Origin of the sequence: Rhodanobacter sp. K2T2, assembly GCF_013408815.1 — a bacterium.
GTDB lineage: Bacteria > Pseudomonadota > Gammaproteobacteria > Xanthomonadales > Rhodanobacteraceae > Rhodanobacter.
In genome coordinates, this window is record NZ_JACCCA010000002.1 from 1 (window position 1) to 57,671 (window position 57,671).

41 protein-coding genes and 2 pseudogenes (1 of these 43 running past the window's edge) are annotated in these 57,671 nt (G+C 62.0%); 21 read left to right on the top strand and 22 right to left on the bottom strand.

Going from position 1 to position 57,671, the window contains the following annotated elements; genetic code table 11:
- On the top strand, window positions 1-312 hold a 312-nt coding region (locus HDE78_RS03445; protein ID WP_179477141.1), incomplete at its 5' end, for an integrase core domain-containing protein.
- Window positions 313-360: 48 nt separating this feature from the next.
- The gene (locus tag HDE78_RS03450) at window positions 361-837 is read left to right on the top strand and encodes a hypothetical protein (RefSeq protein ID WP_179477142.1); all 477 of its coding nucleotides are present in this window, start codon (window positions 361-363) and stop codon (window positions 835-837) included.
- 48 nt (window positions 838-885) lie between these two features.
- Here the strand turns inward: HDE78_RS03450 and HDE78_RS03455 are convergent, their stop codons facing one another.
- The 3 genes from HDE78_RS03455 to HDE78_RS03465 form a co-directional block, all read right to left on the bottom strand.
- Window positions 886-1,845 carry a hypothetical protein gene (locus HDE78_RS03455; RefSeq protein WP_179477143.1) on the bottom strand — a complete coding sequence of 320 codons (960 nt, stop codon included), beginning with the start codon at window positions 1,843-1,845 and terminating at the stop codon, window positions 886-888.
- Window positions 1,846-2,184: 339 nt separating this feature from the next.
- Entirely contained in the window at window positions 2,185-3,132 is a 948-nt protein-coding gene (locus HDE78_RS03460; RefSeq protein WP_179477144.1) for an RDD family protein, read from the bottom strand.
- Window positions 3,133-3,358: 226 nt separating this feature from the next.
- Window positions 3,359-4,612 (bottom strand): MFS transporter, encoded by a 1,254-nt coding sequence (locus tag HDE78_RS03465; protein WP_179477145.1) that lies wholly within the window; start codon window positions 4,610-4,612, stop codon window positions 3,359-3,361.
- Window positions 4,613-4,722: 110 nt separating this feature from the next.
- On the opposite strand from HDE78_RS03465, the gene HDE78_RS03470 reads away from it, so the two are divergent.
- Window positions 4,723-5,637, top strand: coding sequence for a LysR family transcriptional regulator (locus HDE78_RS03470; protein ID WP_179477146.1), 915 nt, complete (start codon window positions 4,723-4,725; stop codon window positions 5,635-5,637).
- A gap of 1,191 nt (window positions 5,638-6,828) precedes the next feature.
- Window positions 6,829-8,313: pseudogene (locus HDE78_RS03475) on the top strand (DNA translocase FtsK); the annotation flags it as partial.
- A gap of 207 nt (window positions 8,314-8,520) precedes the next feature.
- Here the strand turns inward: HDE78_RS03475 and HDE78_RS03480 are convergent.
- On the bottom strand, window positions 8,521-8,856 hold the full coding sequence (locus tag HDE78_RS03480; RefSeq protein ID WP_179477147.1) for a zinc ribbon domain-containing protein YjdM: 336 nt from the start codon (window positions 8,854-8,856) through the stop codon (window positions 8,521-8,523).
- A gap of 179 nt (window positions 8,857-9,035) precedes the next feature.
- On the opposite strand from HDE78_RS03480, the gene HDE78_RS03485 reads away from it, so the two are divergent.
- Both HDE78_RS03485 and HDE78_RS03490 read left to right on the top strand, forming a co-directional pair.
- Window positions 9,036-9,662 carry a lysozyme inhibitor LprI family protein gene (locus HDE78_RS03485; RefSeq protein ID WP_255457610.1) on the top strand — a complete coding sequence of 209 codons (627 nt, stop codon included), beginning with the start codon at window positions 9,036-9,038 and terminating at the stop codon, window positions 9,660-9,662.
- Between the two features lie 26 nt (window positions 9,663-9,688).
- Window positions 9,689-11,230 (top strand): peptidoglycan-binding domain-containing protein, encoded by a 1,542-nt coding sequence (locus HDE78_RS03490; RefSeq protein WP_179477148.1) that lies wholly within the window; start codon window positions 9,689-9,691, stop codon window positions 11,228-11,230.
- A gap of 135 nt (window positions 11,231-11,365) precedes the next feature.
- Here HDE78_RS03490 and HDE78_RS03495 read toward each other — a convergent pair whose 3' ends face one another.
- The 6 genes from HDE78_RS03495 to HDE78_RS03520 form a co-directional block, all read right to left on the bottom strand.
- A complete protein-coding gene (locus HDE78_RS03495; RefSeq protein ID WP_179477149.1) occupies window positions 11,366-12,169 on the bottom strand; it encodes a YkgJ family cysteine cluster protein in 804 nt (267 codons plus the stop codon).
- A gap of 271 nt (window positions 12,170-12,440) precedes the next feature.
- Complete coding sequence (locus HDE78_RS03500) at window positions 12,441-13,037, bottom strand: hypothetical protein (RefSeq protein ID WP_179477150.1); 597 nt, start codon at window positions 13,035-13,037, stop codon at window positions 12,441-12,443.
- Window positions 13,038-13,514: 477 nt separating this feature from the next.
- A complete protein-coding gene (locus HDE78_RS03505; protein ID WP_179477151.1) occupies window positions 13,515-15,893 on the bottom strand; it encodes a hypothetical protein in 2,379 nt (792 codons plus the stop codon).
- 466 nt (window positions 15,894-16,359) lie between these two features.
- The gene (locus tag HDE78_RS03510) at window positions 16,360-16,584 is read right to left on the bottom strand and encodes a DUF2442 domain-containing protein (RefSeq protein WP_179477152.1); all 225 of its coding nucleotides are present in this window, start codon (window positions 16,582-16,584) and stop codon (window positions 16,360-16,362) included.
- Window positions 16,585-16,696: 112 nt separating this feature from the next.
- The gene (locus tag HDE78_RS20810; protein WP_218862003.1) at window positions 16,697-16,843 is read right to left on the bottom strand and encodes a DUF4160 domain-containing protein; all 147 of its coding nucleotides are present in this window, start codon (window positions 16,841-16,843) and stop codon (window positions 16,697-16,699) included.
- A gap of 113 nt (window positions 16,844-16,956) precedes the next feature.
- Window positions 16,957-20,439 carry a methylmalonyl-CoA mutase family protein gene (locus HDE78_RS03520; RefSeq protein WP_179477153.1) on the bottom strand — a complete coding sequence of 1,161 codons (3,483 nt, stop codon included), beginning with the start codon at window positions 20,437-20,439 and terminating at the stop codon, window positions 16,957-16,959.
- 288 nt (window positions 20,440-20,727) lie between these two features.
- Here HDE78_RS03520 and HDE78_RS03525 point away from each other — a divergent pair, with 288 nt between their 5' ends.
- The 6 genes from HDE78_RS03525 to HDE78_RS03550 all read left to right on the top strand — a co-directional run bounded on the left by HDE78_RS03525 (window position 20,728) and on the right by HDE78_RS03550 (window position 26,887).
- Window positions 20,728-21,060 (top strand): YXWGXW repeat-containing protein, encoded by a 333-nt coding sequence (locus tag HDE78_RS03525; RefSeq protein WP_179477154.1) that lies wholly within the window; start codon window positions 20,728-20,730, stop codon window positions 21,058-21,060.
- Window positions 21,061-21,171: 111 nt separating this feature from the next.
- Window positions 21,172-21,528 (top strand): YXWGXW repeat-containing protein, encoded by a 357-nt coding sequence (locus HDE78_RS03530; protein WP_179477155.1) that lies wholly within the window; start codon window positions 21,172-21,174, stop codon window positions 21,526-21,528.
- A 163-nt stretch (window positions 21,529-21,691) separates the two neighbouring features.
- Window positions 21,692-22,045, top strand: a complete 354-nt coding sequence (locus HDE78_RS03535; RefSeq protein ID WP_179477156.1) for a YXWGXW repeat-containing protein — start codon at window positions 21,692-21,694, stop codon at window positions 22,043-22,045.
- Between the two features lie 213 nt (window positions 22,046-22,258).
- Window positions 22,259-23,362 (top strand): Glu/Leu/Phe/Val dehydrogenase, encoded by a 1,104-nt coding sequence (locus tag HDE78_RS03540; protein ID WP_179477157.1) that lies wholly within the window; start codon window positions 22,259-22,261, stop codon window positions 23,360-23,362.
- Between the two features lie 90 nt (window positions 23,363-23,452).
- Window positions 23,453-25,621 carry a YccS family putative transporter gene (gene yccS, locus HDE78_RS03545; RefSeq protein WP_345776024.1) on the top strand — a complete coding sequence of 723 codons (2,169 nt, stop codon included), beginning with the start codon at window positions 23,453-23,455 and terminating at the stop codon, window positions 25,619-25,621.
- 108 nt (window positions 25,622-25,729) lie between these two features.
- Window positions 25,730-26,887, top strand: coding sequence for an isovaleryl-CoA dehydrogenase (locus HDE78_RS03550; protein WP_179477158.1), 1,158 nt, complete (start codon window positions 25,730-25,732; stop codon window positions 26,885-26,887).
- 5 nt (window positions 26,888-26,892) lie between these two features.
- Here the strand turns inward: HDE78_RS03550 and HDE78_RS03555 are convergent, their stop codons facing one another.
- The 6 genes from HDE78_RS03555 to HDE78_RS03580 all read right to left on the bottom strand — a co-directional run bounded on the left by HDE78_RS03555 (window position 26,893) and on the right by HDE78_RS03580 (window position 37,493).
- On the bottom strand, window positions 26,893-28,761 hold the full coding sequence (locus HDE78_RS03555) for a beta-galactosidase (protein ID WP_179477159.1): 1,869 nt from the start codon (window positions 28,759-28,761) through the stop codon (window positions 26,893-26,895).
- A 249-nt stretch (window positions 28,762-29,010) separates the two neighbouring features.
- Window positions 29,011-31,098 carry an enterotoxin gene (locus HDE78_RS03560; protein WP_255457611.1) on the bottom strand — a complete coding sequence of 696 codons (2,088 nt, stop codon included), beginning with the start codon at window positions 31,096-31,098 and terminating at the stop codon, window positions 29,011-29,013.
- A 124-nt stretch (window positions 31,099-31,222) separates the two neighbouring features.
- Window positions 31,223-34,219 (bottom strand): TonB-dependent receptor, encoded by a 2,997-nt coding sequence (locus tag HDE78_RS03565; RefSeq protein WP_179477160.1) that lies wholly within the window; start codon window positions 34,217-34,219, stop codon window positions 31,223-31,225.
- A gap of 267 nt (window positions 34,220-34,486) precedes the next feature.
- Complete coding sequence (locus tag HDE78_RS03570) at window positions 34,487-35,416, bottom strand: 1-phosphofructokinase family hexose kinase (RefSeq protein WP_179477161.1); 930 nt, start codon at window positions 35,414-35,416, stop codon at window positions 34,487-34,489.
- Window positions 35,413-36,336 (bottom strand): carbohydrate kinase family protein, encoded by a 924-nt coding sequence (locus HDE78_RS03575; protein ID WP_179477162.1) that lies wholly within the window; start codon window positions 36,334-36,336, stop codon window positions 35,413-35,415. Before HDE78_RS03575 ends, HDE78_RS03570 begins: the two co-directional genes overlap by 4 nt.
- Window positions 36,333-37,493, bottom strand: coding sequence for a tagatose-6-phosphate ketose isomerase (locus tag HDE78_RS03580; protein WP_179477163.1), 1,161 nt, complete (start codon window positions 37,491-37,493; stop codon window positions 36,333-36,335). The genes HDE78_RS03575 and HDE78_RS03580 overlap by 4 nt, the downstream gene beginning before the upstream one ends.
- 104 nt (window positions 37,494-37,597) lie before the next feature.
- Between HDE78_RS03580 and HDE78_RS03585 the strand changes: the two genes are divergently transcribed.
- From HDE78_RS03585 to agaR, 3 genes are read left to right on the top strand one after another with little or no spacing between them, the layout of a single operon-like run.
- Window positions 37,598-38,515 carry a fructose-bisphosphate aldolase gene (locus tag HDE78_RS03585; protein ID WP_179477164.1) on the top strand — a complete coding sequence of 306 codons (918 nt, stop codon included), beginning with the start codon at window positions 37,598-37,600 and terminating at the stop codon, window positions 38,513-38,515.
- A 51-nt stretch (window positions 38,516-38,566) separates the two neighbouring features.
- Complete coding sequence (locus HDE78_RS03590) at window positions 38,567-39,823, top strand: amidohydrolase family protein (protein ID WP_179477165.1); 1,257 nt, start codon at window positions 38,567-38,569, stop codon at window positions 39,821-39,823.
- 2 nt (window positions 39,824-39,825) lie between these two features.
- Entirely contained in the window at window positions 39,826-40,623 is a 798-nt protein-coding gene (agaR, locus tag HDE78_RS03595; RefSeq protein ID WP_179477166.1) for a transcriptional repressor AgaR, read from the top strand.
- A gap of 144 nt (window positions 40,624-40,767) precedes the next feature.
- Here the strand turns inward: agaR and HDE78_RS03600 are convergent, their stop codons facing one another.
- Window positions 40,768-43,629: a S8 family serine peptidase gene (locus HDE78_RS03600; protein WP_179477167.1), complete on the bottom strand. Its 2,862-nt coding sequence runs from the start codon at window positions 43,627-43,629 to the stop codon at window positions 40,768-40,770.
- 223 nt (window positions 43,630-43,852) lie between these two features.
- On the opposite strand from HDE78_RS03600, the gene HDE78_RS03605 reads away from it, so the two are divergent.
- The 5 genes from HDE78_RS03605 (at window position 43,853) to HDE78_RS03625 (ending at window position 50,594) form a co-directional block, all read left to right on the top strand.
- On the top strand, window positions 43,853-45,037 hold the full coding sequence (locus HDE78_RS03605; protein WP_179477168.1) for an acetyl-CoA C-acyltransferase: 1,185 nt from the start codon (window positions 43,853-43,855) through the stop codon (window positions 45,035-45,037).
- Window positions 45,038-45,210: 173 nt separating this feature from the next.
- Window positions 45,211-45,618, top strand: coding sequence for a hypothetical protein (locus HDE78_RS03610; RefSeq protein ID WP_179477169.1), 408 nt, complete (start codon window positions 45,211-45,213; stop codon window positions 45,616-45,618).
- Between the two features lie 160 nt (window positions 45,619-45,778).
- Window positions 45,779-47,386 (top strand): carboxyl transferase domain-containing protein, encoded by a 1,608-nt coding sequence (locus tag HDE78_RS03615; RefSeq protein ID WP_179477170.1) that lies wholly within the window; start codon window positions 45,779-45,781, stop codon window positions 47,384-47,386.
- Between the two features lie 37 nt (window positions 47,387-47,423).
- Window positions 47,424-49,112, top strand: a complete 1,689-nt coding sequence (locus HDE78_RS03620; protein ID WP_179477171.1) for a molecular chaperone HscC — start codon at window positions 47,424-47,426, stop codon at window positions 49,110-49,112.
- Window positions 49,113-50,594: a J domain-containing protein gene (locus HDE78_RS03625; RefSeq protein ID WP_179477172.1), complete on the top strand. Its 1,482-nt coding sequence runs from the start codon at window positions 49,113-49,115 to the stop codon at window positions 50,592-50,594.
- A 45-nt stretch (window positions 50,595-50,639) separates the two neighbouring features.
- Here HDE78_RS03625 and cgtA read toward each other — a convergent pair whose 3' ends face one another.
- From cgtA to HDE78_RS03645, 4 genes are all read right to left on the bottom strand, one after another.
- On the bottom strand, window positions 50,640-51,719 hold the full coding sequence (gene cgtA, locus HDE78_RS03630; RefSeq protein ID WP_179477173.1) for an Obg family GTPase CgtA: 1,080 nt from the start codon (window positions 51,717-51,719) through the stop codon (window positions 50,640-50,642).
- Between the two features lie 163 nt (window positions 51,720-51,882).
- Window positions 51,883-52,140, bottom strand: coding sequence for a 50S ribosomal protein L27 (gene rpmA, locus HDE78_RS03635; RefSeq protein ID WP_179477174.1), 258 nt, complete (start codon window positions 52,138-52,140; stop codon window positions 51,883-51,885).
- Between the two features lie 19 nt (window positions 52,141-52,159).
- Window positions 52,160-52,474 carry a 50S ribosomal protein L21 gene (gene rplU / locus HDE78_RS03640; protein WP_179477175.1) on the bottom strand — a complete coding sequence of 105 codons (315 nt, stop codon included), beginning with the start codon at window positions 52,472-52,474 and terminating at the stop codon, window positions 52,160-52,162.
- A gap of 153 nt (window positions 52,475-52,627) precedes the next feature.
- A complete protein-coding gene (locus tag HDE78_RS03645; protein ID WP_255457612.1) occupies window positions 52,628-53,401 on the bottom strand; it encodes a DUF2059 domain-containing protein in 774 nt (257 codons plus the stop codon).
- Window positions 53,402-53,657: 256 nt separating this feature from the next.
- Between HDE78_RS03645 and uvrA the strand changes: the two are divergent.
- Window positions 53,658-56,468, top strand: a pseudogene (gene uvrA / locus HDE78_RS03650) (excinuclease ABC subunit UvrA); the annotation flags it as partial.
- 101 nt (window positions 56,469-56,569) lie between these two features.
- Here uvrA and HDE78_RS03655 read toward each other — a convergent pair.
- Window positions 56,570-57,671, bottom strand: the 3' portion of a protein-coding gene (locus HDE78_RS03655; protein ID WP_255457614.1) for a sialidase family protein. 164 nt of this gene lie beyond the right edge of the window; 1,102 of the gene's 1,266 nt are visible here — the last part of the coding sequence; its start codon lies beyond the right edge, outside the window; its stop codon occupies window positions 56,570-56,572.

Sequence of the window (57,671 nt, forward strand, 5' to 3'; positions counted from 1 at the left end):
CACAGTCCCGGCCTTCCCAGGACGATTCGCACTGACAACGGCAAAGAGTTCTGCGGCAAGGCGATGGTTGCCTGGGCCCACGAGCGTGGCGTGCAGTTACGCCTGATCGAACCGGGCAAGCCGAACCAGAACGCTTACATCGAATCGTTCAACGGACGCCTGCGCGATGAGTGTCTCAACGAACACTGGTTTCCCAGCCTGCTGCACGCCCGCACCGAGATCGAACGTTGGCGACGCGAATACAACGAGGAGCGACCGAAGAAGGCGCTGGGCGGACTGACACCCGCCGCCTACGCCAAGCAGTTAAAGTAACACCGGACTCCAAACAGACCCGCTACTCAAGGCGGGGGGACGTCGCTCATGCAAAAACTGGGGCGCGGCTACGTCGGCCAGTTCAACGCCCGTCATCGGCGCACCGGGACATTGTGGGAAGGGCGCTACAAGGCCAGCCTGGTCGACAGCGAAAGCTATGTGCTGCACTGCCACCGCTATATCGATCTCAATCCCGTTCGTGCCCGCATGACGGATGATCCGACAACCTTCCCGTGGTCCAGCTGCGCCAGCCATTGTGGCCTTCGCCAAGAGGCCAATCTCTCGCCGCATCCGCAATACACCACGCTCGCCGCCACTCCGGAAGCTCGCGCCGAAGCCTACCGCCAGCTGTTACACGAAGCCCTGTCCGACGACGACCTGAAAGCCATCCGAACCTACCTGCAACAACAACGGGCCTTGGGTCGCGATGACTTCCGCGCGATGGTCGAAGCCAAGACCCGACACTTCGCCGGCGTCAGGCCCGCGCATCGCCCACCTCACCCAAATTCAAACGACTGTAAGTGAACCTGACCCCGTTTCACGAAAACCTGAGGCGCGGACCCCTGCTTTCCCTTACTTGACGAGATTATTCGCCTTCAACAAAGACTCAATCGCGAGCGTCTTAGGTGGCTGCGGCAGAGCAGCCTTCCCAAGAAAGCTAATGATCTGTCGATGCCTCCTAGACACGTCTTGGCTCATCGACTGATGAAATTTAGGTTTAGCCAACGTCATTCGCGCAACGAAGTCCTTCTCGACCCTATCGGACACGCAAAGCGCGGCATCCATCGTAACAATAAGTCGATGGATAATGTTGCTCAAACCAACAACATCGGCGAGACACACCTCGATCCTCTCGCCCACAGGGCAGATCTTTACAACCGGGCTCTTGTTAAATCCCAAATTTACAAACGGAACCACCTTAAAGGCGTTAGCAGCATTAATCCACTGTGCGTCTGCAAGACCACCGCCATGAATTATGCTATTGCGGGACAGTTTGAAGTATCGATAGGCAATTAGCAGGTCCTCGACGTTGTTCCATGAATTCTTCTGGTGGTTCTTGACAACGCCAAAAAATTCAACCATCGCGGGAGATTTAGTTTTGTTCGCTTCAGCAATTGCGTCAACGTAAGATTTTCCAGGACTTGCAAGCGCAACTGCCGAAAGTGGAAACTGTAAAGCCTTAACCATTATCTGCCTTTTACTACTAGCAAAAACTTTCTCCGAAGCGTCTTCAAGCCACGCCTCATACAATCCACACAAATCAAATAGTAAGAATTTAGCAAATTGATTTTGTTGATCCACCCAAGTGGTTTCCAAACATGCCACCTTCAAATTAGCACTTGTAACGCCGCTTCCCGCTACAAATCGTTCGTGTAGATCCGTGACCTCCTTTTTACCGGTAGTCTCGGCGTAGCCACGAACTTGCCAGCGAAGGTTCCAAAGCGCAGCCATTGTAGGCCACGCAAAGTTGAACAACTCAGCGAGTCTTAAAGTGATACTTTGAGATGCCTTAAAATATAGCTTTGTGGCCATAAAATTCTCTAGCTAACTAAAAGTCCGAGTTTTGCAAAGTAAGTAAATAAAAAAGTGGGCACCAAAGTCTCGGCAATCTCGTTTCTAAAAGAAGTCGGCTCGCCAGAAAAAAAGACGGTGGCAATTAAATGATTTCATTCAAATTACCCCATTGTAGAATCCTTGCCAGGGAAAACGGGACGGAAGTGGACGGAAGAAGTTAAATCCCGCCTTGGTGTTCTTCAACGCTTGAACTCGGGCTACTTCGCCATCTGGTGTTTCACTCTCGGCTACATCGACTCCTCCTGTATCTGGTAGCACTGGATCATGACCGAACTCCCTCGCCAAGAGACAATAGACCTACAGCAGCTCATCGCGCTTGAACGAATACCCATGCTTTTTCCAACCCGACGCGATGCCCATGTCGTAGCCGTAGACCAGAGTCACCGCGACGACATCCTCGTTGGCGATATTCGGGTCGGCTTTCGCCATCTGCTGGGCGATGCGCTTGGCCATGTCGCCATCGTCAGTGAGCGGCGCATCCAGCCACAGCGACGACTGCAGCGAGTGTGTCGCCTTGCCACCATTGAAGGATGACCACCCACGTACGACTTGCGCCGTCATCACGTGGGGTTGGGTGGACAACGTGTGGTACAGCGGCAGGATGCCCGCGAAAGTCGTGGTCTGCGCGAACCGACTGGCTACCGCTGGCGCGCTCAAAGCGATAACGGCGAGCAGAGCCACCACGACGATATGCCCACGCCACATGACGGGGAACGGTACGGGCTGCGCCGCACGATCGAAGCGCTCCACGTACGAGCCCACCACCAGGTCATGCAGGGACTGCCGTGTGCGGCGATTGAACAGGTAAAGGTAGATGATGGCGAACATGCCACCGAATACAACGAGGGCGAGCAGGTAACCCAACGGGGTCGACATCGCCAGCTTAGGACCAAGCGGCAGGCCATTCGCAAAGAACGGAATACCCAACACCGCGTAGCGCAGCACCGAGCGCGGCAAGGACAGCAGCTGGTCGTGGGCATCGACGACCCGCACACCAAGCCAGCGTTTGCCTAACGTCTGCCCGCCACCGATACGGCTGTTGCAGATACCGAAATAGGCCAGCGCGATCGCAAAGCCGATCAGCTTCGCATAGGCGCCCATGCGCGCGAACGTATCGAAGAGCAACGCGCCCAGAATCCAGCCGACGATGCCGAGCAGAATCGAGTCGATCGCGAAGGCGCCCAGACGACGCCAGAAGCCGGCAATCTCCCGATCCGACCCACCTTCCGTATGCAATGCGTCCATGTACTTCCCCCTGAAGTGGGGACATCTTGCCGCAATAATCATCGGGAGGCGAGGCGCGCTGCGGCATGGGCAAATTCCATCGCCCAACAAAAGCCGCTACGGCCACGGCAAAGGGGGGCGGAGGGAATGGAAACGCGCCGTCAGCCGAGGCCGACCGCCACCCCATCCAGTGCCTGACTGCGCCCCCCAACAACCGGCATTTTATTTTCGGCCTTCCGCCATAGATCTAATGACGTAACGTGCGCGCCACGACGTCGCCGGCAAACGCCAATGCCACGAACCCCAAGCATAGCCCGCAGATACCCGTCCAGCCCGCCATGGCCCATGCCACGCCGGCACCGGCGGCACCGGCGCTGCCGCCGACGAAGAACACGCCCACAAACACACCGTTGAGCCGGCTGCGTGCCTCGGGCATCAGCATGTTGACCGCGCGGCGGCCGATGGTCTGGTCGCCGACGGCGCCGGCATCGATCGTGATTGCCGCGAGCACGAGCAGACCCAGCGCGAGCCATGCATGGGCGCGAATGTCGAACCCGAACCAGCCGGCACCGGCGATGCCCGCGAGCACGATGCCGGCAAGCAGCACCACATGCGCAATGCGCATGCCCACCACGCCATGGCCCTTGTCGCCGGCGCGACCGGCCAGCGGTGCGACCACCGTGCCGGCAACGCCGGCCAGCGCGAAGGCCGCGGCCGCATCGGCACTCAGGGCGAACGGCGGTTGCACCAGCAGCACGGCCACGCCGGTCCAGAACGCCGAAAACGCTGCCATGACAAACGCGGCGGACACGGCGTAGCGCCGAAGCACGCGCTCGCGCTGCCACAAGGCCCAGAGCGACCGGATCAGCACGCCGTAGCTATGCCCGAAGTCGGGCCGACGCGGCGGCAGCTTGAGCAGCAGCATCAACGCCACCAAGGCATCGAGTACGCCCATCAACACATAGAACGAGCGCCAGCCAAAATGGCCCGCCACCGTGCTGGCGAGCGGGCGCGAAAACAAAATGCCCAGCATTACCCCGCTCATGACGCTGCCGACCGCGCTGCCGCGACGGTCGGGGTGAGCCATGGAGGCGGCCAGCGGCACCAGCACCTGGATGGCGCACGAGGTGGTGCCGGCCACGCATGCGGCGAGCAGAAACACGGACGCATTCGGCGCGAGGCCGGCCAGCACCAGCATCGCCGCACAGATGGCGAGGGTGATCACGGTCAGGCGGCGGTTCTCCGTGAGATCGGCCAGCGGCACCAGAAACACCATGCCCACCGCGTAGCCCAGCTGGGGCAGCGTAGCCACCAGACCCGACAACGTCGGCGGAATACCCAGGCTGTGCGCGATGGGCGCGGTCAGCGGCTGCGCGGCGGAAAGGTTCACGATCATCACGCTGACGGCGAACGCGAACAGCAGCGTCATGCCGGGCGTGAGAGCGCCCGCCTGTTCGACCGGGGTGGGAGCGGCGAGTACGGCGTTGGCATCGGTAGACATGGGCGGCATTTGCGGGGACGAGGGCGCTGAGGTTAAATACCCCGAACCCATGCAGCAATTGAATAATAATCATAAAGACTATGTGCATATTGCATATCTAAGAGCCGCCGATGAATACCCATGATTTGACTGCCTTTATCGCCGTGGTGGACGCGGGCTCGATCGTGCAGGCAGCCAACCGCCTGCATCTGACCCAGCCGGCCATTACGCGTCGCGTGCAGTCGCTGGAGGCCTTGCTCGGCGTCGAACTGCTGGACCGTCAATCCAAACCGCTGCGGCCGTCGTCGGTGGGTAGAGAGGTGTACGCCAAGGGACGTCAGCTGTTGCGCGCCGAAAGCGAGTTGATGGCGGCGGTCAACCCGGCCGTGGAGCCGGAGGGCGAATTGCGGCTCGGCATGGCGCCGTATCTCGCGGACATGATGCTGGCCACACCGGTGGACCGACTGCGCGAGGCCTTTCCGCGTTTGGCACTGCGCATTCAGACCAGTTGGTCGCCTACGCTGACCGCCTCGCTGGAGGGCGACCAACTCGATGCCGCCGTGGTCGGTTACGCCAACGGTGCCACGCCGCCCGCGTCGTTTGTCGCGACCGCATTCGCATCGCAGCCGATTCGCATCGTCGCCGCGCCGTCGCTGGGGTTGCCGGCGAAACTCGACGTGCGCGGCCTGGCGGGTTTTTCCTGGGTGCTCAGCCAGAGCGGTTGCGGCATGCGCTCGGCGCTGCGCAGCGCGCTGGATATCGCCGGCATCCCGTTCGACGTTACGGTTGAAGCGGCGGGCTCGGAATTGCAGCTGTCGCTGGTGGCGCGCGGCGCCGGCCTGGGCATGGTCACCGCCGACCTGCTCGAACGCAGCGCCTATCGGCATCGACTCAAGGTTCTCACCGTGACCGATTTCCGACCCGAGATCGTCGCCTGGCTGGTGCACCGCGCCCTGCCGCCGAGGCTGGTGGCGCCGGTGGCACTCTTGCTCGAAGAGCTGCAAAAACTGCCGATGGCACGGCCGGCAAAAAAGCGGCGCGCTTAGCGCTTGCACAAGTGGAATGAATGCTTCGACGCGAAGCATCCAACACTGTGTGCTTGAGCCTTGCGCCGATGCCCGCCTTTTGAAGGCTCGCTTCCTATGTTGCTATGTTGCGGCGGTATTCGCCGCATGGATTCGGGCGTATAAGCGCATCGGTTAAGATCATGGGTCGACTTAACCATGAACGGCGCTGCCTCACGCATGATGATCTACGTTTTCGCGGCAATGATTCTGTCTGGTATGTGGCTTCTGTTCCGCCTGTGGAAATCCTCGTCGAACAACCAAAAACGCAACACACGCCGGGCGACCCGCCCATCCGCACCCGCGCGCCGCACTCATGCCGGCAAGGCCGGGGAGAGATGGGCTCGCGGCAAGCAGGCGCCGGCTAAACGCAAGCATCCGCCGCAACCGACCGGCAAGCCGCAAGCCACACCCGAAAAAGCGATGGCCGAAACCTGGCCATCCCATCGGCCGACGACCGCACGACCAGCGCGCAGCGTCACCGAATCACCCGTCCTGATGACACGGGTCCGCCCGCCGGCCACATCGACAGCCGGCATCGTTCGCGCCCTGAGCAGCGCGCACGATGTCGATACGCGTCGGAGTGCGCCGATGCCGACAACCGCAGCCTCCTCGGTGCGGACCGAGCCGGCATCGATCGCACCTGCGGCGGCGGCGCCAGCACGGGTCATGGCGCCGTCGACGCATGACGAACCCATGTCGGCCGCGCCCCAGGCGATCACGCCTATCGAACCGATGGCGGCTTATATCGAACCCGCGCCGACGACATCGCCGACAGCCTTGATCGAACCCGCGCCGATCTTGCCCGAGGTCATGGCCCACCCCGCCCCGACGTCGATCACGGTGGCGGCACCCGTACCTGCCGAATCCATGTCCGCCATGCCGGAGGCGGCGACTCATGTGGAGCCCGCGCCTACTGAATCGGTGCCACCGAAGCGTATCGAGCCGGCATCGGCTGACCCCCAGGTGCAAAAGCCAACCATCGCTGGGATAGAGCCGCCGCTCGCGACGCCGGCCCCCACGCGCGTTATCCAGCCAGTTCTACCGGTCGTCGGCGCCCTGCCGAAAACGCTGCGCACCGCCTCCAATGATGGCCACGATAGCGATACCGATGCCGAACCGACCCTGCCCACCAGCCAGGCCATGCCCGCTGCGGGTAGCCAGTCCAGGCGGCCGATCGAACTGCCTCCGCTGGACCTGCTGACGACCGCGTCCGAGGAGGTCGATGCCGAACCGGCCGAGGTGCTGGCCGCCACTGGCGAGCTGATCGAACAGCGCCTGCGCGAATTCAAGGTGCCGGTGACCGTGGTCGGCGCTTCGGCTGGCCCGGTGATCACCCGCTACGAAGTGGAACCGGCTGTGGGCGTGCGCGGCAGTCAGATCGTCGCCTTGATGCGCGACCTGGCGCGCGGCCTGGGTCGCACTTCCATCCGCGTGGTCGAGACGATTCCGGGCAAGACCTGCATGGGCCTGGAACTGCCGAACGAGCGGCGCCAGATGATCGGGCTGGCCGACATCCTGCGCTCCGACGCGTATCGCGAGCACGACTCGCCGCTGGTGCTGGCGATGGGCAAGGACATCACCGGCGCACCGGTGGTCACCGACCTGGCGCGCGCGCCGCACATGCTGGTTGCCGGCACCACCGGCTCGGGCAAGTCGGTGGCGATCAACGCGATGATCCTGTCGATGCTGTACAAGGCCACGCCCGACGAAGTGCGGATGATCATGATCGACCCGAAGATGCTGGAGCTCTCGGTGTACGAGGGCATCCCGCATCTGCTCGCGCCGGTGGTGACCGACATGAAGCTGGCCGCCAACGCGCTCAACTGGTGCGTTGCCGAAATGGAAAACCGCTATCGGCTCTTGTCCGAATTGCGCGTGCGCAACTTGGCCGGTTACAACCAGAAGATCCGCGAGGCACGCGCCGCCGGCACGCCGCTGAGCAACCCCTTTCCGACGCACGTCGAGACGCCGGAACTGCTCGATACGCTGCCGCTGATCGTGGTGCTGATCGACGAGCTGGCCGACCTGATGATGGTGGCCGGCAAAAAGATCGAGGAACTGATTGCACGACTGGCACAAAAAGCACGCGCCGCCGGCATTCATCTGATTCTGGCCACGCAGCGCCCTTCGGTGGACGTGATCACCGGCCTGATCAAGGCGAACATCCCTACCCGCGTCGCGTTTCAGGTGTCGTCCAAGATCGACTCGCGCACCATTCTCGACCAGATGGGCGCCGAGTCGCTGCTCGGCCAGGGCGACATGCTGTTTCTGCCGCCCGGCACCGGCTATCCGCAGCGCGTGCATGGTGCGTTCGTCGCCGACGACGAAGTGCATCGCGTGGTTGCCCACCTCAAGCAATACGGTGCGCCGGACTACCGGGACGAAATTCTCGCCGGCCCGCCGTCGGAAGCGGCCGCCGACCTGTTTGGCGACGAAGCCGCCGACGCCGAACTCGATGCGCTGTACGACGAAGCCGTCGCCTTCGTGCTGCGCAGCCGCCGCGCCTCGATCTCCTCCGTGCAGCGCCAGCTGCGCATCGGCTACAACCGTGCGGCACGCCTGGTCGAGACGATGGAGGCCGCCGGACTGGTGTCCTCCATGGGCCAAAACGGCGCACGCGAGGTCCTGGTGCCAGGTCCTGGCGATACGATGTAAAAAGTCACGATCAACCCGGGTTGATCAAACACGGACAGAGCCGAATGGCGCTTGGCATGCTGTTTGAGCATCGCCGATCCGCACCGCCCTTGTGATAGCCACGATCGATGCATGGCTGCCGATGCGCTCGTCGCATCGCAGGATTTCAGCCCTGCGTACGCACATCCCCCATCGTCGATCGGGTTGCCGGCCTGGGCGGCGCCGTAGTCAGGCCTTGCGCAGAAAGCAGGTTTTCAGAACCAGCCCCTTGATCTTGTCCGAGTTGCCTTCGATGTGCTCGGCGTCGTCCTCAACCAGGCGGATGCCGCGGATCAAGGTGCCCTGCTTGAGGGGAATCGAAGACCCCTTTACCTTCAGGTCTTTGATCACCACCACCGTGTCGCCCTGAGCCAGCACGTTGCCGTTACTGTCGCGCACCACCACCGAGGCCTCGGCAGGCGCGTGCGCCAACCATTCATACCCACAGTCGGCGCAGACCATCATGGTGCCGTCGGGATAGCTATTCTGCAGCGTGCATTGCGGGCAAGCGATCGAATCGGACATGGGCTCGAACCTGAAAAGAGCGCGCGATTGTAACCGCTGCTGATGCTGTGACGGCCCTGAATGGGCTATGCGATGTGAGAAACAGGCGCTGAGTACATTCTTTCGACTAAAAGCGGGTGAGAGCTCTGATGCGGTTAGCTGGCTCATGCGAGGTACTGGTGCCAGGCCCGGGCGATGCGATGCAACCTGTTGACCGACAACCTTTCCCGAGCAAGCTCACGATCTGCTGCCAAGCCTCAGTGGCAGGCTTTCCAGAGGGAATTTCAGGAGCTATCTTTGAAGGAAGGCTACCTGTTCCGTCTATCTTGCGACAGGCCGCGCTATTGACTCCAAGGCTAAAAATCGACGAACAGGAGGAACACATGAAAACGTCAGGGATGCTCGCCATCACCTTCGCTCTGCTCACCTACGGCTCGGCCGCCGTAGCCGCCGACACTACGAGCCAAATTATTCGGAGAGATGCTCCGAAAGGCATCACGACTGCCTTCTTTACCTGTATCGACAAGGCCGGCTCCGACACGGTCGCTCTCGGCGGTTGCCTCTCCGCGGAAAAAACCAAGCAGGACACCCGGCTCAACGCGACGTACAAGACGTTGCTCGGCAAGCTCAATGGCAAGGCGAAGGACGGTCTGGTCAGTGCTCAACGGGAGTGGCTGGCATTCCATAACAAGAGCGGCGATTTCGAAGTCCTGCTCTACGGCAATGAAACTGTCGCTGACCTTCAGGTAACGCAGAACGAGATTTTCCAGCTTTGCGACCGCGCCAACACATTGGATAAATATCTGGCCGTCGCCAACGACAACTAAGCAGCATCGACTCAAGGACGAACACCATGCCTGGCCTGAATACACACGATCTAGATTCACTTGCTGGCGCCACGTACTTCGTGGTCGGTCGCGGTACCGAAGGTGGCCCTTCTTCGTACCATCTTTCCATTACGGGCATTACCGCAGGCAACTCCGATCCCCAATGGGGTAACGCCGATAAAATCGTGGCGGACAGTGGCTATTCGCTCGGCACCATCCAGGTTGATCTGGGCAAGCGCGGAACGTGGGCGCTGGGGTCGACAGACGGTGCCGCACCCAAAGCGGGCGAGACCACTTATGTGGACGGCGTCATTCAGCAGTCCAGCCAGTATGCGAAAGACCACGATCTGAAGTTTGCGCACGACATGGCGAAGCTTCGCACCGACCTGTTGACACACGGCAACGGCGAGCACGGTCGAACCACCCTCACCTTCATCGACAAAGACACACGCAACAGCATCGACGCGTGGGCATCGTCTCAAGACGGTCAGAAGTGGATTCACAAAAACATCGACTATCCGCAGATCAAGCAGGCGACGCAGTCGGCGGTGAACATGCTGGACACGTACGGAAAGAATATTCCTGAAGATCGCCGTCTCGAGACTGTCGCCATTCTGGCGAAGACGGAGAATCAGATCCCGTCGCAGATGACGAAGTTCGAAAAAGTGCTTAAGGATGGCGGAAACTATGACGACGTATTGGCCACAGCCAACCAGATCAAGGGCAAATACGCTTATTACGATGGGCCGAAGGCTGCCGCTCTGGCCGAGCAGTATAAGAACGCTTATAAAAACCCAGAGATGGCAGCCGCTCTCGACCGTGCGCATGCCAAGGTTGGCGATACGAATTTCGATCCCTCGACATCCGCAAAAGATCCGGACATCAAGGAAGCCTTGAAGGCTATCGGCCAAGGCGAGCGTACCCACACGCCGCATAGTCACAGCAGCTCTTTACACCAGGGCTCTCACGGTAAAGAAGTGACCGAACTGCAGACGGGTCTGGTCAAGCTGGGGTACACCGACACCCATGGTCACTCATTGCACCCTGACGGCGATTTCGGTCCAGGCACAAAGGCCGCACTCCAGAAATTCCAGCTCGCGCATCACCTGACGCCCGATGGTGTCGCCGGTCGAAACACGCTGGATGCCTTACATAAGACGGGGCAATCACCGACGCTCGCCGATCCCATACATCCCGGTCATGGGATTTACCAGCAGGCCCTGAGTGCGGTGCATCGCCTGGATGCGGAACACGGACGTGTGCCGGATCAACGCAGCGAAAATCTCGCGGCGACGCTGGCCGTCGCCGCACAAGCCAAGGGCATGAGCGGCGTCGACCATGTCGTGCTGAGCCAGGACGCCCAGCGCGCGTTCGCTATCCAGGGCGACCTCAATTCCCCACACAAAAGCTACGCCCATGTCGACATCACCCAGGCCGTCAATACGTCTGTCGTGCAAAGCAGCGTGCAGTGGCAGCAAAACGCTCAACAGGCGGCTCAAGCCCAGAGCGCACAGGCTATGCAACAGACGCAAAATCCGCCGCCAGCTCAGGTCGCCATGCAGCGCTGAGCACCGGGACGAGCTCGTCCCAACTCAGGCCGGTCCTGCATCGCGTCGCAGGTCACCGGATGCCTGCAAACCAAGAATGGGTCAGGTTAAACCTGAACCCCGTTTTTGTTTATTGGTACGACAAGAGATGGGACGCTATGCATCGTTTTCGGCTGGCATCTGGCCAGATGCCCATGCTGAAAGCCGCTCATCGTCATGTAGAACGCTCGACAGGAATGTGTTCATTTCAAGAAAGTGCGGCGTTCTATTCGGTTGTACTGCGTGATGGAAGGATTTGCGGATCAGATCATCGAACGGGTAGGCGAACACCACTTCCTCACCCGCATTCCGGCCCCGCCGCACACGGTCCTCGCAGGCTGCTATTGAGCATGAGCGATGCGTTCGGCAGTTGATGGGGCGCGCTGCGTAAAGCGTGCACAGGCCTTGTTCGCCCAACAGCCCACATCGCGAACCAGGCCCGGATTTTCCGAGTGAAGGAAGTCGGTGGGCGATCTCTGCTTTTTCAGCCTCCGTGAGCTCGAGCAGTGCCCTCGCAATAATGGCAGCTTCCTGCACACTAAGAGCAATCTGCATATGTGTGCAGCACATGATGCATCCGCCATCATCCGGGCATGCTTGCTTGGGATAACTGTTGCTGCTTAGCTCGTGCTTGACGATGGTATCGGCAAGCCTAAACAGGGCATGGATCGGATCGAGCGGGTCATCGTTGGATCTGCTGTCTTCACCGGGATCAGCGGCAAAGCGCGCGACTATCCTCTGCGCTCGTTCCTCAAGCAGTGGCCTGTATCGACGCATGCCTTCTTCGGACGCGCATCGCTCCTCAAGTACGGCATTGACGATTTTTGCTGCGAGTTGATCCGATAGTTCTTTCATATGCGATGGATGGCCGATGTTATCTTTTCCATTCTTACACTTGTGGCCAGTAATGGAAGTCGACATTCCTTCAATGCCACTGCTATCGGTAAGTAGCGACAATAGGTTGCCAGCAAACGAAACGACCGGCGATTTCTCACCGTGCGTTTCGTCTTATGGGTGGGGGTGGCGGAAGCCAATTTTTGGCGGCTTGCACATCGAACAGGGTCAGGTTGGACTACTCCTGACCTTTAACCTGAGCGTTTTGTTGCGTCAGAAAACCTAAGCATAAACGACGAAATCAGGGGTTATGGCCGGCAGCCTTCCCATGAAGGTAAATGATGCTCGCGTTCTTTACTTAATGAACCCGAACGTTTTCTCGCTCAATACGATAGACGGCCTGCTCTTCGTTCACGCCGTTGTGCGAACTGTGCGGAAAGTCGAGCCACTGCGACTCCACCTGACGGATGATTTCTCGCACCGTGCGCGCATCGCTGAAGATGGCCTGCCCCAGCAGCGACAGAGTGTGGTCGGCCAGCTCGGCGCCATGGCTGGCAGTCACCACATCGCCATGGGCTGCAATCATGTCGATCAGCGGGTTGAGCGTATCGACCTGCTCCAGGGTCATGCCGAAGCGGTAGCGCTCGCCTGTGTCGTACGGCATGGTGTCGGCCGCTTGCGGCGTTGCGTGGGGCGCGTCGCTTTCGGCACGATAGGCTGGAAACGAGAGATCGCTCAGCACCAAGTCCATTTGCTCCACCAGAAATTCCAGGCAGATGCCTACCTGCTCCGCGTTGATCTTGGGGGCTCCTTCCTGCTCGGCGTCCGGCGTGCGCGGTTGCGCGATATGCGAGAGAAACTCCGCGTAATCGCGCAGTTTCTGCAGCTGGCGCTGGCTGTGCTCCGGCAGAAAATAACCCATCGTGTCCCGATCATCCGTATCGTACGTCGACATAGCCGCCTCCTGATTCCATCCATCGAAGTACCCGTCCACAGCATGACGCCGGACGGGAAGTCGGGAGGCTAGAAACCGCTAGTAGCCGGCGGGCGTATTCCCCTTGCGGGTGTTGTATTAGCCGCCCTCCCGACGCAGGCATCGCGTCGGTTGCACCTACAAAAAACGCAGGTACAAAAAACCCACCGGTTTGTCGGAGGTGGGTACCGCTACTAGAGGAGTTTCTAGGCTCCTTGGGATTGAGTCTGCTACTGCAATGCAGGAGAGTCAAGACAGGCGTGGATAAGTAAACCTGCCCCCGTTTTGGAAACGTGGAAGTCGAGCCATGTACACAGGATCATACAGACGATCAGCGCCAACCGAGCGTTTCCATCAGCCTCGTAGCCACCCCGCTGTCAGAAATTGTCCCTGACACCTTTTTGCTGTTTTTTTTTGCTTTTTCGTATGTGAACACTGACCCCATTTTCGTTTCAAATTTCAGCTTGATAGCAAGCCGGGCAAAGGAGAATTGATTGAGTGCTCCAAGTGTGACGTTTCCAGATCGCGTCGCAACACCAAGTCGTCCTCACGAACCATCTCTGAGAACAAACGACCAATCGCGTCAAATTTCTTTTGGTAATCACCTGGACCAGACGCCCAAACCGACCGCATGTTGTTGTAGACGTTTTTGTCGTAGATATAGGTCTCAAAAGCTGATCTACTCACATAGCTCATCTCGTTCAGAACAAGATCTAATAACACTTCACCCAATCGCGCGACACTTGGAATGTCCTCCCCCCGCATGTCCGACAACATGTGCGGGACGGTCAGGAATCGGTCAAACCGCAGCCGCTGAACAGCCCTCTCAACAATTACTCGATCTATGCCCGCAAGACTGAAGTCATTCAAGAGGCTTGAAAGTTGATAATTAACGTGAGCACTTTTCGCTCGGACCTGCTGAAGAATCCTTAATCCTAATGAGTAGGGCATTGTTAGCTGACTATCAACCACAAAAACGTTTGGCAGCAACTTGCTCCCACCTGCACTCGATAGATCGTCTTTCATAAGAGCACGCAGCGTCAGAGCCACGGTTAATCTCGTACGACCATTCACGTGCTGGTCGAAAACGAGCTTATCCATTGCCTTCGGAGACAACCGAAATATCGCACTGATTGCCTTGAGGTTAGCGCGAAGGCTTCCGTTTCCCGCAGCTTGGATTATCTGAAAAGCATCGCTACCGATGCTAGCTTCATGGCCAATCGTTTCTATGAGTACTGATATGCGGTCTCTAGCAGCCTTCTGCGCCGTCGCTGGATAAGCGACCGGAAGGCTTGCAAGAATTCGTTCAAAGCGCTTTTCAAGTACCATCGACAACGGAGCTTTCTGAATTAAAAACTGTTCCTTAACAGACGCGATCGAATGTTCTCTAATCGAGTGGGAGGCGAGGGCTTCGGTTCGCATAACCAAAATGAGAACAGCCGACGTTGTCGACCTCAACTTCTCGGATAACTTGTAAAGAAACTCCTGAAACTCGAGTCCTAGCTGGTCAGAGTTATCAAGTGCAACCACAACTGGCAATCTGCAGTTTAATGTGAGCCACTTGATCACGCGCACGAGATGTTCTTGAGGATCGCTTTGACTGAGATCCCATACAAGCCTTCTTGCGTTTTCGACGTACTCTTCGTTTGAATCGTCAGCGTTAGGATAGCGAGCCTTTTGAAATCTCCTGACTTCAGAATTGTAGATGTCACGCAGATGCGCCCAATCGTCCGGGTCATAACTTCCACTCATGGACTCAGTTACCTTTGCTACCTCAGCGAGGATCTCTCGACAAATCAGCTGCAACATTTGGTCACGGTCGTCGGCGGTGAACGGACGATCGTGAAACGGAAGCAGATCGACGCGTGCCCAAACGGAATCTTGGAGCTTTCCGCTCTTTCGCAAAAAGAGCTCGCAATGGCGCAGAAACGACGACTTTCCAACACCGACATCTCCGTGCAACACCACCGTCCTCCCCGATGGGATCTCAGGAAAAATCGGCTTCGAAAGCATTTTCCCCTTGAAATCTCCCCCTTTCGCCAAGACCTCCTCTCGCGCAGCATCCACCCGAAGACTCACGAGTGCTTCAATCGACTTGATAGTCGCTCTATTGGTACGAACGACGCAGTAGCACTGCTCGAAATCGTCCTCACTCGTGAGTTCATCTACATAATGCGCGAGAAACTGATCAAGAATATTAGAATACTCATCTTCCTCCCACGATGGGTCCTCGTGGTACGGAAAGACGTCTTGGAGACGCATTGCAAACAACGGCCGCTTTAATTCACGCCCAAGCAGGAACTTCTCCGCTTGACCCTCCTGGACTGAATCGTAACCAAGGAGGGCGCAGAATTCGTCAAGCCGCGCGACAACCTGCTTAACACCATTGAAAACGACCACTCGAGCGTCAGGTAGTGCGCGAAAGCTATGTGCTGGCTTAAAGAACAGCCAATCGGAACCGTTGGTAGCACATGCGTATATCGCACCCGTATGCTGCGCATACTGGAGGCATTGGTCCAATGCCTCGATTAGACTCGTCGACGCAGTCGCGCGAACCTTCTTATAAGTCGTTACACGCTGATTCGTCAGGTTTTGAGGAAGGCTAAAGGAGCGACCGGTCTTCTTTGCCTCAAGGACCATCATCGGCTTTCCCTCCTGCATTAGTAGGTAATCGATGAAACCCCGGGCATCAGGCCAGCCAGCGTACGGCTCACGCTTTACGTCGCCATTAGTCCAGCCCAAGTGCCGAAGCAGTGGGTCGATTACTAAAGCACGGGTATCTGCCTCTGTTGAATCAAGAGGCAATGGCTGTGGCAAGCCCAGCAGAAAATCTAGCATTTGTGACACGGCGTCCCCCAAAGCTGTTTACGATGCAAAAACAGGATTAGGCTCACTTTCCAACAAGCCTCAGAGCTCAGCACTAACAAGAGGAAACCGTTTTAGATTACCGCGCTTACTGATCGCACCGCACTCCAAGCACAGCACCTCCCAGACCAGATCAATCAGCAAACCGATGGGCAGACTCACTTACCACTCTACGAAAATTACTCAAAGCCTGTACCCGCCCCGCTCTCCCATCGGAGCCGCCGGCCACACCGGACACAACGCCTCCACCGCCTCCATCAACTCCACCCAGTCCGACAAATCCCCTTTCCCGAATCGGGTGGCATAGAGCACCCGAGGACCAGTCAACAACTCGCGCACTCCAGCGGCACTTTCCGGCAACGGACAAAGACATGACCCGATGTGCTCCGTCACCTCAAGCAGCCTCCGCATCCCGCCGCAGCTCGCCGGTTTCCTCCAATCACCGCCGCAGCGATTCGGCACTCAAATCAAACCCGTTCGGCCACGCCAACGCCCCCAGTTCGATGAAGTACCGTGCAAAGAATGCCGGATCAGCCAGTGGCGCCGTCATCTCCGTCGCCGCCTCGACAAACGATGCGAAGTCATAGACCCCCGCCGTGCCATCCGAGAAGCGCAGCAGCAAGCGATAGCCGCCTTTCGATTCGACCGCTTTCAACTTAATCATGGTCGGCTCCGGGTATGCGGCTTAGCGGCTGCAAGGCCTGCGCTTTGATCCAATTCTGCTCCAGCTCGACGCGATGGTCGAGGCACCCCTGACGGACAAGCGCGAGTGCACGTCATAGCAGCTCACCTTGCATCAGTGCACCATCCGCTATGGCGATGAGTGCCTCGTGCCCCCGGTATTTCACGTGGATGTGCGCCGGAGCGTGGTCGGCGAAGTACATGCGGATATAGATGCCGAAGAAGCTGGAGATGATGGGCATGGGTCGCGATCCTTGCGATGGTGAAGTATGAGGAGTTCCTTACGGGCCTTTCGCCAGGACCGCCCCTCACATGGCCATCTCCTCGGTGAAGAGAGGGTTCTTTGGAACTGAGCTTACATGTTCCGCCGGTATTCGCCGCCAACTTCGTAGAGCGCATGCGAAATCTGCCCCAGCGAGTTGTACTTCACCGCTTCGATCAGCTGCTCGAACACATTCCGTCGATCCCGCGCCGTCGCCTGCAATACTTTGAGACTATCTGAGGCCAGCGCATTGCGCGCCTCACCATACCGCTTCACGTTGGCGATCTGCGCGCCCTTTTCTTCTTCGGTGGAACGGATCAGTTCGATCTCGGTGGCGATTTCGCCGCCGTGGTCCTTGGGCAGGAAGGTGTTGACGCCGATGAGGGGCAGCGAGCCGTCGTGCTTTTTATGCTCGTAGTACATCGACTCCTCCTGGATCTTGCCGCGCTGGTACATGGTGTCCATGGCGCCGAGCACGCCGCCGCGCTCGCTGATCGCTTCGAACTCTTTGTACACGGCCTCTTCCACCAGATCGGTGAGCGCGTCGACTACGTAGCTGCCCTGCCATGGGTTTTCGTTGAAGTTGAGGCCGAGCTCTTTGTTGATGATCATCTGGATGGCCACCGCCCGGCGCACGCTTTCTTCGGTGGGCGTGGTGATGGCCTCGTCGTAGGCGTTGGTGTGCAGGCTATTGCAGTTGTCGAACAGCGCGTACATGGCCTGCAGCGTGGTGCGGATGTCGTTGAACTGGATCTCCTGCGCGTGCAGCGAGCGGCCCGAGGTCTGGATGTGGTACTTCATCATCTGGCTGCGCGGGCTGGCGCCGTAGCGCTCGCGCATGGCGCGCGCCCAGATGCGCCGGGCGACGCGGCCGATGACGGTGTACTCCGGGTCCATGCCGTTGGAGAAGAAGAAGCTGAGGTTGGGCGCGAATTCGTCCACCTTCATGCCGCGCGCGAGGTAGTACTCGACGATGGTGAAGCCATTGCTCAAGGTAAAGGCGAGCTGGCTGATCGGGTTGGCCCCCGCTTCGGCGATGTGATAACCGCTGATCGACACCGAGTAGAAGTTGCGCACCTTGTGGTCGACGAAATACTGCTGGATGTCGCCCATCATGCGCAGAGCGAATTCGGTGGAGAAGATGCAGGTGTTCTGTGCCTGGTCCTCTTTGAGAATGTCCGCCTGTACGGTGCCGCGCACGTTCTGCAAGGTGTGCTGCTTGATGCGCGCGTAGGTTTCGGCATCGACGAGCTCGTCGCCGGAGACGCCGAGCAGGCCCAGGCCCAGGCCATCGTTGCCCTTGGGCAACTCGCCGAGGTACTGCGGCAGCGGCACGTTCTTGTAGAGCGCGGCGATCTTGGCCTCGGCGGCAGCCCAGCGGGCTTCTTCTTCGCGCAGGTATTTTTCGACGTTCTGGTCGATGGCGGTGTTCATGAACATCGCCAGGATCATCGGCGCGGGGCCGTTGATGGTCATGGAGACAGAGGTGCTCGGCGCGCTGAGGTCGAAGCCGGAGTAGAGCTTCTTCATGTCGTCGAGCGTGGCGATGTTGACGCCCGAGTTGCCGATCTTGCCGTAGATGTCCGGGCGCGGCGCCGGGTCTTCGCCGTACAGGGTGACCGAGTCGAACGCGGTGGACAGGCGCGTGGCCGCGCCGCCCTGGCTGAGGTAGTGAAACCGTCGGTTCGTCCGCTCGGGCGTGCCTTCGCCGGCGAACATGCGGGTGGGATCTTCACCGCTGCGGCGGTACGGATACACCCCGCCGGTGTACGGGTAATGGCCGGGCAGATTTTCGCGACCGAGAAAGCTCACCAGCTCGCCCCAGTCTTTCGACTTGGGCGGCGAGACTTTCGGAATTTTCTGGTGGCTGAGCGATTCGCGATAGTTGTCGACGCGGATGACCTTGTCGCGCACGGTGTACTCGTTGAACTCCTTGGTCACCGACTCGTACAGCGACGGCCACGCGCGCAGCTGTTCGATCGCCTCCTTGCTCAGTTCGCCGAGCGCGGCGTTGTAGCGCTGGCGCAGCGTGAGCAGGCTGCGATCGACCGCCTGCGCATCGTTGCCGATGTGCGAGAGCAGATCGGTGGACTGATACAGGTCGAGCGCGGGCGGCAGCTTGTCGTCGCCCAGCTCTTTCAGCGCTTCGTAATAGTGCTGCGCCTTGCTGGCGTACTCGGCCTGCTTCTGGATGCCGGCGTTGATGCTGCGGCCCTGCTCGGCGATCTCGGCGAGGTAGCGCACGCGCTGGCCGGGAATGAGCACGGTGGCGCGCGGCTCTTTCAGCGTGGTGTCGAGCTGCGGCGACCACCGGTCGGCCGGCAGCTTGAGCTTGTCGCGCATCAGCCGGCACAGGTTGGAAAACATCCAGGTGACGCCGGGGTCGTTGAACTGGCTGGCGATGGTGGGGTACACCGGCACGTCGTCGTCTTTCAGGGTGAAGGCGGTGCGGTTGCGCTTCCACTGTTTGCGTACGTCGCGCAGGGCGTCTTCCGCGCCGCGCTTGTCGAACTTGTTGAGCACGATGAGCTCGGCGTAATCGATCATGTCGATTTTTTCGAGCTGGCTGGCGGCGCCGTATTCGCTGGTCATCACGTAGACGGGAAAGTCGACCAGGTCGACGATTTCCGAATCGCTCTGGCCGATGCCGGCGGTTTCGACGATGACGAGGTCGTATGGCTGGCTCTTCAGAAAATCGATGCAGTCGTGCAGCACGATGCTGGTGGCCGCATGCTGGCGACGCGTGGCCATGGAGCGCATGTACACGCGATGGCTGCGCAGCGAGTTCATGCGGATGCGGTCGCCGAGCAGGGCACCGCCGGAGCGACGGCGCGTCGGGTCGACCGCCAGCACGGCAATGCGCATCTCCGGAAACGCATGCAGAAAGCGCAGCAGCAGTTCGTCGACTACCGACGACTTGCCGGCGCCACCGGTGCCGGTGAGGCCGAGCACGGGTGTCTGCCTGCCGGCCAGCGCCCACTGCTTGCGCAGTAGCGCGAGGTCGGCGTCGGCGAGCTTGCCCTCTTCGATGGCGGAGAGCATGTGGCCGATGGAAATTTCGTCGTCGATATCGGCCGCAGGTACGGCCGCCGTTTCACTCTGCGCGCGTTCGGCCGCGCCGGTGCCGGCACGCGCCATCACGTCTTCGATCATCTCGGTGAGGCCGAGCTTCATGCCATCGTTGGGGTGATAGATGCGCTCGACGCCGTAGGCCTGCAGCTGCTTGATTTCTTCCGGCGTGATGGTGCCACCGCCGCCGCCGAACACGCGCACGTGGCCGGCGCCGCGCTCGCGCAGCATGTCGACCATGTACTTGAAGTACTCGACGTGGCCGCCCTGGTAGGACGACAGCGCGATGGCGTCGGCATCCTCCTGCAGGGCCGCGCGGACCACGTCTTCGACCGAGCGGTTGTGGCCGAGATGGATCACCTCGGCACCCTGCGCCTGGATGATGCGACGCATGATGTTGATGGCCGCGTCGTGGCCGTCGAACAGGCTGGCGGCGGTGACGAAGCGCAGCGGCGTGGTTTCGGACTGGGTGTCGCTGGCGGGGACGTGCTTGGCAGGCGTACTCATGGCGCAACTCCGACAGCTGACGTTGGTAGACCGCCAATTCTAGTGGGCGATGGTGTGATCGTCGTGGTGCGCTGCGTGCATGGCATGACGCGGGGCTACATCGAAAAGTTGTTGCACAACAGCATTTGTGGTGGTCGACGGGCTTACCAAATGGCCGGCCTGGAATGCACATCGCGGAATACTGCGCTACCGGCTCGAACCTGAACGAGCGAGTCGCAAGAAGTCAACAGCATGCGCCGCGCCCCGTTACTGTTTCCCAAGCCGCATGGTGCGGCCGGGAGATCGACGATGAAAAGCATGCCTCTCAAGCTGGCCCTGGTTGCCGGACTCGGCCTGGCCTTCGCCGGCGCAACCACCTACGCGCCACCCGCATCGGCACAAGTCTACGTGACGACCCAGGTCGGCGTGGCGCCACCGCCGCCGCGCTTCGAGCGCGTGCCGCCGCCGCGCTATGGCTATGTCTGGGCGCCGGGTTACTGGCGCTGGGACGGTTACCGTCATCGCCATGTCTGGATCAACGGTTACTGGGTGCGCGGTCGCCCCGGGTACGTCTGGCATCCGGCGTATTGGGATCACGCACCGGGCGGCTGGCGTTTCCGCAATGGCTACTGGGCGCGCTGAACGCGCAACAACCTGCGATCGTGGACGGCTGTCGGTATGACGGCCATCCACTGACACTAGACGCACCATCCACTTTACGTTTCTCAACCTCATCAGGGAATGCATACGACCATGTCGATTCGTCTTTTGGCCGTTACATCGTTAGTTGTCGCCGCGGCGCTGGCCAGCGGTTGCGTGGAGGAACGGGTCGTGCACGACCGTCCGGTGTACGTGCAGCAGCCACCGCCGCCGCGTGAGTATGTGGAAGTGGTCGCGCCGCGCCCGCCACCGCCGGTCATCGTGGAGAACGTGCAGCCGCGACCAGGCTATATATGGGCCCGCAGCTACTACCGCTGGGACGGCCGCCAGTACGTGACCGTTCGTGGCCACTGGGAGCCGGTGCGCCCGGGCTATCACTACGTGCATCCGCACTGGGAACAGCGCCCGGACGGCTGGCACTGGCGTGCCGGCGTGTGGGTGGTGGGTTGACCCGCCGCCCGAACGCGCTAGCGGTTTGATGAAAACGCCCCGCCCGTCGGGGCGTTTTTCTTTTCGCGGACCGAGACAGCACGGGGCACGCTGTCGGCACCGTGGACGGCGCGATAGACTGCAACACCCGCGCGCTCACGCCTTCTCTTCGGAATTGCACCTCATGGTCAATCGCTCCGCCGCTCTCGTTTTGCTGGCGCTGGCCACCGCACTCGCCGCCGGCTGCGCCGGGCAGCCGTCCAACGGTACGCCGGTGGTACATCGGCCGCTGTTTGAAAGCACGTACTCGCACGACCTGGTGGCGCCGCGCGAGCCGCCACCGTTTGTCTTCGAGGCGGTCAAGGACCGTCCCGGCTATGTCAGAGCGCACAGCTATTGGAAGTGGAACGGCCAGGATTTCGTTTTCGTACCCGGCGAATGGATACCCGCCAAACCCGATTATCGCTACGTAGACGCTCGCTGGGAGCGGCACGGCGACGGCTGGCACTTCAAGCCCGGCTACTGGCTGCCGCAGTGATGTCGCGGCACGCATGATGCGGCGTGTTACCGTTTTGGCGGAGTGACGTATTAGACTCTCGCGCCTGATTCCCCACCCCCGGCCGGGGCTTTGCATGTAGCCCTTGTCCATTCCCGATCACGCGGGTCCTATTCGGCGTTTCCTTTTTCGCTTCCTTCTGATGCCGCTCGACGCCTCGAACCGGCACCGTCCTTTATGGAGTCAACCGTTCCAATGATTTTCGAAACCATTGCCAACACCGGTCACGAAGAAGTCGTGTTCTGCCAGAACAAGGACGCCGGCCTCAAGGCCATCATCGCCATCCACAACACGGTGCTGGGCCCCGCGCTCGGCGGTCTGCGCATGTGGCCGTACAAGAACGAGCAGGAAGCCGTGAACGACGTGCTGCGCCTGTCCCGCGGCATGACCTTCAAGAACGCCGTGGCCGGCCTGAACCTGGGCGGCGGCAAGGCGGTGATCATCGGCGACCCGAGCAAGGACAAGTCCGAGGCGCTGTTCCGCGCATTCGGCCGCTTCGTCAACTCGCTCAACGGCCGCTACATCACTGCCGAAGACGTGGGCATCGACGTCAACGATATGGAATACGTGTTCCGCGAAACCGAATACGTGACCGGCGTGCATCAGGTGCACGGCGGCTCGGGCGACCCCTCGCCGTTCACCGCGTTCGGCACGCTGCAGGGCCTGATGGCCGCACTGCAGTTCAAGTACGGCAACGAGGACGTGGGCAAGCACAGCTACGCCGTGCAGGGCTGCGGCCACGTCGGCATGGAGTTCATCAAGCTGCTGCGCGAACAGGGCGCCAAGGTGTTCGTCACCGACATCAACAAGGAGCTGGTACAGCGCTGCGTCGACGAGCTGGGCTGCGAGGCCGTTGGCCTGGACGAGATCTACGACGTCGACGCCGACGTCTACTCGCCGTGCGCGCTGGGCGGCACGATCAACGAGCAGACTATCGACCGGATCAAGGCCAAGGTGATCTGCGGCGCGGCCAACAACCAGCTGGCGACCGACGCGATCGGCGACGAGATCTTCCGCCGTGGCGTGGTGTATGCGCCAGACTATGCGGTGAACGCCGGCGGCGTGATGAACATCTCGCTGGAGATCGACGGCTACAACCGCGAGCGCGCCATGCGCATGATGCGCACGATCTACTACAACCTCGGACGCATCTTCGAAATCAGCAAGACCGACAAAGTGCCGACGTATCTGGCCGCCGATCGTCTGGCCGAGGAACGCATCAACTCCATCGGCAGGATCAAGCTGCCGCACATGGGCAACGGCGCCACGCGCTTCCAGGGCCGCATGCGCGGTCAGTAAGCCACCGCGCGGAGACGCTTCGACGCCGGTCTTTCGAGGCCGGCGTTTTTCATGCGCAGCCCGCCCGGTCGGTCACGTATGCTGGCTACTGTGAATACGATTTCCCACCCCACTTATCGCTGGCGCCGGTTGCGCGGATCGGACCGTTTTGCCGAGTGCGTGCGGGTCTTGTTGTCGCTCGGCGGCATCGTGCTCTGGTGTGTGATCAGCCATCGGTTTGCGGTGGCGATACCCGCGATGCTCGGCGCCATCGCCTGCGCGCTGGCCGAGACGGAAGACCACTGGCGCAATCGCCTGGGCACCTTGCTGGTGACCATGGTCTGCTTCGCCACGGCGGCGTTTGCGATCAAACAGTTGCTGCCCTACCCGCTGCTGTTCGCCACCAGCCTGCCGATCGCGACGTTTCTGCTGGTGATGCTGGGTGCGGTGAGCGGCCGCTACGCAACGATTGCCGGTGCCACGCTGATCCTGTCGATTTACACCATGATCGGCGCCGATCAGCCCGGCGCGCACGCGCTGAACCCGTGGCGCGAGCCGGCGCTGCTGCTGGCCGGCGCGGCCTGGTACGGCGTGCTGTCGCTGGGCTGGAGTATCTTGTCGCCGCAGCAGGCGATACGGCACGCGCTGGCGCGGCTGTTCGACAGCCTGGCCGACACGCTGGATGGCAAGGCCGCGCTGTTTGCGCCGCTGCCCGGCGTCGATCGTCAGGCGCTGCAGCTCGCGCTGGCGCTGCAGAACGAACAGGTCGTGACCGCGCTCAACGATACCCGGCTGGTGCTGATCGATCGCATCGGCACGCGCCGGCCGCGCGGCGCTACCGCGGCACGCCTGCAGCTGTATTTCGTGGCGCAGGATATCCACGAGCGCATCAGCTCCTCGCACTATCCGTACGACGCGCTGGCCGAAGCTTTCTTCCACAGCGACGTGCTGTTTCGCTGCGAGCACCTGCTGCGGCTCGAAGCGCAGCAGTGTCGCCGCCGTGCCGACACGCTGCGGCTGCGGCTGCCGCTGGAGGACGACGTGCAGGCGGCTACGGCGCTGGCCGACGTGCATGCCGCGGTCGATGCGCTACGCGCGCAGCCGCGTCCGCCAGCCGCGCATCTGCTGCGCGCGCTCGACGGCCTGTTGAAAAACATGTCGGCGATCCGCCAGCAGCTGGCCGGCGACAGCCGTGTGACCGCAGCGGTCGAAGAGAACGACAGCGTGCTGCAGGATCCAGGCCCCGGCTCGCTGAGCGACGCCTGGTCGCGCATTCGCCTGCAACTCACGGCCAGCTCGCGGCGCTTTCGCCATGCGTTGCGGCTGGCCATCGCGCTGCTCCTCGGCTACGGAGTGCTGCATCTGGTGCATCCGCAGAACGGCTACTGGATTCTGCTGAGCACGCTGTTTATCTGCCAGCCCAGCTACGACGCCACGCGGCGCCGGCTGTTCCAACGCGTGGCCGGCACGCTGCTCGGCGTGGTGATCGGCTGGGCCATGCTGCAGCTGCTGCCGTTCGGCCCCGCCCAGCTGCTGCTGGTGGTGATCAGCGGCGTGGGATTCTTCGCCGCGCGCCAGCGCTCGTACTCGCTGGCAACGGCGGCGATCACCCTCTTTGTACTGCTGTGCTTCAACCAGCTCGGCAGCGGTTACGAAGTGATGTGGCCGCGGTTGCTGGATACGCTGATCGGCGCCGCCATCGCCGCGATGGTGACGTATTTCATCCTACCCGACTGGCAGGGCCGGCAGCTGCATCACGTGATCGCCGACACCATCCAGACCGACGCGCGCTATCTGACCCAGGTGCTGGCGCAGTACGCCTCCGGCAAGCGCGACGACCTGGCGTACCGGATCGCCCGACGCGATGCGCACAACGCCGATGCGGCGCTGGGCGGCATGCTGGCGAGCATGCTGCGTGAACCCGACCGGCATCGGCAGGACAGCGAACCGCTGCTGCGTTTTCTCACCGCCTCGCATCGGTTGCTCGGACACCTCTCCACGCTGGGCGCGCATCGGCGGACGATCGCCTCGGCCGACGCGCTGCGGGTGTTGAAGCAGGCCGGCGACATCACGACGCAGGCGCTCGACCGCCTCGCCGCCGCACTGGCCAGCCATACGCCGGCCACGCCGTTCGGCGACAGCCACCGCCTGTTCGAGAAGCTCGAGGCCGACGGCGCCGAAGATGACATCGCCACCCTGGTGGTGGGGCAGCTGGCGCTGGTGCTGGCATTGCACGACGAGCTGGCGGAGCTGGGCGTGGCGCTGTATCGCGAGGTTTGATTCGCGCTTCGGCGCGCCTGCGGCCATCGGCTTCACGGCGATAACCCGGCCAGGTTGTAAACTGCCCCGCTACGTTGACGGCCAGTCATCCTTCAGGAGTTCCATCGCATGCGCCCCTTTCCGCTCGGAGAAGACATCGACCTATTGCGCGAAACCGTGCATGCGTTTGCCGACAAGGAGATTGCGCCGCGCGCCGACCGCATCGATCGCGACAATCTGTTCCCCGCCGACCTGTGGCAGAAGCTGGGTGAGATGGGCCTGCTCGGCATGACCATACCGACCGAATACGGCGGCACCGGCATGGGCTTTCTGGCGCACATGGTGGCGATGGAGGAAATCTCGCGCGCATCGGGTTCGGTCGGCCTGTCGTACGGCGCGCACTCGAACCTCGCCACGCAGAATATTTTCCACAACGGCAACGAGGCGCAGCGGCGCAAGTACATCCCCAAGCTGTGTTCGGGCGAATACGTGGGCGCGCTGGCGATGAGCGAACCGGGTGCCGGCTCCGACGTGGTCGGCTCGATGAGCTGCAAGGCCGAGAAGGTCGGCGACGTGTGGGTCGCCAACGGCAGCAAGATGTGGATCACCAACGGCCCGGATGCCGACGTACTGCTGGTCTACATGCGCACCGCGCCGCGTCCGGCCGGCAGCCGCTGCATGACCGCCTTCATCATCGAAAAAGGCATGAAGGGTTTCACGACCGCGCAGAAGCTCGACAAGCTCGGCATGCGCGGCTCCAACACCTGCGAGCTGGTGTTCGAGAACTGCGAAATTCCGGAGGAAAACATCGTCGGCGAAGTGAACGAAGGCGTGCGCGTGCTGATGAGCGGCCTCGACACCGAGCGCGTGGTGCTCTCCGGCGGCCCGCTCGGCATCATGCAGGCCGCGCTCGATCTCACCATTCCGTACGTGCGCGAGCGCAAGCAGTTCAATGCGCCGATCGGCACCTTCGGCGTGATGCAGGCCAAGATCGCCGACATGTACACCGCGTTGCAAAGCTCACGCGGCTTTGCCTACATGGTGGCGCAGCAGTTCGACACCGGCGTGAAATCGCGCATCGATCCGGCCGCCTGCCTGCTCAATGCATCGAAGAATGCCGTGCAGGTCGCGCTGGAGGCGATCCAGGCGCTCGGCGGCAACGGCTATATCAACGACTACCCCGCCGGTCGCCTGCTGCGCGACGCCAAGCTGTACGAGATCGGCGCCGGCACCAACGAAATCCGCCGCATGCTGATCGGCCGCGAGCTGTTTCACGGCAAGTATTGACCCCACTAGCCATGCAGCGTCGTCGCGCCATGCATCGGCGCGGCGACGGTCATATGCAGATCGAAGATCAGCAGCTCGTTGTCGCCGTGGCGAAACCATGAGGCGGGGCAATACAGCCGCTGCTGCGGGCCGAGGTTCCAGTAGCGGCCGAGCAGCTGGCCGTTGACCCACAGATAGCCCTTGGCCCAGCCCGACATATCGATATAGCTGTCGCCGAGCCGGTCGAGTTTCAGCACTGCCTTGAAGAAAATACCCTGGCGCGATGGCTCGCCGAGCAGCGGCTTCAGTCGACGGATAAAGCGCTCGTCCAGCGGCAGGCTGTAGACGTTCCAATCCTCGACCGCCTCATTGCCGAGGCGGATGCCGCCGACGATGCCCTTGCGATCGGCCATCGCCTGGCCATAGCCGACGTGGCCGAAGCTGTCGACGAGAATGTCCAGTTGCGACGCCTCGCCGTCGTCGGTCGCCGGAAGATCGACCCGGTTGCCCGGCCGTAACCGCGCGTGCTGCACGCGCGACACGTAGTCGACGTAATGGCCATCGTGAAATACGGTGGCATAGTCGCGCACCCCGTCCAGCGTCAGCGCCGCCGCAGCACTTGGAATCGTTCGGCGATACAGCACCATGCCATGGTCTTGCGCAAACAGCAGTTCGTTCGCCTGTGGCCGCTTTACGGTCTTGGGTGCCGGCAGGTTGTCCCACAGCGAGGCATAGGCCGCCGGCACGATCGCCGCAAAACGGATCGCCGCCGGTGCCGTCGGGATCGCCGGCAGCGGCGACGCGTGCGCTGCAAGCAGCTTGCGGAAGCGGTGATAGTCGGGCGTGGCTTCGCCGCGTTCGTCGATCGGCGCACCGTAATCGTAGCTGGTGATGACCGGCTCGAACTTCGAGTAATCGTTGCTCGCATTGGCACCCGCGCCGAAACCGAAATTGGTGCCGCCGTGCACCACGTAGAGATTGAACGAACGGCCCTGCTCCAGTAGCCGACGCAGGGTATCGACATAATCGCCGCGCTGGAAATCCTTGTCGCCCCAGTGCGTCAACCAGCCGGGATAACCCTCACCGACCCAGACCGGTGCCTCGCCGGCGATAGCCTGCGCGGCCGCGAAATCGGTATCGCCGTCGAGTCCAAGCGCCGCACCGGGTAGATACGTCCTCTGTTTCTGTATTTGCGCGAGACCGTCGGAAATCGAGAACGGCCCGTCGATACCGCGCTCGCGCCACATCGTGCGCAATTGTTCGAGATAGCTCAGGTCGTGGCCGAACGAGGCGTACTCGTTCTCGATCTGCATCATCAGGATCGGTCCACCACGTTTCGCCATCAGCGGCGCGATGGCCGGTGCGATCGCGTCGAGGTATCGCCCCACGGCCTGCGCGTAGTGCGGATTGCTCCAGGTGCGCACGCAGATATCCGGCTGGCGCAGCAGGTACGGCGGCAGTCCCCCGAAATCCCACTCGGCGCACACATACGGGCCCGGCCTCAGATAGACCCACATGCCCTCCTGTTGGCATAGCTCGATGAAACGAACGAAGTCGCGACGACCCGTCTTCAAATCGAACACGCCGGGTTCCGACTCCAGCGCGTTCCACATCAGGTAGACGGCAATCGTATTGAGGCCCATCGCCTTGGCCATGCGAATGCGATGGCGCCAGTATTCCGCGGGAATCCGAATCGGATGCATCTCGCCGCTGCGGATCTGGAACGGTTTTCCATCGAGCAGGAAGTGCTGCGCGGACAAGTCGAACCGGTGCGGCTTACCGTCCGGCTGCCGATCGATTGTCACATCGCGTGCCATCGTACCGGCCACGATGTGCGAACTCAGCGCCGCCAACGGCGTCAGCGCGGTCAGTCGTAGAAAATCTCGTCGATGCATCGGAGTTCCTTTGGGTGGACGCCGTTACGAACAGATGATCGGGCCGTCGCCGCTGCTTGCGCAGGCACCGCGACTTCAGTCGCGTGAATCCATGCCATTCATCCCTGCCGCGTTGCTTGCGATCGCATCGTGGGCGCAGCGACGCTGTCCAGGTTTTCCGCTGCTGATGGAGGCCGATCACCCGGACGGAACGATTCAAGCGCGAGCGGCGGCCTTCGGCAGATTGTGTCGAGTTCGATCGGCCATGGCTCAGTGCTCTGCCAGCGGCGTCAGCTCCAGGGTCAACACCTCGAACGGCGCAAGCGTCAAGGTGCTGGCGCGGTCGGCATCCAGCTGCAGCGGCAGCGTGCTGCCGCCGGTCTTCCACACGTCGCGCACGCGGAAGCGGCGCGTGGCATCCTTCGGCAGCTCCAGCTGGTGCTGCAGATCGATCACTGCCAGCTGCGTGCGATCGCCCGGGTTACGCAAGGTGACGATGGATTTTCCCGGCGACCACGCGGCCCATCCATAGACGTCCAGACGTCCGGGGTCGCCGCCGATCCAGTGCGTGTCGCGCAGCACGTCGGCATTGGCGCGCGACCATTTCGCCGCGTACGCCAGCGTGTCCCAGTCCTGCGCATCGAGCAGCGACGGCGTGATGTACATCTCCTGCAGCTCGGTGCCGGTAGCGAAGTAGGAGTGCACCTCGTTGGCGAAGTCGTGGCCTGGATCGGTATTCAGACGTGTGTTTTTCTGAGCGTAGATGATGCCGTGGAGCATCAGCGAATTGATCGGGAACAGCGGCCCCTGGATCACGATATTCTCGTAGGTCTGCTGATCGCGATAGGTGATCCACTGTTCGCGCTCGGTGCCCACGCCGGCATGCCAGTCGTCCTCACCTCCACGCCAGATCGAATCCGCATAGCGCAGCCAGAAGGGTGATGCCCAAGTGCCGGTAGTGAGATTGATGAACGTGTCCGGTTTGGCTTCGCGAATATCCTTGATCAATTGGATCGCCGCACCGAAATCGCTGTCGAAAACGCTGCCCGGAAACACCTTGTCAGCATTGCCGGTACCGTCGAACTTGAACTGGTTGATGCCGTCCTTGGTGACCAATTCCATCACGGTATGGTGGAATTGCCGATAGTAATTCGGACCCGACAGCGCGAGGCCACCATCGATGACTTCGTAACCCGACTTGGCGCCGCGGTCGGCACGCTCTTTCGCCGGTGGGCCATAGCCGCCCCAGGGTGACAGCCACACGCCGGGCGCAGCGCCGTATGTGGCCGCTGCATCGCGCAGCGGTGCAAAACCACGTGGAAAATCCTTGCTGAAGTTCCAGCTGCCGGAACGATCGTCCCAGCCGTCATCGAACAGGAACGAATCGAGCTTCACGCCACGCTTGACAGTCAATTCCTGGCCGAAGGCGTTGATGCGATCAAGCGCCTGCGCCTCGGTGTACGGCGTGAAATAGCCGATGTCGTACCACGAGTTGTAATGCAGAAACGGTCGATACGGGTGCGCCCGCTCGCGATCGATGTAGGCAGCAAAGTCACGTCGCAACTGGCCATCGCGCACGACGCCGACTACCGCCGAATAGCTGATCGACTTGCCCTGGTGCAGCGGCAGGCCGCGGGCCATGGTCAGGGCCACATGCTTGCCACGCACTTCGCTGTCCGACAGTGGGTCTTCGAAGCCCAGATATATGCGCCCGGCGATGACTGGCGAACCTTTCACGGTGCCGTCGACCGCGGCGCTCACCGCATCGGCCGGCAGCAGCGACACGCTGGTGATGTGCTCGTCCTGCTTCAGCGCGGTGATCGTCACCACTTCGCGCAGATAGGCCGAACCCTCGCGCTGTACCAGCTGCATGTCAACGCGGAAGCGGCCGTCCGCGTCGCCGAAGCTGGCGCGAATGACCTGCCCCGGCAGGCGATCCGCCAAGCGTGATGCCTTGGCATCCACAGACAATGTCTGCTCATCCGGCGCGGCAAGCAAACGCATGTCGCCCGCGCCGATCACATGTCCGTCGGCCAGGGTCAGCGCGAATGGTGTCTTGATCGCCAGCGACTGGCTGCCGTCATGACTGGCGATCGTCATGTCCGTCAAGTGATCGTCTGTTATTTTCCAGTGGGCCCCGATCGCGGCGTTACCGAAACTTTCCAGGCCCGCATGATTCGCAAACGACGATGCACCGGGCCTTGCCATGCCTGCATCGTCGGCGTAGGTCACACTGACACAAGCAAACAGCGCGCACAGAACGCCCATGGCAAGACGCGAAGCGCGCATCGCCTTGCGCGACGCACGGCGATGGGAACGATCAGTGACTTTCGTCTTGTTGGTATACACGTAAAACATGTCTGAACCCTTGTTGTGATGTGTCATCGCAGGCCATCTCGGCACCTATCCGTCAGCTTGCTCGAGCACCGACGGGGCGCCGTGTCCGAAATGCACTCGGACACGGTCTTGTTCCACTCTGCCGTCAGAACTTCTGCTGGTAACGGAAATACACGTAACGACCGATGTCGTACGACGCGTTGTAGTTATAGGGCGTATCGCTGCCCGATGCGTAGGCACCGTAAACATAGGGAGGGGTGCGATTGAAGACGTTGTTAGCGCCGACCGAGAAGGTGGCATTCCATGGCGCCTTCCAGTACACCTGCACGTCGCTGTAGGTGACCGATGGCACCTGCGTTTGCGGCTCGACACCCACGCCGGGCGCGTAGTAGTCGGGCAAGGTGCAGGGAAATGCCGTGGTTCCGCTGGATGGCGCGTAAGCGCACGCGGCTTTGTACGGGGAGAAATAACGCAGTGTCCAGCTGGCACCGAATGCATGCCAGTCCCAGTTCAAGGTGAGGTTGTCGCGCAGTCGCCAAGAGGTAAGGAAGTTCGCCGTGTTACCGGCGGCATAAATGATGTTCGAGCCAATCGTCGGCAGCTGGTTGAACTTCGCAATGTATGTACCATTCATGCTGAGCTTGAAATCGCCGAACGATGTCTTGGGAAAGAGGTAGGCGGCGGTGAAGTCGTAGCCACTTTCTTTTTGCCAGCCTGCATTGGTCTCCAGGTTCAGCAGGTCGTAGATCTGACCGGTGCCGGCCTGACGCTGGAACTGGCTACAGGCGGACTGGATGCTGTACTGGTAACAGTTCGCCAGCACCTGATCGTTGCTGATGTTGGTGATCAGGTTGCGAATGTTGTAGCTCCACCAGTCGAGCGTGAAGTTGAAACCGGTCAGCCACGATGGGCTGTAGACCAGACCGATATCGGCGTTGTACGACGTCTCCGGCTTCAGATTGGGATTGCCGCCGGTGAAGTTGGTACTGGGCAACGCACCTTCGCCACTGGACGTGATGATGGGCACCCCGTTGCTATCGGTCTGACGGAAGTTGGCCGCCACGCCCGCAATGCCGCCATAACCCGTCAGACAACGCTGGGCGACAAGGGCATTGCCGCCGTAGGCCGTCGGTCCGTAAACGGTGTCACATGGATCGGTGAACGTGCCCGCCGGATATCGGCCCTGATAGAGATCGTTGACGGTAGGCGCACGAAAGCCGGTGCCGTAGCTGGCGCGAAACAATAGATCGTCGAACGGCTTCCAGGTCAGCTTGTACGAACTGTTGGTGCTGCTGCCAAAATTGCTGTAGCTGGAATAACGCCGCGCGATATCGAGATCGAGACTCCTGGCGCCGGGAAGATCCTTCAACAACGGCGCATTGACCTCGGCATATGCCTCATTCAACGAATAGCTTCCGCTGTTGGGTCCTACCCCGCCGTCGGTAGAATAACCTGCATAAGCGTAGGGATCCGGGCTGTCGTAGCCGGACTCCTCACGCCGCTGCACGCCCGTGGCGAAGGTCAGATCACCGGCTGGTAACGCATAGATATCACCGCCGAAATCGGCGACATAGGCCTTTTCATCGCTACCGTAATGCTCGACGCTGTTGATCGACAGATAGTTGAGCATCTGTGGCGTGATGCCACCGGGACCGGCCAGCGGATTGAATGGCACGCAGCCGGCAATGACATGGCCCGGCGTTCCGCACTGCACGACGCCATTGGAGCCCATGAACGACGGTCCCAGCGCGTTTTGCACATTGATCAGGTTGAAATAGCCGGTTCGCGTGTTAATGCCACTGATCTTGCTGTTGTACGTATAGACGTCCCAATTGAATAGATGACCATTCCACTCGAAGTTGCCTTCGAGGCCGAGGTTGTAACGATAGTTCTTGGGATCGTTGTAGCTGCGGTAGGTCGTCTCGGTCATCAACCGCCTGAACTGTACTGACTGAATGCCGTTTAGCGGGTTGTAATAGCTGTATTGGGAAAGCAGCGAGGGAAAGGCGCTGTTGGAACCCATACCGCTATAGAACAGCGGCGAACCGGATTGCGCGGTCTCGTCGTCGATGTTGTAGCCGAGGTTGATATGGCCGGTGATATTCGAGGTGAAGTTGTAACGGCCGTCCAGATACAAATTCTTGGTCTTGTCCTCTGTCTGCAACATGTTGGTACGGCCGGCCAGCCTGTTGTAATTCTGGTCGCCAGCGTTGGCCAGACTGGTGATGTCGCCGTTCGCGGCGTAGGTCGGCTGCACGAACGTGTGGTAGTCATTGATATTGCGTGAGTCACCACCCGGATTGAGTACCAGTGCGGCACCGCCCGGCGCGTTGCTTATATATCCGTATGGACCATATTTGCTCAGGCCGAAATACGGATGCTGATCCGTCCATGGGTAAGCGGAAAAAGCACGATCATCGGCCCACACCGCACCCTGATTCTGATATGAGGCGCTGAATACGATGCTGCCTTTGTCTGTCGCTTTACCGACGGTGAAACTGGTTTGCGTCTGCCGTCCGTCGCTGTGCGGCGAGTATTCACCGTTATAGGTGTTGATCTCCGCGCCGTTGAAATTCTTCTTGGTGATGATGTTGATCACCCCGGCAATCGCATCGGAGCCGTACACCGCGGAAGCCCCGCTGGCCAGCACATCGATACGCTCGACGATGGCCGTGGGGATCACGTTGATATTGGTATAACCCCCATGCGCTGCTCCGATGCGCTGACCATCGACCAGCACCAGCGTACGCGGCGCACCGAGACCACGCAGATCGATGAACGAGCCACCCTGGTTCGGGCCCAGATCACCGGGTGCGGAGTGACTGAGATCGGGTGGCGACATGGACGAGACATTTTGCAGAAGCTGCCCCACCGTGGCGAAGCCCTGCTTCTGAATATCCTGTGCGGTAATGCTGATCACCGGCTGTGCTGCCTCTACATCCACGCTGCGGATGTTCGAGCCGGTGACACTGACCTGCTTGAGGCTTACCGCCTTGTCCGGCGCCGGCTTGTTTTCTACAGGTTTCTTGGTTGCCGCAGCAGTTGTCGTGGTGTCCGCGGGCGGAGATGAGGCATCGGTCTGCGCCAGCGTACTTCCTGCAAACACCAAGCCGCCAACTGTCCATGCCACCTGGATCGCCATCAATGACCTCCCGATGGATGAAGCCAGCAATTTCTCTCCCCTGTTATCAACGATAAAACAGCCACTTTTCTCAATTCGCATGAAATGCCTCTCCCGTATTCGCTGTGGCGCTGCGCAGAAATAACGTTTCCCCTCTGTCGCAGGCCGCTCATGGATACCCGTGAAAAAATCCCGTTCCCACAGACTTTTCCGCACCATCACCAAATTTCAGACGCAGAAATCCGTGCCGGACCAATGAAGGCTCCGGTTTGACTCCCTGCTTTTCAGTCACGCCAGGCGGTGCACTCGAACCCGAGAGAGCAACGCCTCTACCGCTCGCCGTTCGACGAAACCGGTTTCCTCACCCTGTGCGTTGGCGGCACCGCAAGCGACGCCAAGGCGCAGGGTTTCTTGCAAATCCATGCTCCGCGCCATGCCCACGGTCAGGCCCGCAAGCAGGCAATCGCCCGAACCGACGGTGTTGTGGATGTGCTCGAGCTCGATCTGTGCATGCCAGGCACCGCCCGCATCGACCGCAACAGCGCCCAGAGCGCCCATCGTCACCACCGGCATCGCCACGCCCACGCTGTGCAAGATGGTTGCCGCGTGGAGCGCCGCATCGATGTCGACGACAGGATGACCCAGCAGCTCCGTTATCTCATCGCGATTGGGCTTGACCAGAAACGGCTGCACGGTCACGGCATGCCGGAGCACATCGCCGCTGGCATCGATCAGGCAACGCCGAGCGGCATGGCGCACATGCGCGGCCATCTCGGCGTAGGTACTGGCAGCGAATCCGCGCGGCAGACTGCCGGACAGGACGACCAGATCGCTTTCCTCCACACCGCGGCGGAACGCACGCAGCAGCGCGGACTGATAGTTTTCCGCCAGTTCGGGCCCCTGCCCGAGAATCTCGGTGATGTTCCCCCGCGCATCGCGAAGCGCCAGGCAGGTGCGCATGCTGTCGGGAATTTCGATGCCATGAAACAGTACGCCGCGCTCGCTCATGCACCGGCCGATCATATTGCGATGCGCCGCATCGACCAGGCCGATCAGCTGCACTCTTTCCCCCAGCGCCGCGATGGTCTGCGCCACATGCAGACCTTTCCCGCCGGGATACTCTCGTTCGTTGGTGGCGCGGTTCACTTCACCTAGACGCAAGGCATCGACGTCGACCAAGCGATCGAGCGTCGTATTGAAGCCGGCCACGGTAATCACGGATTCGCCTCGATCAGCGCTAGCGCCTCGGCGCTATCGGCCTGACAACTGGTGCCACCGATACCGCGCGTCGAAAGGCTGCCGCAGGCACTCCCCCAGCGCAGACAGTCGATCGGCGGCTGTTGCCGCAGCCACGCATGGATGAAGCCGGCATCGAAAGAATCGCCTGCCCCGGTGCTATCCACCGAGGCCACGGAATAAGCGGGCACTTCGATCAAGCGCTCGCCGTCCAGCGTGGCGCTTCCCTGGCGGCCGCGCTTCACCACGGTGCGTGTGTGCCCGTTGGCCAGTGCGAGCAGGCCTTCCGTGACCGATGTTCTGCCGGTGATGCCGCGAAGCTCCAGATCGTTGGGAAGAAACAGATCGACCCGTTTCAAGGTATCGATCAGATCATCGCCCCATCGCTCTTCCGGATCGAACCCCGGATCCAGTGAGATGGTCAGGCCATGCCTTTGCGCTCGCGCAAACAAGCCGCTGCAACCAAGACGCAAGGACCGCTGCAGATAATATGAAGACACATGCAAATGATCGGCGGCCTGGAGGCAGGCATCACTGACGTCTTCGGCGTGCAGTGCGTCGATCGCGCCCGCGAAAGTGACCAAGGCGCGATCTCGCGCCGTCGAAAGCGACGCGGTGACACCGGTGCGCAACGCCGTATCGCATCGTATCCCGTTCGTATCGACGCCCGCATCGCGCAATGCGGCCAGACAATAATCGCCCCACTGATCGCCGCCGACTTTGCCGACGAAAGCCACCGGATTGCCCAGTCGCGCCAGCCCCATGGCGCAAATCATCGACGAACTTCCAGGCGTCAGCACAAAGTCTTCGGCAAGCACTTCCTTGCCCGGTTGCGGAAAGGCGCTGCAATCCCTGAAGACCAAATCGACGTTGACTTCACCGACGACCAGGATACGTTTCACGCGCCCTCCCGATCCTGGTGGATGGGGAAGTGCTCGACCACACGGGTCAGCACGCCTTGCGAAGGCGTATCGGGCTTCTGTCCCAGCTTCAGGCAGCGGAAGAAAGCGAGCATCTGCCCCACCACCACGTCGGCCAACAGCAAAAGGCCGGCATCGTCATCCGCCGGGTCGGCCAACTCGACGGCAAGATCGTGTGGCCCAAGCATATCCTTGGCGATATCCGTACCCACCAGCACACGGGTCGTACCCAAACGCTTTCGCGAAAGCTCGCGCAGCAGATCGTATTCATACGCTCGTACCGCTTGATCTGACGACAAGAACGCGACCACCAGCGTTTTCTCGTCGATGCTGGACATCGGACCGTGCCGCAGGCCGAGGTAAGTTTCCGCACGCGTGATCACTGCGCCCGTCGTCATCTCCAGCATTTTCAGCGCCGCCTCGTGCGCCGCGCCGAGCGCACCGCCGCTGCCGAGATAAAGCACCGAGGAAAAATCCCCGTCGGCCATCGACGCGAGCGCATCGGCCTGCGTGTCGAACAGACTTTGCACACTGCTGGCCATTGAATCGACCGTAGCCGGCCACGTGCCGTTCTGAGCCTGCTTCGCCAAACCCATGCCGGCGAGCAACAGATTGGTGAAACTGCTGGTCATCACCAGACTGCGGTCGTTGGTACGTTCGTCGAGAACCAGCACCGTGACGCGCGGTTCGTGGCGATAATTCGTGGCAAGTTTGCCCGCGGCATTGCAGGTGATCACGAGATGGCGATAGCCCGGCGCGTCGGCCAAAAGGCGACTCACCACGCTCGCGCTCTCGGGGCTGTCGCCCGAGCGCGCGAGCGAAATCAGCAAACCCTCGCCCGGAGGCAACACGTCGCGCCAGTGCGTCAGCAAGGTTCCGGCGGCGATCGCCTGAACCGGTACACCGATCGCGCGTTGCAGCAGCGGCGCCAGGCACTCACCGATATACATCGAGCTGCCCGACCCGGTCAGCACGACATGCGAAGGCGGCGGCGACAGTGCCTGCTGCAGCGACTCGCGCACAGTCGGATCGGCGAGCCGCTTTGCTGTCTCCTGCCACGTCTGCGGCTGTTGCAGGATCTCTCGCAGCGTGTCGGCATAGCCGCACGACGCCTGCTGCGCCGATGAAAGTGAAAGCAAGGCATCGAATCGCGCCGAATCTTTCTTTTTATTGTTTAAACTTGTCATTTTGCCGGATACAATCGAATATGAAAGGCTAAATCGCCGAAACGAGAGTATTCGAAATGAAACAAAACTTACAAGCGGTTTCGAACATCGGGCAGAAAATTTCCGGGCTGTCACTGTCTCACGGCAAGCGCACCCGGCTGTGGCGACTTCTTTACGCGCATGGCCCCCGTAACGGCAACCTGCTGGTACTTCCGCTGGATCAGGGGCTGGAACACGGACCGACGGATTTCTTTCCGCATCCGCCGGCGGTGGATCCCGAGTACCAGTTTCGGCTGGCGGTAGAGGGCAACTTTTCCGCCATCGCGCTGGGCATCGGTCTTGCTGAAAAGTACATGGGCGATTACTGCGGGCAGATTCCGCTGATTCTCAAGCTCAACGGCAAAACCAATATTCCCAGCGATGCCGAAGCCACGTCGCCTTTGTTCGCTTCAGTCGAAGACGCCGTGCGACTGGGCGCCGATGCGGTGGGTTACACCTTGTATGTGGGCTCGGCACGCCAGCACGATGAAATTCGCCAGTTCGAAAAAGTGCGCCAGGATTGCGAGCGCTACGGTATGCCGCTGGTCATGTGGTCGTATCCCCGCGGCGCGGCTGTGGATGCCAAGGGCGGCACCAATACGCTCTATGCGCAGGACTACGCCGCCCGCGTCGCGCTCGAGATGGGTGCCGACATCGTCAAGCTGCACGAACCCAACGAGAGTACGACCCACGTGCCCGCGCCCTACAGTCAGCTACAGGAAGACGCCGCGACTCGGAGCGCGCGCGTCGTGCGTTCCGCCGGTCGCACCATGGTGCTGTTTTCCGGCGGCGAAAAAAACGACGACGACTCCGCCGTACTGCGCAAGGTCGAGTTCTACCTGCAGTCCGGCGCTACCGGCGTGATGTTTGGACGCAATATGTGGTTGCGTCCCTTCGATCAGGCGCTGGCGCTGACCCGCGCCGTACACGACATCATGGCCAAGTATCCGCGCTGAACATGCCGACTGAAACAATGCCTGCGGCCAATCGAGTGATGAGGTGATCGCATGATCCGAAGCCATAGCTGGTCGCGACAACGCCAACCCCGTGCAAGCCTGGGCTGCCATGTCACCCAGGCCGGCTGCCTGTGCTGCTCGCCGCCGACCGGTGCGGGCACCGTTCGAATCGAAGGCAGCAAGAACCCGCTGAGTACGGCCGGCGGTGAGAGCGGGCTGCGCCTGCAGGATTTCCAGCCGCGCAGCATGCTGCACGTGCCGACCACGCGGATCGAACGCCCGCGTTTTCCGGTGATCGACATGCATACGCACCTGACCTGGTCGAGCCATGTACGCAGCGGCATCTCGGTCGGCGAGGAAATCACCCTGTTCGCCCAACCCGAAGACCTGCTGCCGGTGATGGACCGCAAAGGCGTTCGCACGCTGGTGAACCTCACCGGCGGTGTCGGCGCCGGCCTCGAACAAAGCATCCGTTCGTTCGACCATGCGGCTCCCGGACGCTTTCTCACGCTTACCGAGCCGTCGTTCGACTTGTTTCCCGAGCCGAACTACGCGCAGCTGCAGGGCGACGCCATTGCGCACGCGCAGCGGATCGGTGCACGCGGCCTCAAACTGCTCAAGACGCTGGGCCTGTATCTGCGGGAAAATATCGACGAAGGAGCTCTGGTCGCCGTGGATGACCGCCGCTTTGATCCGATGTGGGAAGCCTGCGCAGGCTACGACATGCCGGTATTCCTTCACGTCTCCGACCCCGAAGCTTTTTTTCTGCCGACCGACGCCAACAACGAACGCTACGAGGAACTGAGCAACCACCCGGACTGGTCGTTCTACGGGCCCGCGTTCCCAAGCAATGCGGAGCTGCTGGCCGCGCGCGACCGGCTGATTGCGCGCCACCCCAAGACGACGTTCGCCCTGCTGCATGTGGGCAACAACGCAGAAAACCTGGAGGCCGTCGCCGCATGCCTGGATCGTTTCCCGAACACGGTGATCGACATCAGCGCGCGCATCGGCGAGCTGGGCCGACAGCCGCGCACGGCGCGACGCTTCTTCGATCGCTATCAGGACCGCATCCTGTTCGGCACCGATGCGGTGCCATCACCGTATGGCGACGATGTACCGCAGCAGCTGTTTGGCGATGCGCTTTACGAAATCTATTACCGGTTCCTGGAAACCGAAGACGAGTACTTCGATTACGCCCCGGCGCCGACGCCTCCACAAGGACGCTGGTCGATCTACGGCCTGGGGCTTGGCGATGCCGTGCTGCGCAAGGTATATCATGACAACGCCGCCCGCCTTCTGCATATCTGACCATGAGCGAAACCCCCACTGCCTCGCCCCGCCTGCTGGTCGAGGAGCGCCGCCGCCTGATCGTTGAACTGGTAGAGCAGCAAGGGCGTGCCACAGTCGAGGAACTGGCGACACGCTTCGGTACATCGACGGTCACCATTCGAGCGGATCTGGACATGCTGGCGCGCAACTCGGTCATTGCCCGCTCGCACGGCGGCGCGCTGCCGATTGCCGCGGCGACGAACGATACCCCGCTCAATATCAAAGAAACCCGCTGGCATGCGCAGAAGCTGCGCATCGGCCAGGCCGCTGCGAAGATGATTCAGGACGGCGAAACGATCATCCTCGATTCCGGCTCCACCACGGTGGAGATCGCGCGGCAAATCCGTCAGATGAAGTTCGAATCGCTGACCGTGATTACGAATGCCTTGAACATCGCGATGGAGCTGTCGGGTCTGCCGCCGATCCGCGTGATGATGCTGGGCGGCCTGCTGCGACAAACCTCGTATTCGCTGGTCGGCCCGGATGCCGAACAGGCCCTGGCGAAGCTTTCCGCCGATCGACTTTTTCTCGGCGTCGACGGTCTCGACCCCGAAGTGGGCGTCACCACGCCGGACCCACTCGAGGCCGCCTTGAATGCGCTGATGATCCGCGTCTCACGCCAGACGATCGCGGTACTCGACGCCAGCAAGCTGGGCCAGCGCAGCCTGTCGGTGATCACCCCGGTGCACAACCTGCATATGGTGATTACCGACAGCAGCGCGGATGCACACGCCGTCGACACGCTGCGGACCGCCGGGGTGCAGGTGCTGCTGGTCTGACGGTTTGTTAGCGGCGCCTCAGCATCGATCAGGGTGGTGCGATACTGGCGCCGGCAGCAGCGCCGGCAGGTGTCACGACAACTACCAACGACGATTGCGCCGACGATCGCGGGATCGTCGGTGCTTTCATCGGCCGCGTAGAAATCAGTCGAACGTCCAGCTGATATCGGCGGTCGCCATGGTGGCCTGCTGGCGCTGCCCGACGTATTGGTCGAGGCCGAACGCGAGCCGCGTGCGCGGTGTGAGCGTCCAGTCCAGCGAGGTGCCGATGATGCCGCTGTCGCGCGCCAGGCCGATGCCCTCGACCGGGGCAAACTGGTTGACGCCGCTGAAGCTGGCATCGAACGCGTCGCCGCGCACGCCGAAGGACTGCTGCCATAAGACTCTGGTCTGCCAGCTGAGCTTACTGCCGTCGCTGAGGGTCCAGTTGCGCGCTGCGCGCAGGCCCGCGCCGGCCTGCCAGCGAGCCGAGGTTTGCGCCGCGGATTTCAGGCCGAAGCCATCCGCACCCTGCTCGTCGAAACCGTCGTGCTGGATCTGCGCGTACTGCAGATTCATGTACGGCGTAACTTGGGTATTGCCCAGCAAGAACCGGTAGCCGCTCTCGCCGTAGGCCACGCCATAGCGACCGTTGCTGATGCTGGCGGTGCCGGCGACCTGATCGCCGAGCTGCACGTAGCGACGGATGTTTTCGCGGTAGCTGCCGACGCCGAAACGGCCCATGGTGTACCACGCGCCATTGATCACGCCGCCGTAGAACATGCCCTCGATCGCGTGGCTGCGGCCTTGATCGGCGCTTTCGTCGAGCTGCCCCAGGCCCTGACTCTGGCTCAGCGCATAACCGATCACGCCGTTGCCGCCGATACGCTGGTCGGCGCCGGCCATCCAGCCGCTGAGGTCGTAACCGAGGCTGCTGTAACCGCTGCGCTGCAGATCGCCGCGATAGCCGAGGCTCTGCGTCCACGCACCGATGCGCGGCGCGTCGAGCAGGCTGACGAAGCGATCGGAAAGCGCCTGCGTGCCGGCATCGATAGCCTGCAGGGTCATCGCGGCGCTGGCGCCGTAGATCTGACCGGACAGACTTTCCAGCGACCGCTGCGCCACGGCTGACGTGGCCGACTGCTGCAGGCTGGCCGCGCCGACCATGAAATCGGTGCTGATCGGTTTCATGCCGGCGGCCGAGGCGGTGGCGCTCGACGAGCCGCTTGCCGCCGCGTTGGCGAGCTGTGCGTCGATCTGCTGAAACGCGCTCTGCACACGCGTTGCGGCGCCGTACGAAGCGGCCGTGTAGGTGACGCCGGGCACGGCGGTCACATTCACTTGTTGCACGTTGAGCCAGGCGCTGTTGGCGTCGTAGGCGAGCGAGGCGGTGAGCATCACGTTGGGCGCGGCATCGAGCGCCGAGAACGTGCCGCTCAGGCCACCCGCGGCATCGAGCACATCGGTATGCGAGTTGACGACGTAGCCCTGGTTCGCACCGGTGACGTAAAGATCGCCGCCGCTCAGGGTGGCGGTGCCGGCCACGTGCAGGGCCGAGCCCAGCGACACGCCCAGACGCCCACCGGCCTGCTGGGTGTAATTGCCGGCCACGTTCACGTTGCTGCTGCCGGCGTTCAGCGTGCCGGCATTGCTGACGCTACCGCCGATCTGCGGCGTGCTGTCGAGCGTGCCGCCGTTGGCAATCGTGACGCTCGCTGCCAGCGAGGCTGCGGTCAATGTGCCGCCCTGCACCTGTGTCATGCCGGTGTAGCTGGAGGGCTGGGTCAGGTTCAGCGTGCCGCTGCCCTGCTTGATCAACCCGCCCGCGCCGCTGATCGGATTGTTCCAACTGGAATTGCCGCTGAAGCTGACCGTGACGTCACCCCAGTCGAAGCGCGCCGGGCCATTCACCGCGCGACCGACGTCGAGCTCGCCGTAGCCGAATGTCGGGTTGGGCTGCGAACCGCCCAGCGGATCGGCCGTTCCCAGCAGGGTCTGGCGCACGAGGTCGTTGCTGAAATACGGATACGCCTGCCACACCAGCGCAGCGGCGCCCGATACCTGGGGCGCCGCCAGCGAGGTGCCTTCGACGATGTAATAGCTGGCGCTCGTTGTCGTATCGTCCTTGCCGCTGACGATCACGTCGCCCGGTGCGGCCAGGCAATAATCCATCGCGATGCCGCACTGGTTGGAATAACTCTCGAGCTGCGTGGGATTGTTGCTGTTTACCGCCACCACGGTGAGCCAGCCTTTTTGCAGATCGGGCGCCAGACTCGGCAGCGCGGCGATCGTGCTGGGGTTGGCCTCGGAATCGTTGCCGGCCGCAAACACCACCAGACCGCCCCAGCTGTTGATATAGGTGTTGTAGGCGTCGTGGAAACTCTGGGTGGTGGCCGTATCGCTGGCGCTCCAGGAAATGCCGCCCCAGGAGTTGTTCATCACCTTGACGCCGGCGGCGATCAGATCGCTGCTGACCTGCCCCAGTGGGTCCGATGAGGTAACCGTAGAAGGCGGCGTGGAACCGTTGTCGTCGCCGGCGTTGTCGTCGATGATCCGCGCCGAGACGATATCCGCACCCGGTGCGATGCCGCCGGGAAATTGAGCGAAGGGCGCACCGGCGGCGATTTCCGACACCCAGGTACCGTGACCGACGACATCGTCTACGCTGAGGTTGTTGGTGGTCGGGTCGACGTAGGTCAGCTCCTTGACGACGCGACCGGCCAACGCGGGATGATTGGCCATCACGCCGGTATCGACGATGCCGATGGTGACACCGGCGCCGTTGAAGCCCTCGGTATGCGCGGCGTACGTATTGGTCAGCGCCAGTTGCGCATCGATCGGCGGCTGTGGCGGTGAAGGCGCCGGTGCGGGGGCTGGAGCTGGTGCGGGAGCCGGCGCAGGGGCCGGCGCGGAAACAGGGGCCGGCTTCACGTTGCCGCCACCGCCGCCGCAGGCATTCAGACCGAGCAAGGCGCCGGCAACCAGCATCCAGTCGCGCGAGCGTATGCCCGCATCCATTCGTTTCATGACGCCATCCCCAGAAAGCGTTTCCATTGACGGCCGCGTTTCGACGAAACCGACGCCAGCCGTCCCCCGCGATTATCTTCTCACAACGAAATCCGAATGGAACACGCCGAAATGCGCACGCCAGCACAACCCCGATCGATTTGCCGGCGCAGGCAGCGGACTGGGATAATCCCAAGGTTATCTATCGGGCGTCTGCGCCTTCTCAGTCCCAACGGAGTTACCCATGTCTGATATCAGCGTCGTCATCGTCGGTGCCAAGCGCACGGCCATCGGTTCCTTCCTCGGCCAGTTCACCGGCGTGCCGACGCCGAAGCTGGGAGCCGCGGCCATTCGCGCGGCGCTGGCGCAATCGACCCTTGCGCCCGACGAGGTCAGCGAAGTGATCATGGGCTGCGTGCTGCCGGCCAACCTCGGCCAGGCGCCCGCCCGTCAGGCGTCGCTGGAAGCCGGCCTGCCGTTCGGCACCGGCGCGACCACCATCAACAAGGTCTGCGGCTCGGGCATGAAGGCGATCATGCTGGGCAACGACCTGATCAAGGCCGGCTCGGCCGCCATCGTGGTGGCCGGCGGCATGGAGTCGATGACCAACGCGCCGCACATGGTCAACGCACGCACCGGCATCCGCTACGGCGACGGCCAGCTGGTCGACCATATGGCCTGGGATGGCCTGACCAATCCTTACGACGGCAAGGCGATGGGCGTGTTCGGCGAGCTGTGCGCCGACAAATACCATTTCACCCGCGAAGAGCAGGACGCTTACGCGATCGAGTCGGTAAAACGCGCGCAGGCGGCCCAGCAAAGCGGCGCGTTCGCCGACGAAATCGTTCCGGTCACCGTGGCCGGCCGCAAGGGCGATGTAGTGGTCGATACCGACGAGCAGCCCGGCCGTTCCGACATCGCCAAGATTCCCACGCTGCGCCCGGCCTTCCGCAAGGAGAACGGCACCATCACCGCCGCCAGTTCGTCGAGCATTTCCGACGGTGCCGCGGCCGTCGTGCTGCTCTGCGCCGACGAGGCAAAAACGCGTGGGCTGAAGCCGCTGGCGCGCATCGTGGCACACGCCACGCACTCGCAGACGCCGGAGTGGTTCACCACGGCACCGGTCGGGGCCATCCAGAAGGTGCTGGAAAAAGCCGGCTGGAGCGTAGATGACGTCGATCTGTTCGAGATCAACGAAGCCTTTGCCGTGGTCGCCATGACGCCGATGCGCGAACTGGGCATTGCGCACGACAAGATCAACGTCAACGGCGGCGCCTGCGCGCTCGGCCATCCCATCGGTGCCAGCGGCGCGCGACTGGTGGTGACCTTGCTGCACGCACTCAAACATCGTGGGCTCAAGCGCGGCATTGCCACCCTGTGCATCGGCGGCGGCGAGGCCACGGCCATTGCGGTCGAGCGGCTCGATTGATGCCTAGCGAAGCGTCGGCGGCCAGCATTCCTATCGCCGACGCCGGCCTGAGCAGATAAACCGGCTTTTAATGTGTATGACGGTTTCACTATAAAAAAGTGGCGTCGTCACAACATACCGGTTATTAATACGCCCGCCAAAAAGGCATTCCTCGGCAATTAGGAGATTCACCCATGAAATTGACGCGCACCCTTCTCGCCTCTGCGCTCGTCGCTTTGCTGGCCGCCTGCAGCAACAGCGCGCAGGATTCCGCACAGGACGCGCAGAAGTCGGCTGACACCGCACAGCAGGCTTCGGATCAGGCACAGCAGGCCGCCGCCCAGGCTCCGTCCACCGAAGCCAATCAGGCTGCTGAGCAGGCCAAGACCTCGGCCGATGCCGCCAGCCAGGCTGCCAATCAGGCCCAGCAGGCTGCCGCCGCTGCGTCTTCGCAGTCGCCTGCCAACAGCAGCACGGCCACGTCGATGTCCAAGGACGCCGCTTCCAACGCCGCCGACCAGGCTGACAAGGCCAAGGACGCCGCCAAGGACGCTGCCAGCAACGCAAAAGATGCCGCCAAGGACGCTTCCAAGGGCAACTAATCCCTCGGATAAAGCCGTAGCAAGTCGAGAGAACGGCCGCCACGCGCGGCCGTTTTTTTTGGCCTGAGCTTCACCACGATTCCCGATAATCCAATCGACCGTCGGCGCCGGTTATCATCGGCGATCGGCCAGTAATGGCACACAGTGACGAGTCTGTCCCATGACCGTGATCGTTTCGCAGATCGACCCCCGCTCCACCGAATTCCAGGCCAGCGCCTCGCAGCTGCGCGCAGTGACCGATGACCTGCAGCGCGAACTCTCGCGCAGCAGCGAAGGCGGGGGCGCCAAGGCCCGCGAAAAGCACGAAGCCCGCGGCAAGCTGCTGCCGCGCGAGCGCATTCGCGCCCTGCTCGATCCGGGCTCGCCGTTTCTGGAACTGTCGGCGCTGGCCGCGTACGGCATGTACGACGACGCCGCGCCGGCTGCCGGCATCATTACCGGCATCGGCCGCGTCAACGGCGTCGAAGTGGTGGTGGTGGCCAACGACGCCACCGTCAAAGGCGGCACGTATTTCCCGATGACGGTGAAAAAACACCTGCGCGCGCAGGAAGTGGCGTTGGAAAATCATCTGCCCTGCGTTTACCTGGTCGACTCCGGCGGCGCGTTTCTGCCGCTGCAGGACGAGGTGTTTCCCGACCGCGAGCACTTCGGCCGCATTTTCTACAACCAGGCGCGCATGTCGGCGCTGAACATCCCGCAGATCGCCGTGGTGATGGGCTCGTGCACCGCCGGCGGCGCATATGTGCCGGCGATGAGCGACGAGACCGTCATCGTGCGCGAGCAGGGCACGATCTTCCTCGGCGGCCCGCCGCTGGTGAAGGCGGCGACGGGCGAAGTGGTCGATGCCGAAACGCTCGGCGGTGCGGACGTCCATACGTCCATTTCCGGCGTCGCGGATCACTATGCCGAGAACGATGCGCACGCCCTGTCGATCGCGCGCGATATCGTCGCCAGCCTCAATCGAAAAAAGCACATCCCGCTCGCGCTGCTGGCGCCGCGCGAACCGAAATATCCGACTGACGAACTCTACGGCGTGATTCCGCAGGACACGCGCAAGCCGTTCGATATCCGCGAGGTGATCGCGCGCATCGTCGACGGCTCGGAGCTGCACGAGTTCAAGGCGCGCTACGGCAAGACCCTGGTCTGCGGCTTCGCGCACATCCATGGTTATCCGGTCGGCATCGTCGCCAACAACGGCATCCTGTTCGCGGAAAGCGCACTCAAGGGCGCGCACTTTATCGAGCTGTGCAATCAGCGCAACGTGCCACTGGTGTTTCTGCAGAACATCACCGGCTTCATGGTCGGCAAGAAATACGAGCAGGCCGGCATCGCCAAGGACGGCGCCAAGATGGTGACCGCCGTGGCCTGTTCGCACGTGCCGAAATTCACCGTGGTCATCGGCGGCAGCTTCGGCGCCGGCAACTACGCGATGTGCGGTCGTGCCTATGGCGCCCGCTTTCTGTGGATGTGGCCGAACGCGCGCATCTCGGTAATGGGTGGCGAACAGGCTTCGTCCGTACTCGCCACCGTGAAACGCGACGGCATCGAAGGCGCCGGCAAGACCTGGACTGCCGAAGAGGAGGAGTCCTTCAAGGCGCCGATCCGCGATCAGTACGAGCGCCAGGGTCATCCGTACTATGCCAGCGCGCGACTGTGGGACGACGGCATCATCGATCCGGCCGATACCCGCCGCATTCTGGGCTTGGCGATTTCCGCATCGCTCAACGCACCGATCGAGCCGCAGCGCTTCGGCGTGTTTCGGATGTAACACGCGCTACGATTTTGGAGATCCAGGGGAGCTACGGATGATTGTAGGTATCGATCTTGGCACGACCCATTCGCTGATCGGCTGCTACGGCGACTCGGGACCGCGCCTTTTCACCAACGCGCTGGGCGACTACCTGACGCCTTCGGCGGTCAGCGTCGACAGCGACGGCCAGATTATCGTTGGACAGGCGGCGCGCGAGCGGATGGTCAGCCATCCCTCGCTGAGCGTGGCCAGCTTCAAACGATGGATGGGCACCACGCGCGAAACCACGCTGGGCCAGCACCGCTTTCGCCCGGAAGAACTCTCTGCGCTGATCCTGCGCTCGCTGCTCGCCGATGCGGCGGCAGCGCTCGGCGAAAAAGTCACCGAGGCGGTGATCAGCGTACCGGCCTATTTTTCCGACGCGCAGCGCAAGGCCACGCGGGTGGCCGGCGAGCTGGCCGGCATTCGCGTCGAGCGGCTGATCAACGAGCCGACGGCCGCGGCACTGGCGTATGGCCTGCAGGAAAAGCCCGATGGCTCGCGGTTTCTGGTGTTCGATCTGGGCGGCGGCACCTTCGACGTGTCGGTGCTGGAAATGTTCGATGGCGTGGTCGAGGTGCATGCGAGCGCGGGCGACAATTTTCTCGGCGGCGAGGATTTTCTCGACCTGCTGGAGACTACCTGTCTCGCCGACGCGAAACTCGATGCCGAACGAATCACCGCCGCACAGCGCGGGCAGCTGCGCCGCCGGCTGGAGATCGCCAAGCGTGAGCTGGGCGCGAAGGGTCATGCCGGTGTCGAGCTGCGTTTCGATGAACAGTCGATCGACTGGACGATCGATGAAGCCCGTTTCGAACGGCTGGCCGAGCCGCTAGTGCAGCGCATGCGCGCGCCGCTCGAGCGTGCCATGCGCGACGCCAAACTGCAGGCTGCACAGCTGGACGAAATTATTCTTGTCGGCGGCGCCAGCCGCATGCCGCTGGTCGCGCGCATGGTATCGCGCATGTTCGGCAGGCTGCCGCTGCGCCATATCAACCCCGATCAGGCCATCGCACTCGGCGCCTGCGTGGCGGCCGGGCTAAAGTCACGTGACCAGCGACTCGATGAAGTCATCCTCACCGACGTATGCCCGTATTCGCTCGGCACCGAGGTGGCCCGGCGGGACGCGCAGGGTCGTGCGCAGAGCGGTTTCTTTGCGCCGATCATTCACCGCAACAGCACCGTGCCGGTCAGCCGTGAGAAGACTTTTGCGCCCATCGACGCAGGTCAGAAGCTGATGCAGCTGGACGTCTATCAGGGCGAAAATCCGCTGGTGGAAAAAAACATCCGCCTCGGCGAGCTGTCGGTGCCGCTGGATCCCGCACTGCCCGTGCAGGAAAACCTGGTGACCGTGCGCTTCACCTACGACATCAACGGCGTGCTGCAGGTCGAAGCGCTGGTGCACGCCAGCAGCCGGCGTTACGAGCTGGTGCTGGAACAGAATCCCGGCGTGCTGAGCCCGCAGCAGATCCGCGAGCGGCTGGCGGCACTGGAAGAAATAAAAATCCATCCGCGCGGCAAGCAGGAAAACATCGCCCTGCTCGCGCGTGCCGAACGCCTGTACGAGGAGCATCTGAACGCACGCGACATTCTGCAAGAGTGGATCGCGCGCTTTCGCGCCGCGCTGGAAAGTCAGGACGAGCTGGCCATTCGCGAGCATCGCCGTGAGTTCGCCACGGCCATGAATACGCTGGAAGCGCCCTGAATGTCGCCCTTCGCGCGCCTGGGCTTGCCAGCGGATGCCGATGAACGGGCGATCAAGCGCGCCTATGCGCAGCGACTGCGGCAAACGCGCCCGGAAGATGATCCCGCCGGCTTTCAGCAGCTGCACGCGGCTTATCAGGCTGCGCTGGACTGGTGTCGACAGCGCGCGCTGTCGGAGGCCCCTTCTGTTGATACCGAGGCAGCGCCTGCAGGCCATACCGCCCCGTCCGTCGAATCAGCGGCAGTGCCTGTATCGCGATCCATGGCCGAAGATACCTCCGACGCGCGCATCGGCGCGAATCCAGTGTCGGTTCCGGCAAAGACTTTTTCGATGCAAGGCTTCTGCGAGGAGGCGATCGCGCTGGCAACGAAAGGCGACGCGGACGAACTGCAACGTTGGCTCGGCCGTCACCCCGCGCTATGGTCGCTACAGCTCAAGGCCCAGGCTGGCCGGCTGCTGGTGCAGCAGATCTATCGCCAGGAGCCGCCGATGCCAGCGGCGTGCCTGAGTACTGTCCTGCGGTTTTTCGATCTGGATCATGCGCTGGCCGGGCATGATCCGCTGGCGCTGCAGATGCTGCAGCGGCGAACGCAGCTGGCGTGGGAGCTGCAGCCGGAGCACCGCGGCGAACTGGCAGCAAGGCTGCACATGCAGGACAAGCCGGCCAGAAAAAAGCTAGAGCGCACGCTGCGCCAGCTTGCGCGCCCGTTTCACTGGCCGCAGGTGCTGCTGGCCGGCCTCGATCTGACCAAGCCTCGCCGCATCGCCGAAACCGTCGGCCGACTGACTGGCGGCATGCACGACGCCTTGCCTGTATTTATCCGGCGCAATCAGCTGGCGTTCTGGCTGGCGGCGGCAGACCGCACAAAAGTCAGCAAACCACGTCTGTTGCTGGGCCTCTCCCGCAGCATCGCAGGCATGTTCGCCATGCTGCTGGTCGGCCTGCTGTGCGGACTGGTTTTCAGCGTTTATCCCGAAAGATTTACGGCGGGACCTGCGTTTTTTCTGGTCGGCTGTGCTGCTGCCGCAGGCCTGGCCTGGGCGCTGCTGATGGCGTGGCTGCCGCTGGACCACTGGCACTCGCGCCGCGAGGAGCTGCCAGCGCGGTGGCCATGGCTCTGCCTGCTGCTGGTACCCCTGCTATGTACGGCGGGCATGCTGCTGACGATATCGCCCTTCCCTTCGACCAGCCTGCTACTCATGCTTCCCGCAACGCTGCTAGCCATACGTCGTTACGGCCGGCGGCAGGGCGGCGGCAAGATCTTTGCGGTCGGGCGACGCTTTATCTGGATCATCGCAGTAGTGCTGAGCCAGATCGTGCACGCGCTGAAAGAAAGCAACGTTGCCGCGGACGATATCGCGTTCCTGCCGGGCGTGCTGGCTGGCGTCGCCGTTTTAATCTGGTCGATCGATCTGTGGAAAAACCGACGGCGTCTGCGCTTGCGCAGTGCACTAAAACGACCGGAACGGCAGCCGACGTAAAAGAATCCTGCTCGAAAGGCTCTGCCGGCAGAACCTTCACTGATGTTAAGCCGAGGGCTCTTCGCCGCGCAGGCGCACGTCATTGGGCAGCATGTCGACGCGTCCGACGTGGGCTTCGCGCTGTGACTCGAAGAAGCGCTGCACGTGCTGGCAGACGTTCATCGTGTTTTCGCGGGCGATGGCCGAGACCAGGAACCACGGCTGGGTCCACTCGAGTTCGGCGATGATTTTTTCGGCGACGGCCTGGCGCTCGTCTTCGTCCAGCATGTCGGCCTTGTTCAGCACCAGCCAGCGCGGACGCTCCAGCAGCTCGGGATTGAACTTGGCCAGCTCCTGCTCGATCGCACGTACCTGTCCGGCCACATCGATATCGTCGACCGGCGCGATATCGACCAGATGCAGCAGCAGGCTGGTGCGCGCCACATGGCGTAGAAACTGGATACCCAGGCCGGCACCATCGGCCGCGCCCTCGATCAAACCGGGAATATCGGCGATCACGAAACTCTGATCGACACCCAGACTGACCACGCCGAGATTCGGCACCAGCGTGGTGAACGGGTAGTCGGCTACCCGCGGCGTGGCGGCCGATACGGCGCGAATGAAGGTCGACTTGCCGGCATTCGGAAAACCCAGCAGACCAACGTCGGCGAGCAGGCGCAACTCCAGCTTCAGCTCGCGCGCTTCGCCCGGCGTACCCGGCGTGGCCTTGCGCGGCGCCCGGTTGACCGAGGTCTTGAAGTGGATATTGCCCAGACCGCCCTTGCCGCCCTGCGCCACCAGCATGCGCTGGCCGTGGCTGGTCAGGTCGCCGATCACTTCGTCGGTATCGACATTGGTGATCATGGTGCCGACCGGCACGCGGATGGTGGTGTCCTCCCCACCCTTGCCGTACATCTGGCTGCCCATGCCGTTCTCGCCACGCTTGGCCTTGAAGCTGCGCTGATGGCGGAAGTCGACCAGCGTGTTCAGACCTTCGTCGGCGACCAGCCAGACCGAGCCGCCAAATCCACCATCGCCGCCATCCGGGCCACCGAAGGGAATGAATTTTTCGCGGCGAAAGCTGATGCAGCCATTGCCACCGTCACCGGCAAGAACTTTGATATTGGCTTCGTCGACGAATTTCATGCGTAGGTCCGGGAAAATAAAGCGGGGAACGGGGAACGGGGAACGGGAAAGTCATGGTAGCTCCGGCTTCGGCTCACCGTTCCCTGTTCCCCATTCCCCGTTCCCGCTCTAAAAATGAAAAACCCCGCCGAAGCGGGGCGTTCGATATCGCATCGCTGGAGGCTTACGCCTGAACGACGTCGACGAAGCGGCGATTCTTGTCGCCGCGGATCTTGAACTGCACCGTGCCGTCAACCAGCGCGAACAGCGTGTGGTCGCGGCCGAGGCCGACGCCGGTACCCGGATGGAACTGGGTGCCGCGCTGACGCACGATGATGTTGCCTGCTTCGATGGCCTGGCCGCCGTAAATCTTCACGCCCAGGTATTTCGGGTTCGAATCGCGGCCGTTGCGGCTGGAACCTACGCCTTTTTTATGTGCCATGACTTAAGTCTCCAGATGCTCAGGCGTTGATGCCCGTGATTTCGATTTCGGTGAAATGCTGGCGATGTCCCTGCTGACGCTTGTAATGCTTGCGGCGGCGGAACTTGATGATGCGAATCTTATCCGCGCGACCATGCTTGCGAATGGTGGCGCTGACGGTGACTCCATCAACCAGCGGTGCGCCCACAACGACCGACTCACCGATGCCATGCATCAGCACCTGGTCGAAGTTGAAGGTCGCGCCTTCTTCGGCGTTCAGCAACTCCACGCGCAGGACGTCGCCCTGCTGTACGCGGTACTGCTTGCCACCGGTCTTGATGACTGCGTAACTCATCGTATTGCCCTTCTTTAGTTATTCTCTTGGGTACCGCCATAGCCCAATCACGGCTTGGCGAACCGCGGATTATAACGACCTGAGCCCGCGCTGGTCAAATACTGACCACGCCCTCGTTCCCGACGCCCTACCGTCTTGCCGGGGCGACCCTGCTCACTGGCCGGCTGGCGTGGTTTTCGGGGTTCCGGAAGCGGGCTTTTTGGCGGTGGTGTGGTGCTTGGCCGGCGTCTTGGATGGCGTCGTCGCCTTTGCCGCGGCGCCTTTCTTCGTGGCGGCGGCTTTTTTGGCAGGCGCAGCCTTTTTGGTGGTGGTGTGCTTTTTGACCGGCGTATGCCCGTGATGATGCCGGGAGGACGAGGTGGTGTGTGGTACGACCGCGACATCCGCGGCGTCGGTCGCATCGGGGCTCGAGTCCTCGGAAACGGTAGCTGAGGAGCCGGCGGAGGCCGGGTTTCCGACGAACGACGCCGGGCAACGACCGTCTGCCCCGAGCGTGCCCGCCTGCTCGAGCTTGGCAATCATCTGCTGGGTATGGTCGTGACTCCACTGCTGGCCGGCCTGATTGGCTTCGGCCAGGGCCAACGGCATTTCCGTGAGCACCTTCTGACCCAGTGGGGAGCTGTAGAACTTCACCATGCCGTCCACCTCGTCGGCAGTGAAATGCTTCTGGTAGATCGGCACAAGGCGGCCGACAAAGTCCTTGCTGCTGTTGTCGTCGATATAGTCCTGCCAATAGTTGGAGGACACGCACGGCAGCGCCTGCTTCATGCTGGTGGCGACCTGGGTATTCATCTGGCTCAACGACTTGCCCAGCCCGATCGCGTCCATCAGCCGACGAACCTGCTGCTCGGTGGGCTGCGCGGCAAAGACCTGGGCGGTCGCCACTGCCAGCACAATGCCGGCAACAAAGCCGAGACGCTTGCGCATTGCCATCTATCTACCTTCCGTTCGAAACGACTTCGTGATCTGAGCTTCACATAGTAACCAGATACGTCGCCCGGCCCGCAAACCGCAGCTGACTGCCGTGACCTCCGGCCCGATCGGCACGGCCGATCCCTAAGAGCCTGTTCACGATCGCCCCGTGCTCGCGCTGTCATCGCTCGGCGACATCGGCCGAAGACGCACACAAGGACGCCACAACCCAGGTTGTTATAGTCCACCTCCACCCCAAAATCCGAGCGTCATGGACACGATCAAAATCCGCGGCGCACGCACGCACAATCTCAAAAACATCGACATCGATCTGCCGCGGGACAAGCTGATCGTGATTACCGGCCTGTCCGGCTCCGGCAAATCGTCGCTGGCGTTCGACACCATCTACGCGGAGGGCCAGCGGCGCTACGTCGAATCGCTGTCGGCCTATGCGCGGCAGTTCCTGTCGATCATGGAAAAGCCCGACGTCGATCATATCGAAGGGCTGTCGCCGGCGATCTCGATCGAGCAGAAATCCACCTCGCACAACCCGCGCTCCACCGTCGGCACGATTACTGAGGTATACGACTACCTGCGCCTGCTGTTTGCGCGCGTCGGCACGCCGCGCTGTCCGGACCACGGCATTCCGTTGGAAGCGCAGACGGTGAGCCAGATGGTCGATGCGACCCTGGCGATGGACAGCGAGAAGCGCTACATGCTGCTGGCGCCCGTGATCCGCGAGCGCAAGGGCGAACACGTGCAGGTATTCGACCAGCTGCGCGCGCAGGGCTTCGTGCGTGCCCGCGTCGATGGCACCGTTTACGACCTCGACGCTGTGCCGCCACTGACGCTGCGGCAGAAGCACACCATCGAAGCGGTGATCGACCGCTTTCGCCCGCGCGAGGACATCAAGCAGCGGCTGGCTGAATCGTTCGAGACGGCATTGCGGCTCGGCGACGGGCTCGTCATCGTCGTCGATATGGACGATGCCAAGGCGAAAGAGCAGATGCTGTCCTCGCGCTTCTCCTGCCCATTGTGCGATTACTCACTGCCGGAGCTGGAGCCGCGGCTGTTTTCGTTCAACTCACCGGTCGGTGCCTGCCCGGATTGCGACGGTCTGGGTGTGACCCAGGTATTCGATCCGGCCCGCGTGGTCGGTCATCCCGAGCTGAGCCTGGCCGGCGGTGCGGTGCGCGGCTGGGATCGGCGCAACGCGCATTATTTCCAGTTGATTCTGTCGCTGGCGGCGCACTACAAGTTCGATGTGGACAAGCCATGGAAGTCGCTCTCCGCGGACGTCCAAAAAGCCATCCTGTTCGGCAGCGGCAAGGAAAAAATCGCGTTCCGCTACATCACCGAGCGCGGCGGCAAGGTCACCCGCGAGCATGCGTTCGAAGGCATCCTGCCGAACCTCGACCGGCGCTATAAGGAAACCGAATCCGCTGCTGTACGCGAGGAGCTGGCCAAGTACATCAGCGACAAACCCTGCCCCACCTGCGACGGCCAGCGGCTGAATCGCTCGGCGCGCAACGTATTCGTGGCCAATCATGCGCTGCCGTCGCTGACCCATCGCTCGATCGACGACACGCTGACGTTTTTCGAGACCCTGAAGCTGACCGGCTGGCGCGGCGAGATCGCGGCGAAGATCGTCAAGGAAATCCGCGAGCGGCTGACCTTTCTCAACGACGTCGGTCTCAACTACCTTACCCTCGATCGCCAGGCCGACACGCTGTCGGGCGGCGAAGCGCAGCGCATCCGGCTGGCGTCGCAGATCGGCGCCGGCCTGGTGGGCGTGATGTACGTACTGGACGAACCGTCAATCGGCCTGCACCAGCGCGACAACGAGCGCCTGCTCGGCACGCTGACGCGTCTGCGCGACCTCGGCAATACGGTGATCGTGGTCGAGCACGACGAGGACGCCATCCGCATGGCCGACCATGTGCTCGATATCGGCCCCGGCGCCGGCGTGCACGGCGGTGAAGTGGTTGCGCAAGGCACGTTCAAGGATCTGCTTGCGTCGCCTCGCTCGATCACCGGGCAATTCATGTCGGGCAAACGCGCGATCGAAGTGCCGAAGGAGCGTCGTCAGCCGATCGACAAGGCGTCCTGGCTGCATCTGAAAGGCGCCAGCGGCAATAACCTCAAGAACGTCGACCTGGCGATTCCGGCCGGCCTGTTCACCTGCGTCACCGGCGTTTCCGGCTCGGGCAAGTCGACCCTGATCAACGACACGCTGTTTTCGCTGGCCGCATCGGAACTCAACGGTGCCGGCACCACGCCGGCCCCGTACGCATCGATCGAAGGCATGGACCTGTTCGACAAGGTGGTCGATATCGACCAGTCGCCGATCGGCCGCACGCCGCGCTCCAATCCGGCCACCTACACCGGCCTGTTCACGCCGTTGCGCGAGATGTTCGCGCAGGTACCCGAAGCCCGTTCGCGTGGCTATACCGCGGGCCGCTTCAGCTTCAACGTGCGCGGCGGCCGCTGCGAGGCGTGCGAAGGCGATGGGATGATCAAGGTGGAGATGCACTTTCTACCGGACGTCTACGTGCCGTGCGACGTCTGCGCCGGCAAGCGGTACAACCGCGAAACGCTGGCCATTCTCTACAAGGGCCACACCATCGCCGACGTGCTGGACATGACGGTGGAGGACGCGCTGAAGCTGTTCGAGAACGTGCCGACGATTGCGCGCAAGCTCGATACCTTGCGTGCGGTCGGTCTGGACTACATCAAGCTCGGCCAGAGCGCGACCACGCTGTCCGGCGGTGAAGCGCAGCGCGTGAAGCTCTCCAAGGAGCTGTCCAAACGCGACACCGGACGCACCTTGTACATTCTCGATGAGCCGACCACCGGCCTGCACTTCCACGATATCGAGCAGTTGCTCGACGTGCTGCACCAGCTGGTCGACCAGGGCAATACGGTGGTGGTGATCGAGCACAACCTCGACGTGATCAAGACCGCCGACTGGATCGTCGATCTCGGCCCCGAAGGTGGCGCCGGCGGTGGCCAGATCCTGGTCGCCGGCACGCCGGAAACGGTGGCCGCCACGGCCAGCTCGCACACCGGTCATTTCCTCGCGCCTCACCTCAAAGCGCACAAGGCCAACAAGGCGGCGCGTGCTCCCGGTGCCGAGAAGCGCGTGAAGGCCGCGACCAAGCACATCGCCTCGGCCGACAAGCATCATCCGCTGCCGCGGAAGAAGCGCTCGTAAGCGCGGCGGCGGATAAATAAGGCGGCGCGCTTTTCGGCTTGGCCCAAGCATGAACCTTGCGCGCTGCCGCCATTGCGATGCGCGCCTAGCTGCTGTATGCGCGGCGCGACAGCTGGCTGGGCATCATTGATGCCGGCACGATGATGGTGATCCAACACCGAGGTAGCGCCGCCACAGTGCGGCGTGGACGACGCCGCGCAGAGCAGGGACGGATCGAGCACGATATGGCGGATACGCTGGCGCTTCCAGGTATAGACGATGTGCACCAGCTCATCGCGCGTCTGGATCACCGCCGGATAGGAGAACTCCGCGCCCGGCTCGTTTTCCAACGTGAGCGCGCGCGTCCAGTGTTCGCCGTCGCGCGACAGCGCAACGGCCAGCACCCCGCGGCCGTCCCACCAGTCGGTGCCATGCGGCGTCGGGTTGTAGACCAGCAGGGCGCGACCGTCTTTAAGCCGCACCGCGTCGATGCCCGAATTCGGATTGGCCACATCCAGCAAGCGCAGCGGCGACCAGTGTCGGCCATCGTCCTGCGACCACGTGCTGAATAGGCGATTTTGTCGCGTACGGCCAATCGCCTGAAGCGTGTCGTGCGGCCAGCGCAGCACGCTGGGCTGAATCGCCTCGATGTGTTGCGGATTGGGCACCGGCTGGGCCTGTGTCCACTGCTTGCCGCCATCGATTGAGCGCTCGAACTGGATGCGCCAGGCTCCGTCTTCGCGACTGGTCGAACTGACGATGCTGCCATCGGCAAGCTGCACCGGCTTGTTCTTTATCGGCCCCAGCACACCGTCGGGAAGTCGACGTGCGCTACGCCAGTGCGAGCCCTGGTCGGATGATGTTTTCAGCATGCCCCACCAATGCTGCGGATCGGGCCCGACCTTGTAGAACAGCAGCAGCGGGCCGTGCCGCGGCAGAAAAAGCACCGGATTCCAGCACGGCAGACGCGTGCCGTCCGGCTGTACGCCATCGGCCACTTCCACCGGTTCGCTCCACGACCCGGCGAGCTTGCGCGAAAGCCAGATGCCTACGCTCGGATCGCGCTCCTGCCTGCCGCCGAACCAGGCCGCC

Coding starts and splice junctions, on each gene's coding strand:
- HDE78_RS03450 (WP_179477142.1), top strand. CDS start 361: ATGCAAAAACTGGGGCGCGGCTACGTCGGCCAGTTCAACGCCCGTCAT.
- HDE78_RS03455 (WP_179477143.1), bottom strand. CDS start 1,845: ATGGCCACAAAGCTATATTTTAAGGCATCTCAAAGTATCACTTTAAGA.
- HDE78_RS03460 (WP_179477144.1), bottom strand. CDS start 3,132: ATGGACGCATTGCATACGGAAGGTGGGTCGGATCGGGAGATTGCCGGC.
- HDE78_RS03465 (WP_179477145.1), bottom strand. CDS start 4,612: ATGTCTACCGATGCCAACGCCGTACTCGCCGCTCCCACCCCGGTCGAA.
- HDE78_RS03470 (WP_179477146.1), top strand. CDS start 4,723: ATGAATACCCATGATTTGACTGCCTTTATCGCCGTGGTGGACGCGGGC.
- HDE78_RS03480 (WP_179477147.1), bottom strand. CDS start 8,856: ATGTCCGATTCGATCGCTTGCCCGCAATGCACGCTGCAGAATAGCTAT.
- HDE78_RS03485 (WP_255457610.1), top strand. CDS start 9,036: ATGCAACCTGTTGACCGACAACCTTTCCCGAGCAAGCTCACGATCTGC.
- HDE78_RS03490 (WP_179477148.1), top strand. CDS start 9,689: ATGCCTGGCCTGAATACACACGATCTAGATTCACTTGCTGGCGCCACG.
- HDE78_RS03495 (WP_179477149.1), bottom strand. CDS start 12,169: ATGTCGACTTCCATTACTGGCCACAAGTGTAAGAATGGAAAAGATAAC.
- HDE78_RS03500 (WP_179477150.1), bottom strand. CDS start 13,037: ATGTCGACGTACGATACGGATGATCGGGACACGATGGGTTATTTTCTG.
- HDE78_RS03505 (WP_179477151.1), bottom strand. CDS start 15,893: ATGCTAGATTTTCTGCTGGGCTTGCCACAGCCATTGCCTCTTGATTCA.
- HDE78_RS03510 (WP_179477152.1), bottom strand. CDS start 16,584: ATGATTAAGTTGAAAGCGGTCGAATCGAAAGGCGGCTATCGCTTGCTG.
- HDE78_RS20810 (WP_218862003.1), bottom strand. CDS start 16,843: ATGCCCATCATCTCCAGCTTCTTCGGCATCTATATCCGCATGTACTTC.
- HDE78_RS03520 (WP_179477153.1), bottom strand. CDS start 20,439: ATGAGTACGCCTGCCAAGCACGTCCCCGCCAGCGACACCCAGTCCGAA.
- HDE78_RS03525 (WP_179477154.1), top strand. CDS start 20,728: ATGAAAAGCATGCCTCTCAAGCTGGCCCTGGTTGCCGGACTCGGCCTG.
- HDE78_RS03530 (WP_179477155.1), top strand. CDS start 21,172: ATGTCGATTCGTCTTTTGGCCGTTACATCGTTAGTTGTCGCCGCGGCG.
- HDE78_RS03535 (WP_179477156.1), top strand. CDS start 21,692: ATGGTCAATCGCTCCGCCGCTCTCGTTTTGCTGGCGCTGGCCACCGCA.
- HDE78_RS03540 (WP_179477157.1), top strand. CDS start 22,259: ATGATTTTCGAAACCATTGCCAACACCGGTCACGAAGAAGTCGTGTTC.
- HDE78_RS03550 (WP_179477158.1), top strand. CDS start 25,730: ATGCGCCCCTTTCCGCTCGGAGAAGACATCGACCTATTGCGCGAAACC.
- HDE78_RS03555 (WP_179477159.1), bottom strand. CDS start 28,761: ATGCATCGACGAGATTTTCTACGACTGACCGCGCTGACGCCGTTGGCG.
- HDE78_RS03560 (WP_255457611.1), bottom strand. CDS start 31,098: ATGTTTTACGTGTATACCAACAAGACGAAAGTCACTGATCGTTCCCAT.
- HDE78_RS03565 (WP_179477160.1), bottom strand. CDS start 34,219: ATGGCGATCCAGGTGGCATGGACAGTTGGCGGCTTGGTGTTTGCAGGA.
- HDE78_RS03585 (WP_179477164.1), top strand. CDS start 37,598: ATGAAACAAAACTTACAAGCGGTTTCGAACATCGGGCAGAAAATTTCC.
- HDE78_RS03590 (WP_179477165.1), top strand. CDS start 38,567: ATGATCCGAAGCCATAGCTGGTCGCGACAACGCCAACCCCGTGCAAGC.
- agaR (WP_179477166.1), top strand. CDS start 39,826: ATGAGCGAAACCCCCACTGCCTCGCCCCGCCTGCTGGTCGAGGAGCGC.
- HDE78_RS03600 (WP_179477167.1), bottom strand. CDS start 43,629: ATGAAACGAATGGATGCGGGCATACGCTCGCGCGACTGGATGCTGGTT.
- HDE78_RS03605 (WP_179477168.1), top strand. CDS start 43,853: ATGTCTGATATCAGCGTCGTCATCGTCGGTGCCAAGCGCACGGCCATC.
- HDE78_RS03610 (WP_179477169.1), top strand. CDS start 45,211: ATGAAATTGACGCGCACCCTTCTCGCCTCTGCGCTCGTCGCTTTGCTG.
- HDE78_RS03615 (WP_179477170.1), top strand. CDS start 45,779: ATGACCGTGATCGTTTCGCAGATCGACCCCCGCTCCACCGAATTCCAG.
- HDE78_RS03620 (WP_179477171.1), top strand. CDS start 47,424: ATGATTGTAGGTATCGATCTTGGCACGACCCATTCGCTGATCGGCTGC.
- HDE78_RS03625 (WP_179477172.1), top strand. CDS start 49,113: ATGTCGCCCTTCGCGCGCCTGGGCTTGCCAGCGGATGCCGATGAACGG.
- cgtA (WP_179477173.1), bottom strand. CDS start 51,719: ATGAAATTCGTCGACGAAGCCAATATCAAAGTTCTTGCCGGTGACGGT.
- rpmA (WP_179477174.1), bottom strand. CDS start 52,140: ATGGCACATAAAAAAGGCGTAGGTTCCAGCCGCAACGGCCGCGATTCG.
- rplU (WP_179477175.1), bottom strand. CDS start 52,474: ATGAGTTACGCAGTCATCAAGACCGGTGGCAAGCAGTACCGCGTACAG.
- HDE78_RS03645 (WP_255457612.1), bottom strand. CDS start 53,401: ATGCGCAAGCGTCTCGGCTTTGTTGCCGGCATTGTGCTGGCAGTGGCG.